57 protein-coding genes (1 of these 57 only partly in view) are annotated in these 57311 nt (G+C 67.1%); 25 read left to right on the forward strand and 32 right to left on the reverse strand.

What is annotated here, in order from left to right; all coding sequences use genetic code 11:
• Positions 1-52: the 5' portion of an acyl-CoA dehydrogenase family protein gene (locus tag C8258_RS09210; protein ID WP_106954785.1), read on the reverse strand. The gene continues 1031 nt to the left of window position 1, outside the view; the window shows 52 of its 1083 coding nt (coding positions 1-52); its start codon is at positions 50-52; the stop codon falls past the left edge of the window.
• 22 nt (positions 53-74) lie between these two features.
• Complete coding sequence (locus C8258_RS09215) at positions 75-1256, reverse strand: acyl-CoA dehydrogenase family protein (protein WP_106954786.1); 1182 nt, start codon at positions 1254-1256, stop codon at positions 75-77.
• Between the two features lie 377 nt (positions 1257-1633).
• Between C8258_RS09215 and C8258_RS09220 the strand changes: the two genes are divergently transcribed.
• Entirely contained in the window at positions 1634-2425 is a 792-nt protein-coding gene (locus C8258_RS09220) for a hypothetical protein (RefSeq protein ID WP_106954787.1), read from the forward strand.
• Here the strand turns inward: C8258_RS09220 and C8258_RS09225 are convergent.
• The gene (locus tag C8258_RS09225) at positions 2377-3381 is read right to left on the reverse strand and encodes an ACP S-malonyltransferase (RefSeq protein WP_106954788.1); all 1005 of its coding nucleotides are present in this window, start codon (positions 3379-3381) and stop codon (positions 2377-2379) included. The genes C8258_RS09220 and C8258_RS09225 overlap by 49 nt on opposite strands.
• Positions 3378-4406, reverse strand: a complete 1029-nt coding sequence (locus tag C8258_RS09230; protein ID WP_106954789.1) for a TylF/MycF/NovP-related O-methyltransferase — start codon at positions 4404-4406, stop codon at positions 3378-3380. The genes C8258_RS09225 and C8258_RS09230 overlap by 4 nt, the downstream gene beginning before the upstream one ends.
• A gap of 264 nt (positions 4407-4670) precedes the next feature.
• On the opposite strand from C8258_RS09230, the gene C8258_RS09235 reads away from it, so the two are divergent.
• The 5 genes from C8258_RS09235 to tsaA all read left to right on the forward strand — a co-directional run bounded on the left by C8258_RS09235 (position 4671) and on the right by tsaA (position 8301).
• Complete coding sequence (locus tag C8258_RS09235; protein WP_106954790.1) at positions 4671-5099, forward strand: 3-hydroxyacyl-ACP dehydratase FabZ family protein; 429 nt, start codon at positions 4671-4673, stop codon at positions 5097-5099.
• Positions 5096-5587, forward strand: coding sequence for a 3-hydroxyacyl-ACP dehydratase FabZ family protein (locus tag C8258_RS09240; RefSeq protein WP_106954791.1), 492 nt, complete (start codon positions 5096-5098; stop codon positions 5585-5587). The genes C8258_RS09235 and C8258_RS09240 overlap by 4 nt, the downstream gene beginning before the upstream one ends.
• Positions 5588-5627: 40 nt before the next feature.
• Positions 5628-6674 (forward strand): acyl-CoA dehydrogenase family protein, encoded by a 1047-nt coding sequence (locus C8258_RS09245; RefSeq protein WP_106954792.1) that lies wholly within the window; start codon positions 5628-5630, stop codon positions 6672-6674.
• Entirely contained in the window at positions 6659-7819 is a 1161-nt protein-coding gene (locus tag C8258_RS09250; protein WP_106954793.1) for an acyl-CoA dehydrogenase family protein, read from the forward strand. Before C8258_RS09245 ends, C8258_RS09250 begins: the two co-directional genes overlap by 16 nt.
• A gap of 68 nt (positions 7820-7887) precedes the next feature.
• Positions 7888-8301, forward strand: a complete 414-nt coding sequence (tsaA, locus tag C8258_RS09255; RefSeq protein WP_106954794.1) for a tRNA (N6-threonylcarbamoyladenosine(37)-N6)-methyltransferase TrmO — start codon at positions 7888-7890, stop codon at positions 8299-8301.
• Positions 8302-8352: 51 nt separating this feature from the next.
• On the opposite strand, the gene C8258_RS09260 is transcribed toward tsaA, so the two are convergent.
• Together C8258_RS09260 and C8258_RS09265 are read right to left on the reverse strand one after the other, a co-directional pair.
• On the reverse strand, positions 8353-9714 hold the full coding sequence (locus tag C8258_RS09260; RefSeq protein WP_106954795.1) for an NAD(P)/FAD-dependent oxidoreductase: 1362 nt from the start codon (positions 9712-9714) through the stop codon (positions 8353-8355).
• Positions 9715-9849: 135 nt separating this feature from the next.
• Positions 9850-10386 carry a TetR/AcrR family transcriptional regulator gene (locus C8258_RS09265; protein ID WP_233224965.1) on the reverse strand — a complete coding sequence of 179 codons (537 nt, stop codon included), beginning with the start codon at positions 10384-10386 and terminating at the stop codon, positions 9850-9852.
• Here C8258_RS09265 and C8258_RS32845 point away from each other — a divergent pair.
• Together C8258_RS32845 and C8258_RS33620 are read left to right on the forward strand one after the other, a co-directional pair.
• Positions 10385-10873 carry a TetR/AcrR family transcriptional regulator gene (locus C8258_RS32845; RefSeq protein WP_199195652.1) on the forward strand — a complete coding sequence of 163 codons (489 nt, stop codon included), beginning with the start codon at positions 10385-10387 and terminating at the stop codon, positions 10871-10873. The genes C8258_RS09265 and C8258_RS32845 overlap by 2 nt on opposite strands.
• A gap of 155 nt (positions 10874-11028) precedes the next feature.
• Positions 11029-11103: a 50S ribosomal protein bL37 gene (locus tag C8258_RS33620; protein ID WP_369801531.1), complete on the forward strand. Its 75-nt coding sequence runs from the start codon at positions 11029-11031 to the stop codon at positions 11101-11103.
• A 105-nt stretch (positions 11104-11208) separates the two neighbouring features.
• Here the strand turns inward: C8258_RS33620 and rsrA are convergent, their stop codons facing one another.
• Complete coding sequence (gene rsrA / locus C8258_RS09275) at positions 11209-11475, reverse strand: mycothiol system anti-sigma-R factor (protein WP_036504643.1); 267 nt, start codon at positions 11473-11475, stop codon at positions 11209-11211.
• A 44-nt stretch (positions 11476-11519) separates the two neighbouring features.
• Positions 11520-12152, reverse strand: a complete 633-nt coding sequence (locus C8258_RS09280) for a sigma-70 family RNA polymerase sigma factor (RefSeq protein WP_051024905.1) — start codon at positions 12150-12152, stop codon at positions 11520-11522.
• A gap of 464 nt (positions 12153-12616) precedes the next feature.
• On the opposite strand from C8258_RS09280, the gene ybaK reads away from it, so the two are divergent.
• From ybaK to C8258_RS09300, 4 genes are all read left to right on the forward strand, one after another.
• Positions 12617-13105, forward strand: a complete 489-nt coding sequence (gene ybaK, locus C8258_RS09285) for a Cys-tRNA(Pro) deacylase (RefSeq protein WP_063007287.1) — start codon at positions 12617-12619, stop codon at positions 13103-13105.
• Between the two features lie 142 nt (positions 13106-13247).
• Positions 13248-13748 (forward strand): MarR family winged helix-turn-helix transcriptional regulator, encoded by a 501-nt coding sequence (locus C8258_RS09290; RefSeq protein WP_106954798.1) that lies wholly within the window; start codon positions 13248-13250, stop codon positions 13746-13748.
• Positions 13745-15439 carry an MDR family MFS transporter gene (locus C8258_RS09295; protein WP_369974732.1) on the forward strand — a complete coding sequence of 565 codons (1695 nt, stop codon included), beginning with the start codon at positions 13745-13747 and terminating at the stop codon, positions 15437-15439. Before C8258_RS09290 ends, C8258_RS09295 begins: the two co-directional genes overlap by 4 nt.
• 147 nt (positions 15440-15586) lie before the next feature.
• Entirely contained in the window at positions 15587-15925 is a 339-nt protein-coding gene (locus C8258_RS09300) for a hypothetical protein (protein WP_106954799.1), read from the forward strand.
• Between the two features lie 27 nt (positions 15926-15952).
• Here C8258_RS09300 and C8258_RS09305 read toward each other — a convergent pair whose 3' ends face one another.
• On the reverse strand, positions 15953-16804 hold the full coding sequence (locus C8258_RS09305; protein ID WP_106954800.1) for an SOS response-associated peptidase: 852 nt from the start codon (positions 16802-16804) through the stop codon (positions 15953-15955).
• Positions 16805-16950: 146 nt separating this feature from the next.
• Between C8258_RS09305 and C8258_RS09310 the strand changes: the two genes are divergently transcribed.
• From C8258_RS09310 to rsgA, 3 genes are all read left to right on the forward strand, one after another.
• Entirely contained in the window at positions 16951-18486 is a 1536-nt protein-coding gene (locus tag C8258_RS09310) for an aldehyde dehydrogenase family protein (RefSeq protein WP_106954801.1), read from the forward strand.
• Positions 18487-18657: 171 nt separating this feature from the next.
• A complete protein-coding gene (aroA, locus tag C8258_RS09315; RefSeq protein ID WP_106954802.1) occupies positions 18658-19977 on the forward strand; it encodes a 3-phosphoshikimate 1-carboxyvinyltransferase in 1320 nt (439 codons plus the stop codon).
• 101 nt (positions 19978-20078) lie between these two features.
• Positions 20079-20975: a ribosome small subunit-dependent GTPase A gene (rsgA, locus tag C8258_RS09320; protein WP_233224966.1), complete on the forward strand. Its 897-nt coding sequence runs from the start codon at positions 20079-20081 to the stop codon at positions 20973-20975.
• Between the two features lie 10 nt (positions 20976-20985).
• Here the strand turns inward: rsgA and C8258_RS09325 are convergent, their stop codons facing one another.
• Entirely contained in the window at positions 20986-21672 is a 687-nt protein-coding gene (locus C8258_RS09325; RefSeq protein WP_106954804.1) for a helix-turn-helix domain-containing protein, read from the reverse strand.
• A gap of 81 nt (positions 21673-21753) precedes the next feature.
• Here C8258_RS09325 and C8258_RS09330 point away from each other — a divergent pair, with 81 nt between their 5' ends.
• A complete protein-coding gene (locus tag C8258_RS09330) occupies positions 21754-22575 on the forward strand; it encodes a class I SAM-dependent methyltransferase (RefSeq protein WP_106954805.1) in 822 nt (273 codons plus the stop codon).
• 42 nt (positions 22576-22617) lie between these two features.
• On the opposite strand, the gene C8258_RS09335 is transcribed toward C8258_RS09330, so the two are convergent.
• Together C8258_RS09335 and C8258_RS09340 are read right to left on the reverse strand one after the other, a co-directional pair.
• Positions 22618-23133 (reverse strand): DUF4254 domain-containing protein, encoded by a 516-nt coding sequence (locus tag C8258_RS09335; RefSeq protein WP_146161202.1) that lies wholly within the window; start codon positions 23131-23133, stop codon positions 22618-22620.
• A gap of 248 nt (positions 23134-23381) precedes the next feature.
• Entirely contained in the window at positions 23382-24326 is a 945-nt protein-coding gene (locus C8258_RS09340) for an NADP-dependent oxidoreductase (protein ID WP_233224967.1), read from the reverse strand.
• A 77-nt stretch (positions 24327-24403) separates the two neighbouring features.
• Between C8258_RS09340 and C8258_RS09345 the strand changes: the two genes are divergently transcribed.
• Positions 24404-24808 (forward strand): helix-turn-helix domain-containing protein, encoded by a 405-nt coding sequence (locus C8258_RS09345; protein ID WP_106954808.1) that lies wholly within the window; start codon positions 24404-24406, stop codon positions 24806-24808.
• Positions 24809-24866: 58 nt separating this feature from the next.
• On the opposite strand, the gene secA is transcribed toward C8258_RS09345, so the two are convergent.
• Entirely contained in the window at positions 24867-27704 is a 2838-nt protein-coding gene (secA, locus tag C8258_RS09350; protein ID WP_036504526.1) for a preprotein translocase subunit SecA, read from the reverse strand.
• A 253-nt stretch (positions 27705-27957) separates the two neighbouring features.
• A complete protein-coding gene (locus C8258_RS33490) occupies positions 27958-28752 on the reverse strand; it encodes an Rv3235 family protein (protein ID WP_369974733.1) in 795 nt (264 codons plus the stop codon).
• Here C8258_RS33490 and C8258_RS09360 point away from each other — a divergent pair.
• The 6 genes from C8258_RS09360 to bluB all read left to right on the forward strand — a co-directional run bounded on the left by C8258_RS09360 (position 28682) and on the right by bluB (position 35619).
• The gene (locus C8258_RS09360) at positions 28682-30103 is read left to right on the forward strand and encodes a wax ester/triacylglycerol synthase family O-acyltransferase (protein WP_106954809.1); all 1422 of its coding nucleotides are present in this window, start codon (positions 28682-28684) and stop codon (positions 30101-30103) included. The two genes, C8258_RS33490 and C8258_RS09360, sit on opposite strands and share 71 nt — an antisense overlap.
• A gap of 40 nt (positions 30104-30143) precedes the next feature.
• Complete coding sequence (locus tag C8258_RS09365; RefSeq protein WP_106954810.1) at positions 30144-30695, forward strand: hypothetical protein; 552 nt, start codon at positions 30144-30146, stop codon at positions 30693-30695.
• Between the two features lie 84 nt (positions 30696-30779).
• Positions 30780-31949: a ferredoxin reductase gene (locus C8258_RS09370; protein WP_106954910.1), complete on the forward strand. Its 1170-nt coding sequence runs from the start codon at positions 30780-30782 to the stop codon at positions 31947-31949.
• A 196-nt stretch (positions 31950-32145) separates the two neighbouring features.
• Positions 32146-33546: a fatty acid desaturase gene (locus C8258_RS09375; RefSeq protein ID WP_106954811.1), complete on the forward strand. Its 1401-nt coding sequence runs from the start codon at positions 32146-32148 to the stop codon at positions 33544-33546.
• Positions 33547-33642: 96 nt separating this feature from the next.
• Positions 33643-34899 (forward strand): fatty acid desaturase, encoded by a 1257-nt coding sequence (locus C8258_RS09380; protein ID WP_106954812.1) that lies wholly within the window; start codon positions 33643-33645, stop codon positions 34897-34899.
• Positions 34900-34989: 90 nt separating this feature from the next.
• Positions 34990-35619, forward strand: a complete 630-nt coding sequence (bluB, locus tag C8258_RS09385; protein WP_106954813.1) for a 5,6-dimethylbenzimidazole synthase — start codon at positions 34990-34992, stop codon at positions 35617-35619.
• A 9-nt stretch (positions 35620-35628) separates the two neighbouring features.
• Here bluB and C8258_RS09390 read toward each other — a convergent pair whose 3' ends face one another.
• The 7 genes from C8258_RS09390 to C8258_RS09420 all read right to left on the reverse strand — a co-directional run bounded on the left by C8258_RS09390 (position 35629) and on the right by C8258_RS09420 (position 44322).
• Complete coding sequence (locus C8258_RS09390; protein WP_106954814.1) at positions 35629-36921, reverse strand: acetyl-CoA C-acyltransferase; 1293 nt, start codon at positions 36919-36921, stop codon at positions 35629-35631.
• Between the two features lie 117 nt (positions 36922-37038).
• Positions 37039-37668, reverse strand: a complete 630-nt coding sequence (gene hpf, locus C8258_RS09395; protein ID WP_232329548.1) for a ribosome hibernation-promoting factor, HPF/YfiA family — start codon at positions 37666-37668, stop codon at positions 37039-37041.
• A 368-nt stretch (positions 37669-38036) separates the two neighbouring features.
• A complete protein-coding gene (locus C8258_RS09400; protein ID WP_106954815.1) occupies positions 38037-38681 on the reverse strand; it encodes a ComF family protein in 645 nt (214 codons plus the stop codon).
• Positions 38682-39184: 503 nt separating this feature from the next.
• On the reverse strand, positions 39185-40996 hold the full coding sequence (lpqB, locus tag C8258_RS09405) for an MtrAB system accessory lipoprotein LpqB (protein WP_106954816.1): 1812 nt from the start codon (positions 40994-40996) through the stop codon (positions 39185-39187).
• Positions 40993-42921 (reverse strand): MtrAB system histidine kinase MtrB, encoded by a 1929-nt coding sequence (gene mtrB, locus C8258_RS09410; protein WP_106954817.1) that lies wholly within the window; start codon positions 42919-42921, stop codon positions 40993-40995. The genes lpqB and mtrB overlap by 4 nt, the downstream gene beginning before the upstream one ends.
• Positions 42918-43595 carry an MtrAB system response regulator MtrA gene (mtrA, locus tag C8258_RS09415; protein WP_106954818.1) on the reverse strand — a complete coding sequence of 226 codons (678 nt, stop codon included), beginning with the start codon at positions 43593-43595 and terminating at the stop codon, positions 42918-42920. Before mtrA ends, mtrB begins: the two co-directional genes overlap by 4 nt.
• Positions 43596-43674: 79 nt before the next feature.
• Positions 43675-44322: a dTMP kinase gene (locus C8258_RS09420; RefSeq protein ID WP_106954819.1), complete on the reverse strand. Its 648-nt coding sequence runs from the start codon at positions 44320-44322 to the stop codon at positions 43675-43677.
• Between the two features lie 164 nt (positions 44323-44486).
• On the opposite strand from C8258_RS09420, the gene C8258_RS09425 reads away from it, so the two are divergent.
• Complete coding sequence (locus C8258_RS09425; protein WP_106954820.1) at positions 44487-44861, forward strand: hypothetical protein; 375 nt, start codon at positions 44487-44489, stop codon at positions 44859-44861.
• Between the two features lie 68 nt (positions 44862-44929).
• Here C8258_RS09425 and ahcY read toward each other — a convergent pair whose 3' ends face one another.
• The 3 genes from ahcY to C8258_RS09440 all read right to left on the reverse strand — a co-directional run bounded on the left by ahcY (position 44930) and on the right by C8258_RS09440 (position 48811).
• Positions 44930-46411, reverse strand: a complete 1482-nt coding sequence (gene ahcY / locus C8258_RS09430) for an adenosylhomocysteinase (RefSeq protein WP_036504546.1) — start codon at positions 46409-46411, stop codon at positions 44930-44932.
• 166 nt (positions 46412-46577) lie between these two features.
• The gene (locus C8258_RS09435; protein ID WP_106954821.1) at positions 46578-47282 is read right to left on the reverse strand and encodes a response regulator; all 705 of its coding nucleotides are present in this window, start codon (positions 47280-47282) and stop codon (positions 46578-46580) included.
• Positions 47279-48811: a sensor histidine kinase gene (locus C8258_RS09440; RefSeq protein ID WP_106954822.1), complete on the reverse strand. Its 1533-nt coding sequence runs from the start codon at positions 48809-48811 to the stop codon at positions 47279-47281. The genes C8258_RS09435 and C8258_RS09440 overlap by 4 nt, the downstream gene beginning before the upstream one ends.
• A gap of 158 nt (positions 48812-48969) precedes the next feature.
• Here C8258_RS09440 and C8258_RS09445 point away from each other — a divergent pair, with 158 nt between their 5' ends.
• The gene (locus C8258_RS09445) at positions 48970-50328 is read left to right on the forward strand and encodes a cation:dicarboxylate symporter family transporter (RefSeq protein ID WP_106954823.1); all 1359 of its coding nucleotides are present in this window, start codon (positions 48970-48972) and stop codon (positions 50326-50328) included.
• Positions 50329-50336: 8 nt separating this feature from the next.
• Here the strand turns inward: C8258_RS09445 and C8258_RS09450 are convergent, their stop codons facing one another.
• The 8 genes from C8258_RS09450 to cofD all read right to left on the reverse strand — a co-directional run bounded on the left by C8258_RS09450 (position 50337) and on the right by cofD (position 57252).
• On the reverse strand, positions 50337-51440 hold the full coding sequence (locus C8258_RS09450; protein ID WP_051024907.1) for an alkane 1-monooxygenase: 1104 nt from the start codon (positions 51438-51440) through the stop codon (positions 50337-50339).
• A gap of 358 nt (positions 51441-51798) precedes the next feature.
• On the reverse strand, positions 51799-52428 hold the full coding sequence (locus C8258_RS09460) for a TetR family transcriptional regulator (RefSeq protein ID WP_062995573.1): 630 nt from the start codon (positions 52426-52428) through the stop codon (positions 51799-51801).
• Between the two features lie 42 nt (positions 52429-52470).
• Positions 52471-52656 carry a rubredoxin gene (locus C8258_RS09465; protein WP_106954825.1) on the reverse strand — a complete coding sequence of 62 codons (186 nt, stop codon included), beginning with the start codon at positions 52654-52656 and terminating at the stop codon, positions 52471-52473.
• Complete coding sequence (locus tag C8258_RS09470; RefSeq protein ID WP_106954911.1) at positions 52653-52817, reverse strand: rubredoxin; 165 nt, start codon at positions 52815-52817, stop codon at positions 52653-52655. The genes C8258_RS09465 and C8258_RS09470 overlap by 4 nt, the downstream gene beginning before the upstream one ends.
• Positions 52818-52887: 70 nt before the next feature.
• Positions 52888-54114 (reverse strand): alkane 1-monooxygenase, encoded by a 1227-nt coding sequence (locus C8258_RS09475; RefSeq protein ID WP_106954826.1) that lies wholly within the window; start codon positions 54112-54114, stop codon positions 52888-52890.
• 185 nt (positions 54115-54299) lie between these two features.
• Complete coding sequence (locus C8258_RS09480) at positions 54300-54818, reverse strand: NUDIX hydrolase (protein ID WP_106954827.1); 519 nt, start codon at positions 54816-54818, stop codon at positions 54300-54302.
• A complete protein-coding gene (locus tag C8258_RS09485; RefSeq protein ID WP_199195643.1) occupies positions 54815-56167 on the reverse strand; it encodes a coenzyme F420-0:L-glutamate ligase in 1353 nt (450 codons plus the stop codon). The genes C8258_RS09480 and C8258_RS09485 overlap by 4 nt, the downstream gene beginning before the upstream one ends.
• 71 nt (positions 56168-56238) lie before the next feature.
• The gene (gene cofD, locus C8258_RS09490) at positions 56239-57252 is read right to left on the reverse strand and encodes a 2-phospho-L-lactate transferase (protein ID WP_233224968.1); all 1014 of its coding nucleotides are present in this window, start codon (positions 57250-57252) and stop codon (positions 56239-56241) included.
• Between the last annotated feature and the right edge of the window lie 59 nt (positions 57253-57311).

The raw sequence follows: 57311 nt of genomic DNA on the forward strand, positions 1-57311 counted from the left end.
TGCGCGCCAAGCCCGCGAGGTCGTTGTGCTCTTCGGTGAAACTGAAGTCCATGACGGGATTCCTTGATCAGAGTTCAGCGGGTGACGGGCAATCCGAGAGCGGCTTTGGCGATGATGTCGCGCTGAACCTCGTTGGTGCCGCCACCGAAGGTGAGAATCAACGACGAACGGTGGAAACGTTCGATCCGCCCGCGCAGCACGGCCCCCGCGGAGTCGCTGCGCACGACCGCCGACGTGCCCAGAACCTCCATCAGTAATCGGTAGGCCTGCGTGGCGAATTCGGTGCCGAACACCTTGGTGGCGGAGGCGTCCGCGGGCCCGAGTTCGCCGGAGTCGGCCGCCCAGGCGATTCGCCAGTTACGCAACTTCAGGTACTCGATGTGGGCGTGCACCCGTGCCAGATGCATTCGAACCCATTCGGATTCGATGACGCGCCTGCCGTCGGCCCGCGTGGTGCGTTCGGCCCAGCCCCATACCTGGCGCAGCGATTCCTGCAGGGGCGCGGCGGACGTCAGTGCCACCCGCTCGTGGTTGAGTTGATTCGTGATCAGTGACCAACCGGCATTCGGTTCACCGACGACGCTGGTCGCCGGGACTCGTACATCGGAGTAGTAGGTCGCGCTGGTGCCGGGGCCGGCCATGGTGTGAATCTTGGTCCACGAGAACCCTTCTGCCGTGGTGGGCACGATCAGGATCGACAGCCCTCGATGCTTGCTCGCCTGCGGGTCGGTCCGTGCCGCCAGCCAGATGTAATCGGCGTATTCGATGAGACTGGTCCACGCCTTCTCGCCGTTGACGATGTAGTGGTCGCCGTCGCGCACGGCGCGGGTGCGCAGCGATGCGAGATCGGTGCCGGCCTCGGGTTCGGAGTAGCCGATGGAGAAATGCAGCTCGCCGCGCGCGATCCGGGGCAGGAAGTACGACTTCTGCTCGGGCGTACCGAATCTCATGATGGTGGGGCCGACGGTGTTCACGGTGAGGAACGGGAACGGCACCCCCGCCGCCGCGGCTTCGTCGTTGAAGATGAGCTGCTCCATCGCGGGGCGATTGCGGCCGCCGAACTCCTCGGGCCATCCGAGTGTCAGCCAGCCCTCGCGACCGAGGGAACGAACGACCTCCTTGTACGCTTCGGGGGCCCCGTATTCCCCGCCCGGACCGTCCAGCGCCGTGCGAATTTCCGGTGTCATCAGGTCGGCGAAATACGTGCGCAGATGTTTCCGCAGTCGTTGTTGTTCTTCGGTGAAATCGATTCTCATCCGCACTCCTCGCTTCGCTGTCGGTTGATACCAAAACTAGAACACGTTACTGATCAATATGAAGCGTCGGAGTCAGCAGGAAAATGTCTGCGGAATGGCAACAAGATGTCACATGGGCAGGCAATTTCGAGGTAATCGAGATTTTCGACGAAGACGATTCCCGGCCGGCAGCCGACGGTCCACAACCGGGGATATCCTGAAGTGAAACAGGTTCATCCAGAATTTCGGTGTCGGCGCGAGGCGCGGAGGCGGCGCGGGCGCCCGCGGTCGGTAACCGAACTTCCACTGAACCTGTTGTGCGACAATGCGTTTGATCGTGTGACCAGTAGCGGCAGCGCCGGCGCGAGAGCACGGGAAGTTCGAAGGGGAGGCAGAGGGTGAACTACGACGTGGCGGGGTCCTCACGATCCGAGCCGAGGCATGTCGACGGCGGCGAGGGGATCGTCGAACTGCTGGCGAAGTCGCGGCAGTTGATCGACCGCGCGATGGACGAATGCCGGGACGACCGTGCGGGAGGCCAGGACATCGTCCGGGTTCGGCCCGGGGAGGGCTGGGAGCAGGAGTTGCAGCGGCTGCTCCAGCAGTCCCGCAAGGAGGCGATGCTGGTGGTGTCCAGCCCACTGCGTATCCAGCCGCACTATCAGTCCAGCCGGACGGTCGTCGAGGAACTCCTCGCGGCGGGACGCCTGGTCCGCTTGCTGTACTCGTGCCACTACGTGGAGACACGAAGTCCGGACATGCTGCTGCGCCACCCCCAGGTGCACGCACAGACCAGGGTCGTCGACGCCGACTTCTACAACATGATCATCATCGACAAGCAGGTCGCCGCCATCTGGGGCGGACTCGGCGAACAACGGCCCCACGGTTTCGTGGTCCGCGAACCCGCGCTTCTGCGGGTGATCCACCAGTTGGCGAGCATTCTGTGGGATTCGGCATCGGATCTCTCGGTCTACCTCGAACTGCGATCGAACGAATTCGACGAGACGGCCCTGGCCGTGCTGCGCGCACTCAACCAGGGCCTCAAGGACGAGGTCGCCGCCCGGCAATTGTCGGTGTCGCTGCGGACCTACCGACGATACGTCGCCGACATCATGATGCGCCTCGGCGTCACCACCCGCTTTCAGATCGGTGTGCGCGCAGCGGAACTCGGATTGCTGGACTCGCCGTAACGGTCCGCGCGATCGGCCGGCCCGGCGGAAGCCGGCCGGCCGCCGCGGACGATGGTCGGTGATGCGTCGATCCCCGGCAGCGTCGCGCGGACGATTCCCGTCAATGCGTCGCGCGCTCCACATTCGATGAAGGTACGCACGCCTCGATCACCGAGGTACCGCAACCCGCCGGTGAAACGCACCGGCAGTACCAGATGACGCGCGAGAATCTCCGCGAAGTCGTCGTCGTCGGTGTAGAACCGCTGCATGATCGGCGAGTAGACCGGCCGCAGGCAACGCCCGGTGGTAGCGAGTTCGGCGCGTAGACGTCGCGTGAATTCCTCCGCGACCGGCTCGAGCAGCGGACTGTGGAACGGATAGGGCGAGGAGATCCGCGCCGCCGCCACGCCATTCGCGCGCGCCGTCCGTTCGGCCGTTCGCAGGGCCTCGGCTGGGCCGGCGAGGACGGTTTGACGCGGGCCGTTCTCGACGGCGACGACAAGTTCCGCGACCTCGATGCTGTCGACCAGGGCCTGGGCGCCGCGCGGCTCGGTGCGCAGGACCAGCATGCCGCCCGACCCCGCCGCGGCGCGCAGGCACCGCGATCGGATATGGACGATCCGGGCGCCCTGGCCGACGGTGAACACGCCGGCCGCCACCAGTGCGGCTATCTCGCCGAGACTGTGCCCGACCAGCGCATCCGGCCGCAACCGGGTGGAAACCACGATGCGATATGCGGCCACGGCGGTGCCGAACAGGGCCAGCTGCAGCACATCCGGATCGTCGGCGAGGAGATCGTTCAGGCTGGGCGGGTCCCCGCCCAACAGGATCGGAGCCGTCGCCACGCCACCGATGGCCGCGATCCCGTCATCGATGTCCCGGAAGGTCCGCCCGATCTGTGGCCACCGCTCGGCCCAGTCCAGAAAGGTGTCCTCCAGATACGCGCCCTGTCCGGGGAATACGCACGCGCTTCTCATATCGCCGGACGAGACGCGGCGGTGGTCTTCACACAGACCCGGCCTTGGGTATCGATGCGATGCAGCAGTACCGGCTCGTTCAGTTTCGCGAAGTATTCGTCGACCGCTCGCGTGGCGCCGCTGTATTTCCCGTAGTCGTCGATGATCAGCACACCGCCGACCGACAGCAGCGGATACAGATGTTCGAGTTCGTGACGCGTCGAATCGTAGAGGTCGGTATCCAGTCGCAGAATCGCGATACTGCCGGGCGCATGTTCCGGAATCGTCTCCTGTACCAAGCCGGCCACGCAGCGAATCCGCTCGCGCGGATATCCGGTTCCGGCGACCGTGCCGAGCACCGACTCCTCGTCGGCGCCCTCGTCCTGCACACTGTCGGTGACGCTGGCAAGCAGGTCTTTCAACTTCGTCGCCCCGGACGGCAATTCCAGCTGATCCAGATCCGTCGGCTCGTCCCAGGTCCAGGTGAAGGTGTCGTAGAGCCAGATCGTGCGGCCCAGATCCTTCGCCGCGACCAGAGTGGCTGCCGCGATCGCGGCGCTACCTCCGCGCCATACACCGCATTCGACCACATCGCCGGGAATGCCCGCCTCGGTGACGTATCGGGTCGCGAGGCGCAACGCGTAACTCATGGCCACCGACGTCTGTGTGGTGTGCTGCACGCTTTCGTACAGATCGATGAAGTCCGGATCGAGATGTCTGATATCCGGGAACGTCCCCAGCGCGCGGGGCACCTCCATAGCGGCCACCCGCAGAGACGGATCGGCGGCGCGCGGATCATCGCTTTCACACAGCAGTCCGGCGGCGACGAGATGGTCGATCGCCGCACCGACGGCCTCGCCCGCATCGTTCACACCGAGTTCGGCGACGACGTCCTGGTCGCGGGCGGGCCGGGAGAACCGGGACAACACGTCGACTGTCGCGGGCGTCACCTCACGCAAATCGAGCGGACTGTCGCTGTGCCCCAATCGGACTCCGTCGATTCCCCATGCGAGGAACGTTCCGGGCCTGGTCTGGTAGGTCGTCATGGCTTCTCCCGTCGTCACCGCGGCCGGCCCCAACCGGCCACGAGCAGCGCACCACCGCGCCGATCCGAGATCTACCGGCGAGCGTGGGCGGAATTCGGTCACTCGCAGGAAGCTGTCGCACCGCGACGAGAGGCGGCGCGGGCCGCTGGCCGGTAGCTGCCACGCGAGGCCGAGACGACGCGTCGGGCGCTTACATTCGGCTCGCGCCGATACCCGTTCATCCGACGGTATCGCTCGAGCTCAACCCTCAGGAGGCGGGAGAACATGCCTGTTCTCGACCACGTGCACCATGACGTGCCGGCCGCGAGTCCGGTTCGCGCATCGATAGATTGGCTGCAGCACACCGACCCTCAGGAATTCCGTGCATCGTGGACGGTCCCCGCCGACGAGGCGATCTTTCGTGGGCATTATCCTGGATTTCTGATCTTTCCCGGGGTATGCCTCGTCGAGTCGGTACATCGGGTCGCAGCGATACACGCTGCGGCACACAGCAATTCGATACTGCTGACCGGGATCGAACACACGCGCTTCCTGCATCCCGTATTTCCCGGCGACCGCATCGTCGTGGCGGGGCGCACGATTGCGGTCGGTGCCGAGCTGCGGTGTACGGCCACCATCGCCGCGCGCGGCGGAGACGAGGAACCGGAATTGGCGGCCCGGATCCGCCTGCGCTACCGGAGGTCCGCGCGATGAGCGCCGCCGTGGGCGCCCCCGATCGCGGGAATGTGCTGGGCCCCGAACAGATCATGAGGCTGCTTCCCCATCGGCCACCGGCATTGCTGCTCGACAGAATCGTCGAATTGGTACCGGGCGAGCGGGTGACCGGCATCAAGGCGATCACGGTCGAGGCCGTGTGGTACGAAGGTGTCGACGGATCCGACTACTCGTACCCGAGTTCCCTGCTGGTGGAGTCGTTCGGCCAGGCCGCAGCGGTACTGCTGGCCGAGGCGTGGCGTCCCGCACAGGGCATCGGGGACGATGTGCCGATACTCGGCGGCGTGACCGGTGTGCATTTCGACAAAGCCGTCGTCCCCGGTGACGTTGTGTACCACCACGTACGAATCGACCGAGTCATCGGCGACAACGCGATCATCAGCGGACACAGCACCGTTGGTGACAGCACGGTGATGCGGATCGAACAGGTGATCCTGGCACTGCGCCCGCGGCGAGCGATCACCTGATGCGCGGCCGAGCACGTTCGTTCTCCCGAGAAGGCTGGTAATGGATTTCGGATTCGATGACACACAGCTCGCCGTGGACGAGGCGGTCCGTGGGGTGCTTTCGCGGGAACCGGCCGACGCGACCGCATGGCAGTTGCTGCGCGACGCCGGACTCCACGCTCTGGGATTTCCGGAGGAATTCGGCGGTGCGGGACTCGGCGCGGTCGAGGTGGGGATCGTGGCGCGGGCGTTGGGTGAGGCCGCGCTCGCGACACCACTGCTGGGGACAAGTATCTCCGGGCTGGTGGCGTCGCGGGCACCGGGCGCGGTGGTCGGCGACTGGTGTGCCGGCGCACTCGCCGGCCATGTGACGGCCGTCAGCCCGGGGAGTGCGGGCGGGGCGGAACTGCCCGCTCCGACGACCCCCGGTACGAAAGAGCCCGCGATTTCCGGCCGGTTCGCCGCCGCGCCCCAGGCCGAGGACGCCCGATGGCTGGTCGCGCCCACCACTGCGGGGCCCGTCCTGGTGGACCTCGACGAGCGGAACTCGACCGCGACGGTGGTGGAAACGTCGCTCGGCACAGAGCAATCCGATACCCTCGCCGATCTGCGAATTGATCTCACCGATGCGCGGTGCGCCGTCCTGTGGCCGGAGTCCGCGCACGGGCCGGACCTCTATGCCGACCTGTATCGCGCGGTCATCCTTTCCTATGCGAGCGGGTTGCTCAGTGGCGCAATGAAACTCACCGCCGCACACCTCGGCGCGAGAACTCAGTTCGGGCGCCCGCTGGCGACATTCCAGGCGGTATCGCAGGAGATCGCCGATATCTACGTGTTGGCCACGGCACTGGAATCGGTGTCGTTGTTCTGCAACTGGACTATCGACAATGGTGATCGGCCCAGCACCGAACTGGACGCGGCATTCTTTCTGTTCGCCGGTGAGGGTCGGGCGGCGATGCAGATGTGTCATCACCTGCACGGCGGCCTGGGAGTCGACATCACCTATCCGATGCACCGGTTCTTCTCGCTGGCCAAGGATGTGGTCCGGCATTGTGGCGGCGAGCGGCACAATCTCAGGAGGCTGGGTACTCGATGTTCATCGCTCTGACACCGCAGCAGCAGGCGCTGCAACGTGAAATCCGTGCGTATTTCCGCTCTCTCGTGAGCGACGAGGACGCACGCGCACTTCTGGACGATCGGCACGGACCCGTCGCGCAGCGGATCGTGCGCCGGCTCGGCGCCGACGGCTGGCTCGGTGTGGGATGGCCGGAGAAGTTCGGGGGCAGAGGTTTCGGCGCTCTCGAACAGCAGATCTTCGAATCCGAAGCGGTGCGGGCGAGTATCCCGCTCTCGTCGGTCACGCTGCAGACGGTGGGTCCCACCCTGTTGCGGTACGGCACCGAGGAACAGAAGCAGCGGTTTCTCCCCGGAATTCTGCGCGGTGACATCGAATTCGCGATCGGCTACACCGAGCCGGACGCCGGGACCGACCTCTTCTCCCTGACGACCACGGCGAAGAAGCAGCCCGACGGTTCCTACCTCGTGAACGGCCAGAAGACGTACACAACCGGTGGGCACACCGCCGACTACATCTGGCTGGCGGCCCGGACCGGTACGCGGGAGTCGCGACATCGCGGCCTGTCGATCCTGATCGTCGACACCACGGACCCGGGATTCAGCTGCACTCCGATCATTTCGCTGGACGGGGCGCACCACACCAATGCCACCTACTTCCATGACGTCCGGGTGCCCGCATCGATGTTGGTGGGCGAGGAGAACAACGGTGTCGAATACCTGATTTCCCAGCTCAATCACGAGCGCGTGATGCTCAGCCCGTCGGGCCGGATCGCCGCCGTGTACGACCTGGTGTATCGCTGGGCCGCCACGGCGGGACACCTCGAGCGAGACGACGTGCGCGAAGGACTCGGTGAGATCCTCGCGGTGCTGCGGGTCAACGACATCATGAACTGGCGGGTGGTAGCGTCCACCGGCCCGGACGGACCCAGTCAGGCGGATGCCTCGGCGTCCAAGGTGTTCCACACCATCCGGGTACAACGCGTCGCCCGCATCGCGGAGGACATCGTCTACGCGTGGGGAGATCCCGCGGACCCCGTCACGGCCCGAACACTGAAGGCGCTGGACGTGCATGCCAAGCGGAACGTCGTGATCACCTTCGGCGGGGGCGTGAACGAGGTGATGCGCGACATGGTTTCCGAGGTCGGCCTGGGTCTGCCGAAAGTCGCTCGCAGGTAAGGGCGTGCCCGTCGGCGGAAAGGCGCGATCACCCAGCAGGATTCGGCGGGCGGTTTCACACTGGTGCGGTGACCGACTACCTGCTGCGCCCGATCGGAACCGTCGAATCCGAGCTCACGGACCGCGCTACCGCACCGCGCCAGGCCGACGAGGGCGCCCCACCTGCCTGGGTGGTGCTCGACGACCGTTACGCCGAAGCGCTGGAAGGCCTAGCGCCGGGTATGGACCTGGTGCTGCTGACCTGGCTCGATCGCGCCGACCGGGACACTCTGGCGGTCCATCCCCGGGGCGACACGAGCAGACCGCTCAGCGGTGTCTTCAGCACGCGCGCACCACACCGACCCAACCCGATCGGGCTGCACGAGGTCCGGATCCTGTCCATCGCCGGCACCCGGATCCGCGTCGCCCACCTGGAAGCCTTCGACGGAACTCCGGTTCTCGACATCAAACCCGTTCTGACCGCATCCGCGGCAAACCGGTGAGATGAGGTCGTCCGCCGCGATCGCCGGCAGGTTCCCGGCGAGGCGCCGCGGTCAGTCGTTGTCGCAGAGCGCTTTCAAGGTGCGCGGGACTTCTTCGGCCGGCAGATAGCATCCGGTCTGCTCGAAACCACCGATGGTGTGGGTGGTGTAGTCGCCGTAGCCGATGCGCAGGAAATCGTCGCCGCTGAGGCCGTGCACGGTCCAGTCGAAGGCCACCCGAGCGCGGGCGACCAGCGTGCGCAGGGCCATCAGATGATAGCCGCGCGTGACGAATTGTGCTGGGATACCACGCAATCCGATCTTCAGCGGGCGCGCCACCGCATCGGCGCCGCCGAGGTCGACCACCATGCCGAGGTCCTGATGCCGGTACGGCGTGGGCCGTCCACCACGCAGCGCGGCCACCAGATTCCTACCGAGGTGGCGGCCCTGACGCATGGCGTGCTGCGCGGTGGGAGCGCACAGCGTGCCCGCATCGGCGGTCAGGTCGGGAACCGCCGCCGCATCACCACAGGCCCACACACCGGTGAGTCCCGGCACGGTGAAGTCGGCCTCGGCGACGATGCGGCCCTTCGTCGTCGCCGCGCCCAGATGTCCGGCGAGGGGGCTGGGGACGACACCCGCGGTCCACAACACCGTCCGCGTCGGGATGAAGCGGCCGTTGGTGAGCTGAACACCATGGGCGGTAACCTCTTTCGCCGACGCGCCGGTGATCAGTTCGATGCCGCGGTCGGCCAGATTCCGCTTGGCCTGTTCCCCGAGTCGCTGTCCGAGTTCGGGCATGATCCGGTCGCCGTGCGTGACCAGATGCCAGCGCACCATGCCGGATTCGAGCTTCGGGAAATACCGGCGCGCGGCGGCCCGGGTGACCTTGTTGAGTACGGCCGCGGTCTCGGTGCCGGCGTATCCGGCGCCGATGGTGACGAAGTTCAGGCGCTCCCGGTCTTCCTCCTCACCGCCGCGCACCGCCGCGATGTCCAACTGCTGCAGGACGTGGTCACGCAGGAACATGGCCTCGGCGAGCGTCTTCATCCCGAATCCGTACTCGTCCAGTCCGGGCACGTCGAGGACGCGGGTGATGCTGCCCGGAACGAGCACCAGATGGTCGTAGTCGAGGGCCCTTTCGGTGCCGGCGGATCCGCGCACCACGACCTGCCGGGTATCCGGATGCACCCCGATCGCCATGCCCGGAACCACCTCGGTGCGGCGCAGCACCCGTCGCAGCGACACCGTGATCGACCGCGGATTCAGCACACCCGAGGCGACCTGCGGCAGCAGCGGCAGATAGAGCAGCCCCGCATCCGGTGTGACGAGTTGGATGAACGCTTCCTCGGCACCGAGATGACGTTCCAGGTAACGGGCACATTCGACGCCGGAGAAACCACCGCCGATGATCACGATCTTCGCGGGACTCACGAATTCACTCTACTGATCGCACAGAAGACGCAGGTCCGAGTTCATCGGCCGGGCCGAGGCCGTGGTCGTGACGGCGAAAGTCGAATCGGCTCAACACATCACCGGCGACAATCGATCGCCGGGGCGGTTCGCTCGCTACGCCGTGGCGTCCGGGACCGGGCGGGCCGGGGGCTGCGGCGCCAGCTGAACACCGGCCAGACCGGTCCAGCACAGGCTGGCGGTCGTGGCGACGGCCTCGTGTTTGGGCAGGGGTTTGCCGGTCGCGACCCAGTCCCGCGCACACGACTGGGCGATCGCGACCAACTCGGCCGTGATCAGCCAGCCGTGTTCGGCGCGCGGCAGCGGATGCGGCGCCAGCGCCCGGGCGAGCGTCTCGATACAGATGGTGGCGGCCTGGTGCGCGATGCGCTGTGCCGACGGTTCGTCGGCCACGGCGGCGCCGGCCAGCAGGGCGGCACTGCGTGGCCGGATATCGGCGAAGTCGAACACCGCCGCTACCGAGGCCTCCACGATCGATCGCATGCCCTCGGCGGGTTCGAGTGCGGCGGTGAGCGTCTCCTCCAGTTCCTGCATCGCCTCGTGCAGCACGGCCAGATACAGTTCCAGCTTGCTCGAGAACGACTTGTACAGGACGGGCTTGCTGATCCCGGCCCGGCAGGCGATCTCCTCCATGCCCGCGGCCCGATACCCGCACGCGGCGAACAAACCCGCCGCCGCGGCCAGGATCACCCGCCGGCGTTGCTGCCTGGCCTGCGTCATCTGTCTGTCCACCACCTGGCACCTCCTGCGCCCACGGTACCGACGCCCCGGTTCGGCACAACCGCGACCCGCACTGCGCGCTCGCAGCCGAGGCTTCACCGAAGCCTTCACGGCCACCTTTCCGCACGCGCTGGATTTCACCACCGAACGCGAATACGCACTGAAAGCCGTTGCCACGCTGGCACATCGAGCGAAGGAAGCCGGCCGGCTCCGGCCCGACTTCGTCGTCGACGACCTGATCCTCATGCTCCTGGCCAACCGAGGCATTCACATCGGCTCGCCGGCCGCCCGGGTCGCCGCGTCGCGCCGCTTCGCCGCCTTCGTGATCCGAGCCTTCGCCACCACCGCCGATACCGCGCCACTTCCCCCCGTCGCGCGCGTAGCGCCCGCGATCATCTGACGCGCGCCGATACCAGCGGTGGCGCGGGTCACTGCTTTCCGGTCGCTCACCGGCCGATTGCCGGGCGGGCGGGCGGCGCATGTAACCTTTCCTCCCAGGAACTCGCACCTGAGGCGGGTTCACCCCAGCCTGGTGTGGTGAGAAGGGAGATACCGATGGGTAAGCGTGGGCGTAAGAAGCGCAGCCGCCGTAAGAATGCGGCCAACCACGGCAAGCGGCCCAACTCCTGAGCCGTCGCGCCGTGCGCCCCGGGACCGCCCAGCGGACTCGGTGCACTGCTGAAAACGACAATGCGGCACGCCATCTTGGATGGCGTGCCGCATTCGTTCGTGCGGTCAGGACTCGCGTTCGACCCGGGTTTCGGTGATGGTGATCGACCGCCGGATGTCGAGAGTGAGCCGCTCGCGCAGGGATTCGGGGGCACGATCCCCACCGCATTTGCGACTCAGCAGGCGCTTGAGCTTCTCTTCCAGACCGTATGCCTCGATACACGGCGAGCAATGGTCCATGTGGTGCTGCAATCGCGCCCGCGTGGCCTCGTCGCATTCGCCGTCGAGAATCAGCCAGACGTCGGTGAGTACCGCCGAACAGTCCAGTTCCATCTCGTCCCCGGCACCCCGATCGTCGTGCTCGTGCCCACTCGTGCTCACTGGGTTACCTCCTGACGCGCCCCGTTGCCCGTTCGGTTCCGGTCGAACCCCCGCTCGTGCGCGACATCGGCCAACAGCCCCTTGAGCTGTTTGCGCCCGCGGTGCAGCCGCGACATGACGGTGCCGATCGGGGTCCCCATGATGTCGGCAATCTCCTTATAGGGGAAGCCCTCCACATCGGCGTAGTACACCGCCATCCGGAATTCCTCCGGCAGCGACTGCAGTGCCGCCTTGATGTCGTCGTCGGGCAGCGCCTCCAGCGCCTCCATCTCCGCCGAGCGCAGACCGGTGGAGGTGTGCTCGGCCGTGGCGGCGAGCTGCCAGTCGGTGATCTCGTCGGTGGGATACTGCGCGGGCTGGCGCTGCTTCTTGCGATAGGAGTTGATGTAGGTGTTGGTGAGGATCCGGTACAGCCAGGCCCGCAGGTTGGTGCCCTCCCGGAAGGACCGGAAGCCCTGGTATGCCTTGGCGAAGGTCTCCTGCACCAGATCCTCGGCGTCGGCCGGGTTGCGGGTCATCCGCAGGGCCGCACCGTAGAGCTGATCCAGCAGCGGCAGCGCGTCACGCTCGAAACGCCGCGCGAGTTCGGCCTCGTCGGCCGTGGAGCGCACGGTCGAATCGCCGTCGATCTCCGCGTCCTCGGCGTCGCGAGCCTCGGCATCCTCGGACGCCGTGTCGTCGTCCACCGGGTCGTCGGGGATCTCGATATCCTCCGGCCGGGAACCGCCCGCGGTGTCACCGCGGGGGCGATCGGCCGCCAGTTCGTCGTCGCTCGTCACGGAAGTCCCTTCGGTCGCCGTAGCATCTGAATCTACCGCGCGCGAGGGCCGCCGATCGAACCCGGTATCCGGGACGATGATGTCGATCAGCGGGTACGACAGCGAGTCGCCGGTCGTTACCGGGCGTTCGTCGACGAGGACGGTCACCGGCATCTCCTTCGAACTTTTCCGATCTCGAGCGGCTGCGAAGGCAGCTGCGCTGTGCTGGCGGAACAGTGCAACATGCACGACCCCGACTGTGTTCCCGCCGGACGGGTCACACCCGGCGCACATGCGATTGCCGGGTGTGAACCGGCGCCGCTAGGGTGACCGGCATGGCCGCATCGACACCCGCGATCCGGGCGCTGACCCAGGCGAAGGTGCCCCATGTGGTGCATTCCTATCCGCACGATCCGCGCAGCGAGTCCTATGGCGACGAGGCCGTCACCGCTCTGTCGGAGCGGGTGGGTGTGACGGCCGCTCAGATCTTCAAGACGCTGGTCATCGAACTGTCGACCGGCACGCCCGCGGTCGCGGTGCTCCCGGTTCCGCAGTCGCTGTCGCTGAAGGCGGCGGCCGCCGCGCTGGGCGCGCCCAAGGCGGCCATGGCCGACAAGGCGAAGGCTCAGCGCATCACCGGTTACGTCCTGGGCGGTGTGTCGCCGCTCGGACAGAAGCGCGCACTGCCCACCGTGCTGGACGAATCCGCCCTGAGCTGGGATCGCATCCTCTTCAGCGCCGGCAAGCGCGGGCTCGAGATCGAACTCGCCCCCGCCGAGCTGATCCGGCTGACCGGCGCGGTCACAGCGCCCGTCGTCGCCTGATTTCTCGCAGCCCGAGAGATCCGACCACGCAGATCGGAAATATTTGCATGTAACAACTAGTTGGTGTATACAAATAGTTGATTGATACAAGTAGTTTTCGGCCGGTACGCGGTCGAGCGGGCGACAGCGGGAGGTCCGATATATGGACAGCGAGCAGGTGATCGATCAGATCGCCCAGCAGCTGATTCGTCTGGGGCGGATCCGGGAGCGGACGAACGCCCAGGTGGCGGCGACCTCGCACGGCGAAGTCGACCTCTCGGCCTACCGCATCATCTTCCGGCTGCTGTGTGACGGCCCGATGCGCTCCGGCGCGCTGGCCGAAGCCATGTACTCCGACGCTTCCACGATCAGCCGCCAGGTGGCGGCCCTGGTCAAGCGGGGCCTGTTGCGCCGCGAGGCCGATCCCAGCGACGGCCGCGCCAGCGTCCTGATCGTCACCGACGCCGGCAAGGAGATGGCCGCCCAGCTGCGCGCGCGGCGCAACGAGATGATCGGCCGCATCCTGACCGACTGGAACGACCCCGACCGCGAGCAGTTCGCGGTCCTGCTGCACCGCTTCGTCGACGACTACGAATCCGCGCGACCGACGATACTCACCCTCCCCTCCCCCACGGAAGGCCCTGCGACGGAGAAGAATTCGTGACCACGACCACCACCCCGGCCGCAGCCGGCACCACCCCGAACGCCGCCGGCTTCACCCACCGGCAGGTGCTGGTGATCATGAGCGGCCTGATCCTCGGCATGCTGCTGGCCTCACTGGACCAGACCATCGTGTCCACGGCCATCCGCACCATTTCCGACGACCTCAGTGGCTATTCGCTGCAGGCGTGGGTCACCACCGCGTACCTCATCACCGCCACCCTCAGCACGCCGCTGTACGGGAAATTGTCGGACATGTTCGGGCGCAAGCCCTTCTATCTGGCGGCGATCGCCATTTTCGTCGCCGGATCGCTGCTGTGCACCATGGCGCAGTCGATGTACGAACTGGCCGCCTTCCGCGCATTCCAGGGGCTGGGTGCGGGTGGGCTGATGTCGCTGGCGCTGACCATCATGGGCGATATCGTCTCGCCGCGTGAGCGCGCCCGCTATCAGGGCTACTTCCTGGCCGTCTTCGGCACCTCGAGCGTCGTGGGGCCCGTGCTGGGCGGCCTGTTCGCCGGTCAGCCTGCCATTCTGGGCATCGACGGCTGGCGCTGGGTGTTCCTGGTCAACGTCCCGATCGGACTGCTCGCCTTCGCCGTGGTCACCAAGGTCCTGCAGCTACCGCGGCGCCCGCATCCCGGTGTGCGGATCGACTGGTGGGGCGTGCTGATGCTGGCGGTCGGCATCGTCCCGCTGCTGGTCGTGGCCGAGCAGGGCCGGGAATGGGGCTGGGGCAGCCCGGACGCCATCGCCTGCTATCTGATCGGCGTGGTCGGCGTTCTCGGCTTCGTCGCGGTCGAGGCGAAACTCGGCGATCTGGCCCTGATTCCGCTGCGGATGTTCAAGAATTCGACCTTCGCTCTGGGCGTGGTCATTTCGTTCGTGGTGGGCGCCGGCATGTTCGGCGGGATCTCCCTGCTGCCGCAGTATCTGCAGGTGGTGCGCGGATCGAGTCCGACGGTCGCGGGACTTCAGATGCTGCCCATGGTGCTCGGCATGATGACGGCCTCGGTCATCGCGGGCCAGACCATCTCCCGCACCGGCCGCTACCGCATCTTCCCGCTGATCGGCGCCGGCCTGCTGACGCTCGGACTGTTCCTGCTGCATCTGATCGGCGCCGACAGCCCGCTGTGGCTGGTGATGATCTTCATGGCGATCATCGGATTCGGCCTCGGCAACCTCATGCAGCCGCTCACGCTGGCATTGCAGAACGCATTGCCGCCGAAGGATATGGGCGTGTCCACCGCCGCGGCCACCTTCTTCCGGCAGATCGGCGGCACCTTGGGCGTGGCGGTCTTCCTGTCCATCCTGTTCGCACAGCTGACACCGCATATCAGCGACGAATTACACAGTGCGGCAACCCAACCTGCCTACCAGCAGGCGGTGATCGACGGTGCGCACAGCAGCAATCCGGCCGATGCGGCGCTGTCGAAAGGACTACTGTCCCACGATGTTTCGGCAGCGGGCCAGGTGATGAGCGACAGTTCGGTGATCCAGCAGTTGAATCCGACGCTGGCCCGCCCGTTCCAGGTCGGTTTCGCCGATTCGATGGATACCGTCTTCCTGGCCGTCACCGCCATCGCCGGGATCGCGCTGCTGCTGGTCGTGTTCTGGAAGGAAGTGCCGCTACGCACGGCGGGTGGGCTGCAGGCGAGTGCGGAGACGGATCCGGCGGCGACTCCGCAAGGGTGATCCGGCGCGGGCGGCAACACTCCGCCGGACACGCTGCGCCACACCCGCGATTCCCGCCAATTACCCGAAGCTCACCTGTCTCTGTGCGTTACTGGTCGAGCAGTTCGTTCTCCCCCGATTCGTTCCGAACCGAGGATGTGATGCGAAATGATTCATCGTCCGCGCGTACGTAGCCTGCTCGCCGCGACCGCCGGCGCCGCACTGCTCGCCCTGGGATCCGGTCTGTTGACGGCAGCGCCCGCCGGCGCTGCTCCGAGCGCGCCGGTCCCCGTCCACGATCCGAACTATCCGCTCGGCGGCGACGCCGAACATCCGGGCACACCGGAGCAGGATCCACAGGCGGAGAAGGCCGAGAAGCTGGGTGGCCACGCCACCACCGACATCATCGAACTGGCCACCGACACCACCACGAAGATCGTCGAGATGGGCGCCGACGTCCTGAAATGTGGGCTGAATATCGCGATGCCATCCGTGAAATGTGACTAGCGGCAAGCGAACAGCGCCGGGCCGGGTTCAGATCAGGCTGATCTGCCCGGCCTGTTCGCTGCCCGCGCCCGGCACCGGATCCAGCAGCTGCGGACCGTTGTTGCGCACCGAATTCACCAGTGGCGAGACCGGCCGCGCGACGATCGACGAAATCACCTGCGGCTTCGGGGTTTCCAGTAGTTCGTGCGGCGCCGGGTGGTCGGGGTCGAGCCAGGCGTCCCAGTGTTCGCGCGGCATCATCAGCGGCATCCGATCGTGGATGCGGGTCAGATCGCCCACCGCATCGGTGGTGAGGATCGTGCAGGACATCAGCGGGGCCATATCCCGCTGCGCCGGATCCCGCCACACCGACCACAGGCCGGCCATGTACAACCGGTTCCCCTCCGTATCCGACATGTAGTACGGCTGCTTCACGGCCTTGCCGGACCCGGTGGGGTGCGGTTCGGTGAGCCACTCGTACCAACCGTCCATCGGAACCAGACAGCGGCGCTTCTTCACCGAATCCCGGAACGAGGGTGCGGTGGCGGCACGGTCGGCGCGGGCATTGAACAGCGGCTTGCCCTTGGCCGGAACCCCCGGTTCGGCGGCCTTGGTCCATACCGGGATCAGACCCCACCGCATGCGGCGAATCCGCAGGGCGGGGTCGTCGTCGGGGTGGTCGTGGTCGTGGCGGCGGACGACCGTGAGGATCTGATTCGTCGGGGCGACGTTGTAGTTGGCGCCGTCTCCGGATCTACCGCCCTTGTCACCATCACCGCCGGGCGCCGCTTTTCCTCGGGCGGAATCGCCACTCGGCGCCCCGTCGGCGGTCTCGTCGAGGGCGTCGAGTTCGACCGCCAGCCGGGCGGGATTCGCCGTGGTCGCATATCTGCCGCACATATCTCCATGCTGCCATCGCGGACCGACAGAATCCGTAGGCTCGGCCTTACCCGCACAACGAGACGAATCCAACTGAAGGCGATTGACATCACATCGCGAATGTGAGAACTTTTTGCCACCACTCTCTCATTAGGGGTCGCCGCACCATGTCCACCACCGAGTCCACCGCCACCACCGCGTCGGCGCAGGCAGCCGAATCCGCTCGGCCCACCGAGCTCTCCTCACTCAATCCGGCCACGGGCGAGGTCATCGCCACGCACCCCATCGCCGACGACGAGGCGGTGCGCGCGGCCGTCGCCAAGGCCCGCGCGGCCGCCGCGACCTGGGGCGGCCTCAGCTTCGCCGATCGCAAGCGAGCGCTGCTGCGCTGGTCCAGCCGCCTCGTCGCCCGTGCCGACGAATTCTGCGATCTCATCCACGCCGAGAACGGCAAACCGCGCGACGACGCGTACCTGGAATTGATGCTGGCCCTCGAACACATCGCCTGGGCCGCCAAGAACGCCGAGAAGGTCCTCAAACCGAAGAAGGTCTCACCCGGTGCCCTGATGTCGAATTTCGCGGCGTCGATCGAACAGCGGCCGCTGGGCGTGGTCGGGGTGATCGGCCCGTGGAACTACCCCGTCTACACCCCCAACGGCTCGCTCGCCTACGCGCTGGCCGCCGGCAACACCGTGGTGTTCAAGCCGAGCGAATACTCCACCGCGATCGGCAACTTCGTCGGCCAGGCCTTCGTGGACGCCAACCCCGACCTGCCCGAGGGCGTTTTCGTCACGATCAACGGCTTCGGCGCGACCGGTGCCGCGCTGGTGCGCGCCGGGGTCGACAAGATCGCCTTCACCGGCTCCACCGCGACCGGTAAGAAGATCATGGCCGCCGCGGCCGAAACACTGACTCCGGTGCTGCTGGAATGCGGCGGCAAGGACGCGGTGATCGTCGCCGCCGATGCCGATATCGCGGCGGCAGCCGACGCCGTGGCCTACGGCGCGACCATGAACAGCGGCCAGACCTGCGCCGGCGTCGAACGTGTGTACGTCGACAAGTCGATTCGCGAGCCGTTCCTGGCCGAGGTGAAGAAGATCCTGTCGAACGTGCACGCCGGGTCCGACGACAAGGCCTCCTACGGTCCGATGACCATGCCCTCGCAGGTCGACATCGTGCGCCGGCACATCGAATCGGCTCTGGCCAACGGCGGCACCGCGGTGCTGGGCGGCCCGGAATCGGTGCACGCGCCGTATATCGAGCCGGTGGTGCTGGTCGATGTCGACGAAAGCTCGGACGCCGTCTGCGAGGAAACCTTCGGCCCGACCGTCACCATCCGCACCGTCGAGAACATCGACGAGGCGGTCGACCTGGCGAACAACTCGAAGTACGGCCTGGGTTCGGCGGTCTACTCGCGCAAGCACGGGCTCGCGATCGCCCGCCGCCTGCGCGCCGGTGCGACCTCGGTCAACTCGGTGCTCGGCTTCGCCGCCATCGCGTCGCTGCCCTTCGGCGGCGTCGGCGACTCCGGTATCGGCCGTATCCACGGTGCGCCCGGTCTGCTGGAGTTCACCAGCCCGCATTCGATCGCGGTGCAGCGCTTCGCCATTCCGGGTATGGCGCTGCTGAGCTATAAGCGCACCGACAGCACGATGAAGCTGCTGCGCAAGGTGGTTCCGCTGCTGCACGGCCGCAACAAGTAGAAGCCTCTCGATCGGGCCCGCACCCAATGGTGCGGGCCCTTTCGCGTGCCGAAAACGGCTGTGGCTACCGGCGAGATCCCACATGAGGCCGCAAATGTCCGGATCCAGCAAATAAACGAGCATACGTCGGAGATCACAAAACCGCGCTCCCTGCACACGGGGTCGGCTCTCATGCGCGAAGATGGTCCGGTGAGTTTCTGGCCCGCGCCCCACATCGACCATGCCGTGCACGCGACCGTCACCCTGCCCGGGTCCAAATCGATCACCAACCGGGCATTGATTCTGGCCGCGCTCGCCGACCGCCCCTCGACGATCACCGGCGCCCTGCGCAGCCGGGACACCGAGCTGATGATCGCGGGCTTGCGCGCGATGGGCACCGAAATCACCGGTGACGGCGACACCCTCGCCGTCACCCCGCCGACGCACTTGCACAACGCCACCGTCGATTGCGGATTGGCCGGCACCGTGATGCGGTTCCTGCCGCCGGTGGCCGCGCTCGCGCACGGCGATGTCGCGTTCTTCGGTGACGAGCAGGCGCAGCTGCGCCCGCTGCACACGATTCTCGACGCGCTGCGCAGCCTCGGCGTCGACATCGACGGCAACACCCTGCCCTTCGTCGTCCACGGCGCCGGGACGCTGCGCGGCGGGTCGGTCACCATCGACGCCTCCGGTTCCTCGCAGTTCGTCTCCGGGCTGCTGTTGTCGGCGGCGCGTTTCGAGACCGGGATCACCGTGCAGCACGAGGGTGCACCGCTGCCGTCCATGCCGCATATCGAGATGACGGTGCAGATGCTGCAGCAGGCCGGGGTGCGGGTGCAGGCGCCGGCCGACCCGCGCAAGGAACAGGTCTGGACCGTCGAGCCCGGGCCGATCCACGCCGTCGACTGGGACGTCGAACCGGATCTGTCCAACGCCACTCCCTTCCTGGCCGCGGCGGCGGTGACCGGTGGTGAGGTGACGATTCCGCACTGGCCGCAGCTGACCACACAGGCCGGTGACGTGATCCGCGAAATCCTGGTCCGGATGGGCGCGGAGGTGCGGCGCTTCGACGGCAAACTGACCGTGCGCGGCCCGCAGTCCCTCGCCGGTATCGATATCGACCTGCACGATGTGGGCGAGCTGACGCCGACCGTGGCTGCCCTGGCCGCACTGGCCGACTCCCCGTCGCGGCTGCGTGGAATCGCCCATCTGCGGGGACACGAAACCGATCGGCTGGCCGCGCTGACCACCGAGATCAACCGCCTCGGCGGCAATGTCACCGAAACCGAGGACGGGCTGAGCATCGAGCCGGCCCCGCTGCAGGGCGGCCAGTGGCATTCCTACGCCGATCACCGGATGGCCACGGCGGGAGCGATTCTCGGCCTGCGCGTACCCGGCGTGAGCATCGAGGACATCGGCACCACCGCCAAGACACTGCCCGAATTCGTCACCCTGTGGGAATCGATGCTGGCGGGCGCCGGCGCCTTATCGGGTGAGGGAGCGGCCCACTGAGGCGCCGGGAGTACGACGAATCCGATGTCCGGGTCCGCCCGGGCAGGGGTTCGCGACCCCGCACCAAGACCCGGCCGGAACACCGAGACGCGGTGGCGGCCATGGTGGTTTCGGTGGATCGGGGACGCTGGGGGTGTGTGCTCGGCGACGATCCGGATCGCCGCGTGGTCGCGATGCGGGCACGCGAACTGGGCCGCACGCCGATCGTGGTGGGCGATCAGGTGGATGTGGTCGGTGACCTGACCGGCCGGCCCGACACCCTGGCGCGAATCGTGCGAGTCGCCGATCGCCGAACGGTATTGCGCCGCACCGCCGACGACACCGATCCCTTCGAACGCATCGTGGTGTCGAACGCCGAGCAGTTGTTCATCGTCGTCGCGCTGGCCGATCCGCCGCCCCGCACCGGCTTCGTCGAACGCGCCATGGTGGCCGCGTATGCCGGTGGGCTGCAACCGATTCTGTGCCTGACCAAACACGACCTCGCCGCCGACTCCGAATTCGCCACGGAATTCGCGGATCTGGATCTGACCATCGTCTACGGCGGCCGCGACGATCCGCTGGAACCCATTCGTGACCTCCTGCGGAATTCACTGACCTGCCTGCTCGGCCACTCCGGTGTCGGCAAGTCGACGCTGGTGAATCGCGTTGTCCCCGAAGCGGAACGAGCCGTGGGGACGGTCTCGGGCGTCGGCAAGGGCCGCCACACCTCGACCCAGTCGGTGGCCCTGCCCCTCGAGGGCGGCGGCTGGGTCATCGACACCCCGGGCATCCGCTCCTTCGGCCTCGCCCACATCTCGCCCGACGACGTGATCGCCGCCTTCCCCGACCTGTCCGAGGCCATCGAGGACTGCCCCCGCGGTTGCACCCACCTCGGCCCACCCGCCGACCCGGAATGCGCACTGGACGAACTACCCGGCAAGGAACGACGGGTCGCGGCGATCCGGCTGCTGCTGACGGCACTGAATTCCAACGATCCGTGGGTCATCGGCAACGGCTGAGGTAAGGTGCTCACTCGGCGCGTTCCGGGCGCGGAGTCGCCGCCAGGCTCGCCTGCCCGATCCAATGCGGTACCTGCCGCCGAATCGATGCCGGGCCCACGATCTCGGTCGTTTCGTCCCGTAGCGCCGCCGCCCAGCTCCGGTCGCCCCGCCAGATCTCGGTGAGCTGCCGCAACGTGCTGCGCACGGTCGCCGCGACCTCGAATCCGGGGTCGTAGTCGCAGATCGCCGCCGTACCGCGCTCGACCAGCAGCCACCAGTGCGCCTCCTTGCCGGGGACATCGGTGAACTCGACCGCCAGAACCGTCCGCTCGTCGGGCCACGCCCGGATCGGTATCGTGCGACGGATATCCCACAGCAACAGGTGCGGATCCAGATCACGGTCGCCGAGATCGCCGATCCAGCGCACGCCCCACGCTCCGAGCGCCTGTACGACGGTCGACAGCTCTCGTCCGGCGTCGGTCAGGATGTAGGCGGCGCGTCCATCGACACCGATCTCGCGACGCAGTACCCCGGACCGCTCCAGCGAGCGCAGACGACGGGAGAGCAAAGCGGGTGACATCTTCGGATTGCCCCGCCGCAGCTCGTTGAAATGTGTACTGCCCAAGAGTAGTTCGCGCACGACCAGCAACGTCCACCGCTCGTCGAGGACATCCATTGCCTTGGCGATCGGGCAGAACTCCCCGTAGCCGGACACACAACCAGTAGACCACTCGGCGCGCCCCGGGTACAGATGTTGAACTGGCCGACGCTACCGCCGCCGCCGGATGCTAGCGATATGACAGCTATCCATCACCCCCAGCAATCACCCGTCGACCTCACCGAACGCACACACGCACTCTGGGCCCTCGGCGACTATCCCCGCGTCGCGGACACCGTCATCCCCGGCCTGGGCCGGCGCCTGGTTCGAGCCTGCGATATCCGTCCCGGCCGGCGAGTGCTCGATATCGCCGCCGGAGCGGGGAATGCGGCCATTCCGGCGGCCGAAGCCGGAGCGGACGTCATCGCCAGTGACCTGACGCCGGAAATGTTCGACGCGGGCCGGGCCGCGGCGGCCGCCCGCGGTGTCCGCCTCGCCTGGGAGACCGCCGACGCCGAGGCGCTGCCGTACGACGACGGCCGATTCGACGTCGCCATGTCCTGCGTCGGCATCATGTTCGCCCCGTCGCACCGGGCGGCCGCCGACGAACTGCTCCGCGTGACCGCGCCGAAGGCGACGATCGGGCTGATCAACTGGACACCGGAGGGATTCATCGGCGAAATGTTCGCCATCGCGAAGCGGTTCGCGCCGCCTGGTGCGCAATCGCCGCTGCTCTGGGGCACCGCCGACCACCTCCGGGACCTGTTCGGCGACCGCGTCACCGACCTGCACATCGAGCGCGAATTCGCGACGGTGGAATGTTTCGCCGACGGGGACCGCTTCCGTGACTTCTTCAAGGCCAATTACGGTCCCACGGTCGCCGTGTACAAAGCTCTGGCCGGCGACCCGGATCGCATCGCCGAACTGGACCGCGCCCTCGCCGACCTGGCCGCTCGCCACGACCTCGGCGGCGGGCGGATGCGCTGGGAGTACCTTCTGGTCACCGCCCAGCGGGCGTGACGCGGTTCCGATCCGCCCGGCGAGTGCGGAGACCGGCCGCGTTCAGGCCGAGGTCGGCAACCGGCGCTCGCCGTGCGTGATCGCCGCGACCAGATCGTCGTAGCCGTTGACCAGTTCTGCCACCCGGAACCATGCCGCGTGCAATGCCAGATCGTCGGTGGCGGTTTCCAGTAGATGTGCGGCACGGGCGTACGCCGCCATGAGCCGATCGATCACGGAACCGACGGTTTCGGTGTGGATCGCGGTGCCGTGCCGATGCTGCGGCACGTGAGCTTCGATCCATCTGTCGATCACACGCACGGTCTCGCGGCGCGATGCCTCGGCCGCGCGGCGATACTCGGCATCGTGCGACTGGGCCACACCGGTGTGCAGTTCCGCGAGTTGCCGCGCGAGCGGGTCCAGGGGATGCGCGGCCGGGCGCGAATCACGCACCATCCGCAGCAGCATCTCGGCCGTGGGGAGGCCGCCGATCACCTCGGCGCCGCCTCCCTCCAGCACCAGCAGCGGCGATACCGTGGCCACCCGGGCGCCCCCGGTATCTGCGAGGTCACCGGTCACCGCGAGCACCGCCTCTGGGCGCGGTGGCGGATACCGCGCCGGAGGCCGCGGTCACGGCGATCTCGGTGACGCGGTGCGGTGAGAATTGCGGCGTCGAACACATGGGCAGCTCCTGGTCGGTGTCGGCCTTCGATGAAACCGACCGTATGCCCCGTATTAGCTGTTCGCCTGCCTCCCGGTTCCCGCTGTTGAGAAGTCACAGACGAGATCGCCGCGGCGTGCTGACGAAGCACATAACCAGCGGGTGACTACGGCGTGAGCACCAGCCGTCCGCGCAACCCACCGGCGGACAACCGCTCGTGCGCCTCGGCCGCGTGCTCGAGCGGAAGGACGTCGGCTACCCGCAAGGTCAGGCCGAGCGCCGCGAGTTCGGCGAGCTCGGTTCCGTCGGCTCTGATCCATTCCTGATGAATTCTCATGCCGCGCAACGGAACAGGGGCCGGACCACCGGCCACCCCGGCGTACGCGCCGCCGTTGCGAACCGCCGCCGTGGCACGCACACCCAGGCCCGCGCCGTCCAGCGCGCCATCCACACCTGCCGGAACCAGCGCACGTACCGCTTCGGCGAGGTCGGCGCACGTGCGAGGCACGGTCCATTCGGCGCCGAGTCCGCGAACGAATGCCGCATCCTCGTCGGCGACCTGCGCGACCACCCGCAACCCGCTACGCACGGCCAACTCGACCGCGAAACCGCCGACCGCTCCCGCGGCGCCGGTCACCAGCAGGGTGTCACCGGCGCGAAGGCCGAGCAGCGCGAGCGCCTGCTGCGCGGTCAGCGCATTCAGCGGCAGGGTGGCCGCCTCCGTCGCATCGACGTCCGGTGGCGCCGGCGCGACCGCATCGGTATCGAGCACCAGATACTCGGCGTAAGCGCCCAGCGACCGGTCGAGCAGATCACGCAGCCCGATAACCCGTTGCCCCACAACGAATGTCGTGACGCCGGGGCCCACACGGTCGACGATTCCCGCGACGTCCCAGCCGATTCCGATGGTCTCGCGCGGCGCCATCAGACCCGCGTCGATCAGGGCGCCGCTGCGGGTCGCGATATCGACCGGATTGACCGCCGCCGCCTCCACCCGGATCCGTACCTGCCGCGGTCCGGGTTCGGGCACCGGCACCCGCACCACCTCGAGCGCCTCCGGGCCACCCACCCGCCGAACGACCACTGCCCGCATGTTGTTTCGAGAACTCATGCTGCACAACCTATGGAGAGCTACTCTCCATAGGGAAGTACGCACTCGAAGGTGCCTATCCCACCTGGAGGAGACCCGTGGCCACCCGAACCGCCGCCCAACGCCGAGCCCAGGCGAGCGCAGACTACGACGCGTACCTGGCACAATGCCCCGCTCGGCAACTACTCGACCGCATCGCCGACAAATGGGTGAGCCTGGCCGTCAACGCCCTCGCCGACGGCCCCCAGCGCTACAGCGACCTGCAACGCCGCCTCGCCAGCATCAGCCAGAAGATGCTCACCCAAACCCTGCGCAACCTCGAACGCGACGGCCTGGTCTCCCGCACGGTTACCCCCGCGGTCCCGGTCCGCGTCGAATACGAACTCACCCCACTCGGCCACTCCCTGCTACCGGTGATGCGCGCGGTCAAAGACTGGGCCGAGCAGAACATGGACCGGGTCCACACGGCCCGCGAACGCTACGAGCAGCGAACCGAAACCTGACATCACGACAGCGGCCGGCCCACCTGATCGGTGGGCCGGCCGCTGTCGTGTGCCGGAATTACCGGCGGCGCTTGGTCTTCGCCGGCTTGCCCTGCTTGGCGCGGTCACGCTCGGCCTCGCGGCGTTCGCGGCGAGTCATGCCGGTGGCGGGGGTGTCGCCGTATTCCTGGGCGGCGCTGCGGACTTCGGCGTGGCCGCCCTCGTCCGGACCGGAGAAACTCAGACCGCGCGGGCCGGATTCGTCGATTCCCTTGGCGCGCAAGGCCGCCGGGGCGTTCTCGGCGGCGCCGTTGCCCTGGGGCACGGCCGGAGCGGGATGCATCGCGCCCACCGGGGAACGCAGGCCGGGGTCGACCGCGGGCTGCTGTTCGGGGGCCTGCTGGACCTCCACCTGGAGGTTGAACAGGAAGCCGACCGACTCCTCCTTCAAGCCCTCGAGCATGGCGGCGAACATGTCGAAACCCTCGCGCTGGTATTCGACGAGCGGATCGCGCTGCGCCATCGCGCGCAGGCCGATGCCCTCCTTGAGGTAGTCCATCTCGTAGAGGTGTTCGCGCCACTTGCGGTCCAGGACCGACAGCAGGACCTGGCGTTCGAGGTTGCGCATGCTGCCGGGACCGGCCAGATCGTCGATCTCCTTCTCACGACGCGCATAGGCGTCGTGGGCGTCTTCGAGAACGGCCTCGAGCAGTTCCTCGCGGCTCAGTTCACCGATCTCGCCGTCCTCGGTTTCACCGGTCAGATCCTGGTATTCGATGCCGACCGAGTACAGCGTCTTCAGCGCCGTCCACAGCTTGGCCAGATCCCAGTCCTCGACGTAGCCCTCGGAAGTGGCGCCGTCGACATAGGCGGTGATCACGTCGGTGATCATCGACTGAACCTGGCCCTCCATATCCTCGCCGGCCAGGATGCGCTGGCGCTCGGCGTAGATGACGGTGCGCTGCTGGTTCATCACCTCGTCGTACTTCAGAACGTTCTTGCGGATTTCGAAGTTCTGCTGCTCGACCTGGGTCTGGGCGCTCTTGATCGCGCGGGAGACCATCTTGGCCTCGATCGGCACGTCGTCGGGCAGGTTGAGCCGGGTCATGATCGACTCCAGGGCCGCACCGTTGAAGCGCCGCATCAACTCGTCGCCGAGCGAGAGGTAGAAGCGCGATTCACCCGGGTCGCCCTGGCGGCCGGCACGGCCGCGCAGCTGGTTGTCGATGCGCCGCGACTCGTGCCGCTCGGTGCCCAGTACGTAGAGGCCACCGGCGTCGCGCACCAGATCGGCGTCGTCTTCGACCTGCCGCTTGACCTGCTCCAGCGCGGGCAGCCAGTTGGCCTCGTAGTCGTCCGGCGTCTCGACCGGATCCAGGCCCTGCCGGCGCAGCAGCGTATCGGTGATGATGTCGGGGTTACCACCGAGCACGATGTCGGTACCACGACCGGCCATATTCGTCGCCACGGTGACCGCACCCGGGCGGCCGGCCTCGGCGATGATCTGCGCTTCCTGCTCGTGGAACTTCGCGTTCAGCACGTTGTGCGGGATACCGCGCTTGGTGAGCAGCTTCGACAGATACTCCGACCGCTCCACCGAGGTGGTGCCGATCAGCACCGGCTGGTTCTTCTCGTGCCGCTCGGCGATGTCGTCGGCGACCGCGGCGAATTTCGATTCCTCGGTCTTGTAGATCAGGTCCGCCTGATCCATGCGGATCATCGGCTTGTTGGTGGGGATCGGCACAACACCGAGGCCGTAGGTCTGGTGGAGCTCGGCCGCCTCGGTTTCGGCAGTACCGGTCATACCGGACAATTTGTCGTACAGGCGGAAATAGTTCTGCAGTGTGATGGTGGCCAGCGTCTGGTTCTCCGGCTGGATCTCCACACCTTCCTTGGCCTCGATGGCCTGGTGCATGCCCTCGTTGTAGCGACGGCCGACCAGAATGCGGCCGGTGAATTCGTCGACGATGATGACCTCGCCGTTGCGGACGATGTAATCCTTGTCGCGAGCGTAGAGTTCCTTGGCCTTGATCGCGTTGTTCAGATAGCTGACCAGCGGCGAGTTGGCGGCCTCGTACAGATTGTCGATACCGAGCTGATCCTCGACGAATTCGACACCGGCCTCGTGCACGCCGATGGTGCGCTTCTTGATGTCGACCTCGTAGTGCACATCCTTCTTCAGAAGCGGTGCAATACGGGCGAATTCGGCATACCACTTACTCGACGCGTCGGCCGGCCCGGAAATGATCAACGGCGTGCGGGCCTCGTCGATCAGAATCGAGTCGACCTCGTCGACCACGGCGAAGTTGTGCCCGCGCTGGACCAGATCGTCCAGCGAATGGGTCATGTTGTCGCGCAGATAATCGAAGCCGAATTCGTTGTTCGTGCCGTAGGTGATGTCGGCGCTGTAGGCCGCACGCCGCTCGGCGGGGCTCATCCCGGACAGGATCGCGCCGACCTGCAGGCCGAGGAAACGGTGCACCCGGCCCATCCACTCGGAGTCACGGCGGGCCAGGTAGTCGTTGGTGGTGACGATGTGGACCCCGTCGCCGCTGATGGCGTTGAGATACGCGGGCAGCACCGAGGTGAGCGTCTTACCTTCACCGGTTTTCATCTCGGCGACATTGCCGATGTGCAGGGCCGCGCCACCCATCACCTGCACCTTGTAATGCTTCTGATTCAGCACGCGCCAGGAGGCCTCACGGGCGGCGGCGAAAGCCTCGAGCAGCAACTCGTCCAGGGATTCGCCGTCGGCGTAGCGCTGTTTGAATTCGTCGGTCTTCGCGCGCAGTTCCGCGTCGGTCAGATCGGCGTACTCGTCGTCCAGACTGAGAACTTCGTCGGCCAGATGCGCGAGCCGCTTGACGGTGCGACCCTCACCAAAACGTAGCAACCTCGTCAGTGTCAGCGCAGGCACGGGTCTCGTCAGTCCTCTGGTCGATGTTGTCGTCTTGCAGTGCTACATCTTCGGCACACCGCTCTACTCGCGACATACCGAAGCCCCCGCCTCATCGTATGGGCGAAATCCCCGGCGCGCGGATAAGCGGCATCGTCCATGGTAATGCGGCCTCCATCGTAGGCGCCGCCGCGCCAGCACATCCACGGACAGCGGTGCCCCCTCGGGGGCCGACAGTGATCGATCACACTTCGGCACGAGACGGGCCCGGCGATCACCGCATGCGCAGGGCACTCATCCGCCAGTGTCCACGCCGCAGCACCAACCGCGCGGCGACGGCGAACCGGCGCTCCCCCCGCTCGTATCCGCCGCACACCTCCGCGGTGTGCCCGGTGACCTCGGCGAGTCTCACCGTGACGAGCACTGCCGTCCCGAGGCGGCGTTCCGCGGCGGCGGTGCGGGCGAGCGTTTCGACGGCGGCCAGCACCGTCGGCTCGACCACCGAACGCAGCTGCCCGAGCGGACGTCGGCCGTCGATGACCTCCAGCACCAGCCGCAGCGACTTCTCCGCGAAAGATGCTGCAGCAGTATTATTTTCATCGCTTTCGCATATCCGGCGCGGTGGCGGAGCACCGGCTCCGGAGCCCGGCGAGCGCCCGTCGTGGGCGGACCGGCGCGGTGCCCGCAGTCGCGGCACACCGTGGTCGGCCGTTCCCCGATCCAGCGGCGTTCGATCACCGGAGCCTTTCGGATCCAACGGTGGTTCGAATAGCGGCGCGCGGCGGGCGCGGCGGGTGTATACCGGGCTTGCAGAAGACTCGAGCATTCGACACTCCCCCTGGTCGGCATGCTTGGGCACGGATCGAACCAGCATGCCATGTACGGCATCCTCGATGACGGAATTCCGGCACCGACGCGACAAGTCCCACACAGTCCCGCGCGGAAGGTTTGTGTCACCCCACAATGGAGAGCGGCAACGGAGAGGAGCATCGGACAGCGTGATCACGAGACTGACGCCGCAGGACGCGTCGTTCTTCCGGCTCGAGTCGAGCAGCAATCCCATGCACATCGGCTCTCTCGCGATCGTGCGCGTCGCCCCCGAGGACCCCGGCGACGGCTCCGCGTGCGTGGACTATCAGACACTGCTGGACCTGGTCGACAGCCGGTTGTCGATGGTGCCGCGCTACCGCCGCAAGGTGCGCGAGGTGCCGTTCAAACTGGGTCGTCCGGTCTGGGTCGAGGACAGTCGCTTCGACCTCACCTATCACGTACGGCGCTCGGCGCTGCCGGCTCCGGGCTCCGACGAACAGCTCTACGAACTGGTCGGGCGGCTGTCCTCGCGACCACTCGACCCGAGCCGGCCGCTGTGGGAGATGTACCTGATCGAAGGCCTGTCCGACGACCGCTGCGCGATCTTCACCAAAACCCATTCGGCGCTGGTCGACGGCGATACCGCGCTCGAGATCGGGCACGTCATTCTCGACTCGGGGCCCTCGCCGCGGGTGGTCGCCACCGATACCTGGGTGGCTCACCGCGAACCCGGCGAGGTGGAACTGCTGGGCATGTCGCTGGCCGAAATGGCGACCCAGCCCGCGGCGGCGTGGGAAGTCGTGCGCGATGCCGGCGCCAACGCGTCGGCGGTGGTGGCGGCCGCGGGCAAGGCCGTCGACGCCGCGGTCAGCCGGGTGCGCGCGGCCGGGCGCACGGCACCGGACAGTCCCTTCAACACCTCGATCTCGCGATGCCGCCGATTCGATATCGCACGGACCGACCTCGAGGACTATCGCCGGATACGAAGACACTTCGACTGCTCGATCAACGACGCCATTCTCGCCGTGGTGACCGGCGCCTTGCGGATCTTCCTGCAGTCGCGGGGTGAGGTCCTGGTCGAATCGGCGGTGCTGCGAGCGGTGGTGCCGATGTCGGTCTACGTCGACGGGCCGCCCGACGACACGCTGCGCCCGGCCAGCGAGGTCTCCTCGTTCCTGATCGATCTGCCGGTGGGAGAGCAGAATCCGGTGATGCGGTTGTCGCACATCTCGCACGCCACGGCCGAGAATTCCCGGCACGGACGCGCGGTACGGGCACGCACCCTGGTTCACATGGCCGGCTTCGCCCCGGCCAGCCTGCACGCGATGAGTGTGCGGGCGGCGAGTACGTTCGCAGAACACACATTCAATCTGGTGATCACCAACGCGCCGGGTCCGCAGCGGCCGATGTACATCGGTGGCGCACGGATGCTGGAGATGTATCCGGTATCGCCGTTGCTGCGCAATCAGGCGTCGAGCATCGGAATCACGTCCTACGACGGACGTGTGTTCTACGGTCTCAATGCCGACCGCGAGGCGATGGCCGATATCGCCGTACTGGCGGCGGCGGTGCGCGAATCCATGGAGGAGATGCTCGGTGCCTGCGTCTGATCAGGGCAAGCTACGCGTCTATGTCCCGGCCACCATCGCCATGCTCCGGGAACTGGTGGCGCAGCGCGAAATTCGCGCGGTGAACGACACCGCCTTCGCGGTCACCCCCGCGCTGCGCGAGGCATACGCCTCCGGCGACGACGAGGAACTGGCCGAGGTGGCGATGGGCGAGGCGGCGCGCGCATCGCTGCGGCTGCTGGCCGAGGAACGCGAATCCGCCCTGCTGCACGCCGACGACGACGCCGAGCCCGCCGGCACCGATCCCGACGGTGCCGCCGAGGACGGCGGATCGTCGTATTCGGCCCCGGTCTATCGCCGTGCCGTGATCGCCGCCGATGTGACGGGCACGACCCTGCGCCCGGATCTCGACGATGCGGTGGTCCGGCTGTCCGGGCCGATCACCTACCAGCGCATCGCCTCGGTGCACGTCGACCTGGCCGAGGCCGAACCGCAGGTCGCCAAGGCCGTCGACGTCGTCGATGCGGCCGATCTCGGCGATCCGGACGCGGAATTCGTGCTGGGCGACGCGGAGGATCACCAGCTGGCTTGGTACGCGGCACAGGAGTTGCCGTTCCTGCTCGACCTCCTCTGATCCGCCCGCTAACCTACGATGCCGTAACCTTGGCTCGAAGGGTGCGCCGCAGGCGCGTGATCACAGGAAATGAGCATTCGCACGATGGTGTCGAAATCGGTACAAGGCCTGCGGGCATGGCTCGAGGCCCCCGTCGCCGATGCGAAGATGGCCGGACGCACGCGCCTGGACGCGCTGCGCGGAGCGGCCGCCCGCATCACCACCCCGCTGCTGCCCGACGATTATCTGCATCTGGTGAATCCGCTGTGGTCGGCGCGGGAGCTGCGCGGACGGATCGTCGAAGTCCGCAAGGAGACCGCGGATTCGGTGACCCTGGTGATCAAGCCGGGCTGGGGTTTCGACTTCACCTTCACCCCCGGCCAGTACATCGGCATCGGTGTCCTGGTAGACGGACGCTGGCACTGGCGGTCGTATTCGCTGACCTGCCCGCCGGACTGGACCGCCCCGGACAACCGCGCCGAACGGGTGATCTCGATCGCGGTGAAGGCGATGCCGGAGGGCTTCCTGTCCAGCCACCTGGTCAACGGCGTGCCGCAGGGCACGGTCGTCCGTCTGGCCGCGCCGCAGGGCGGGTTCGTGCTGCCGGAGCCGCCGCCGGCGAAGGTGTTGTTCATCACCGCGGGCAGCGGCATCACCCCGGTGATGGCCATGCTGCGGACCATGGATCGCCGCGCCGCCGACCGCACCGACGGCGACGCGATGGACGACATCGTGCACATCCATTCCGCCCGGACCGCCGAGGACGTCATGTTCGGCGCGGAACTGCGGGCGCTGCACGACAAGCATCCGGGCTTCACCGCCCATATCCACCTCACCGGTGAGCAGGGCAAATTCGATCTGGCCGATCTCGATGCGCGGTTCCCGGACTGGCGCGAGCGCGAGACCTGGGCCTGCGGTCCGGCCGGGCTGCTCAACGATGTCGAAAAGCATTGGGCCGCCGCGGGTATCAGCGACAAACTGCATGTCGAGCGGTTCGAGGTGGAACGGTCGGCGGTCGGCGAGGGCGGCACCGTCACCTTCGCCCGCACCGATCGCAGCGCCGAGGTCGACGGCGCCACCAGCCTGCTCGAGGCCGGTGAGGCAGCGGGCGTGCAGATGCCGTTCGGCTGCCGGATGGGTATCTGCCAGACCTGCGTGGTCACCCTGACCGACGGGCATGTGCGCGATCTGCGCAACGGCGCCGAACATCAGGCCGGGGAGAAGGTGCAGACCTGCATCTCGGCCGCGGCCGGAGACTGCACCCTGGACGTGTGAGTCGCGTTCCGGTGGTGTTCACCCGCTCGCCCCGCGGCGGCGCGAGCGATCACCACCGGTAACCGATACCCTGAAGAGGACCAGACCGAGACCTCCCACCGAAGCGCAGCGGAGGCAATCCGATACCGGCCCGCCGACGCGAGGCAGAGGCATTCATTTCGAAACCGCCGGAGCGAAGCGGAGGCATTGCAGGACCGTGGCCATCACCGACATCAAGGCGTATTCGCATCTGACGGCTGCCGACATCGAGACACTGGGGCAGGAACTCGACACCATCCGCCGCACGGTCGAGCAATCGCTGGGTGAGCGCGACGCCGCCTACATCCGGCGCTCCATTCGCGCCCAGCGCACGCTCGAGGCCGCGGGCAGGGCGGTCCTGTTCGCCGGCCGCAACAAATGGGCCTGGGTCGCCGGCACCGCGATGTTGTCGGTCGCCAAGATCATCGAGAACATGGAGCTCGGGCACAACATCAGCCACGGGCAATGGGATTGGATGAACGACCCGGAGATCCACTCCACCAGCTGGGAGTGGGATATGACCGGGACCTCCGGGCAATGGAAACGGGCGCACAACTTCTCGCATCACACCTATACCAACATCGTCGGCATGGACGACGACGTGGGCTTCGGCATCCTGCGCATGACCCGCGACGAAGAGTGGAAGCCGATCAATCTCGCGCAGCCGGTGGCGAATCTGATCCTGGCCGCGCTCTTCGAGTGGGGTATCGCCCTGCACGATCTGAAGATCGAGAAGCTGCAGGCCGGAGTTCCGCGCAGCGATCTGCTGTCCGAACCCAACCGGCAGTTCCTGCGCAAGGCCGGCCGCCAGGTCGCCAAGGACTTCGTGGTCTTCCCGCTACTGAGCGGCCCGGGCTGGAAGGCCACGCTGAAGGCCAACGCGACCGCCAATCTGATCCGCAATCTGTGGGCGTACGCGGTGATCTTCTGCGGGCATTTCCCGGACGGCGCAGAGAAATTCACCCAGGAACAGTTCGCGGACGAGACCCGGGCGGAATGGTATCTGCGGCAGATGCTGGGCAGTGCCAACTTCCAGGCCGGCCCGGCGATGGCGTTCATGAGTGGCAACCTCTGCTACCAGATCGAGCACCATCTCTTTCCGGACATTCCGAGCAATCGGTATCCGGAGATCGCCGAGCAGGTCCGTCAACTCTGCGACAAATACGACTTGCCGTACACCACGGGGTCGCTGGGCAAACAATATGCGCTGGCGTTCCGCACGATTCACAAACTGGCGCTGCCCGATCGATTCCTCCGCCGTACCGCCGACGACGCCCCGGAGACGTCGTCGGAACGCAAATTCTCGCTGCTGCCGCGTCCGTTGCCGGCTGGTACCGAGGAGCCGCTGTTCGGTGTCGACCCCCTCACCGGGCGGCGACAGGGATTGCGGTCGGCACTGGTCGATGCCAAGGCCGCACTGCGCGAGAAGGCCCGGCAGGAAAAGGCGGCGCTGCGCGAAGCGAAGCTCGCCCTGCAGGAAAAGGCTCGGGCCGAGAAGCAGATACTCCGACGCCGCGGACTGCGCGGACGAGCGACTGTTCGGGTCCGGTTGCGACAACAACGAAAGCGACTAACCTAAGCCATATCGGGCACGATCACAATGCGGTATACGCCACAGTTGTAATCCGATCCGGAGATAACCTACGGGACCGTAACCTACGGTAGTGTAACCAGCATGGCGATCTCGGATGTCAAGGAATACGCCCACCTCACCCCCGAGGATGTGGAAGCGATCGGCGCGGAGCTGGATGCGATCCGCCGTGAAATCGAGGCCTCCCGAGGCGAGACCGACGCCCGCTACATCCGCAACGTGATCCGTTTGCAGCGCGCCCTGGAAATCGGGGGGCGCGCCACGCTGTTCGCCAGTTTCCTACCGCCGGCCTGGCTGGCCGGCACGGCGATGTTGTCGGCCGCCAAGATCATCGAGAACATGGAGATCGGCCACAACGTCATGCACGGCCAGTGGGACTGGATGAACGATCCGGAGATCCACTCCTCCAACTGGGAGTGGGACAACGCCGGCCCGTCCGAACACTGGAAGATCACGCACAACTACCTGCACCACAAGTACACCAACGTGCTGGGTATGGACGACGACATCGGCTACGGCCTGCTGCGCGTGACGCGCGATCAGCGGTGGTCGCCGTTCTATCTCGGGCAGCCGGTCTACAACCTGCTGCTGCAGATGTTCTTCGAATACGGCGTGGCGATCCAGCATTTGGAGCTGGGCAAGGTCGCGAAGAAGAAGTGGGCGCCCGATTCGCCGGAACGCCGGCAATTCGAGCAGGACCGCAAGCTCGTGCTGAAGAAGGTCGGCAAGCAGGCGGCCAAGGATTACCTGATCTTCCCGCTGCTGACCGGACCGGCCTTCCTGTCCACGCTGACGGCCAATATCACCGCCAATATCGTCCGCAATGTGTGGACCAACGCGGTGATCTTCTGCGGCCACTTCCCCGACGGTGCGGAGAAGTTCACCAAGGGCGATGTGCTCAACGAAACGCAGGGCGAGTGGTACCTGCGTCAGATGCTGGGCAGCGCCAATATCACCGGCGGCGCGGTCATGCATTTCATGACCGGCAACCTCTCCCATCAGATCGAGCACCACCTGTTCCCGGACCTGCCGAGCAACCGGCTGCGGGCCATCGCCGTGCGGGTGCGGGAATTGTGCGACAAATACGATCTGCCCTACACCAGCGGCTCGCTGCCGGTGCAGTACGCCAAGTCGTGGCGCACCATCATCAAGCTGTCGCTGCCCAACAAATATCTGCGGCGCGGTACCGACGACGCCCCCGAAACCAAATCGGAGCGCGCGTTCGGCGGAATCGGCACGGTCGACCCGGTGACCGGGCGCCGGCGCGGGTTGCGCACCGCGCTGAAGGAAGGCAAGCGCCGGGTGGCGGAACGTCGGCAGACGGTCGGCTCGGCCGCCTGAGGCGATCACCGAACCCGAAGGGGCTCCGCGGAGACGATCTCCGCGGAGCCCCTTTCGTCTGCCGGTGTCCGGGCCTGATTGACTGAACCGGTGTCACCGCAAGAAGCCAGCATCTACGACGTGATCCGGCGGCGCCGCGATGTGCGTGCCGAATTCACCGGAGATCTCGTCGACGATGCGACCCTGCTCCGAATCCTCGACGCGGCCCACCGCGCACCCAGCGTCGGCAATTCGCAGCCGTGGGATTTCGTCGTCGTGCGGGATCCGGCGACATTGGCGCGGTTCGCCGCACACGTCGCCGAGAAGCGGATCGAATTCCGGGATTCGCTCCCACCGGAGCGGGCCCGCACCTTCGAACCGATCAAGATCGAGGGCATTACCGAGAGCGGGACCGGGATCGTTGTCACCCACGACGACAGTCGCGGCGGACCGCAGATCCTCGGTCGCGCGACGGTGCCCGAAACCGGTTTGTACTCCACCGTTCTCGCGATCCAGAACCTGTGGCTGGCCGCCACCGCCGAAGGGGTGGGCGTCGGCTGGGTGAGCTTCTACGACGCCCCCTTCCTCACCGACTTGATCGAGGTGCCCGCCGGCATCCGTCCCGTCGCGTGGCTGTGTGTCGGACCCGTGCACGAATTCCAGCACACGCCGGATCTGGAACGGTTCGGCTGGCGGGACCGGCGTCCACTCGACGACGCGATCCACTGGGAGCGGTACTAGCGCCCCGACCTACACCCGTTCGAGGACGGCGGACGCGCCGTGCCCGCCCGCGGCGCAGATGCCCAGCAGCGCGGCGCTCTTCCCGGTGAGTGCCAGCTCGTTGGCCATGGTCGTCACCATACGGGCGCCGGTGGCGCCGAACGGATGGCCGAGCGAGACCGAACCGCCGTGCACGTTGAGAATCTCCGGGTCGATCTCGCCGACGGCACTGTCGCGATCCAGCCGCGATTTCGCCCACGTGTCGCTGCCGAGTGCCGACACCACCGACAGGGTCTGAGCGGCGAAGGCCTCGTGGATATCGACGAAATCCACGTCCGACAGGGCGAGGCCGGCCTTGTCGAGCGCCCGCGGCATGGAGATGGCCGGACCGATCAGCACCTGATCGGACGGATCGACGCTGACGAAACTCCAGGACCGGAAGGCCGCCAGCGGTTCGAAACCGAGGGCCCGCGCCTTCTCCTCGCTCATCAGCAGCACCGCGGCGGCGCCGTCGGTCAGCGGGCTGGCGTTGCCCGCCGTCACCGTGCCGTCGCGCCGGAAAACCGGGGCGAGGGTCGCCAGCTTCTCCACGCTGGTGTTCGCGCGCACGAGCCCGTCCCGGGTGACCGTCTTCCCGTCCGCGGTGGCGACCGGAAGGACCTCCCGGTCGAATCGGCCGGATTCGATCGCCGCCGCCGCGCGATGGTGCGAGCGGGCGGCGAAGACGTCCTGTTCTTCCCGGGTGATGCCGTGGATGCGGGCCATCTTCTCCGCCGACTCCCCCATCAGCTCGCCGGTGGTGCGCTCGGCGATCTTCGGGCGTCGCGGCAGCAGATCCGTGAACGGCGCCAGCTGCGCCACCGCGGACAGGTAATCCTTCGGCTTCGGCTTGCCCAGGGCCAGCGGCGCGGCCGCGTGCACCATCTTCTGCGGCAGCTTCACCTCGGCATTACTGGTCGAATCGCTGCCACCGGCGACCATGATGTCGTATTCGCCGCGCTCGATGGCGGCCGCCGCCGCGGTCACGGCCTGTAGGCCGGAGGCGCAGGCGCGGGTCACGGTGTAGCCCTCGCAACCGTGATCGAGGCCCAGATCCAAGGCGATCTCGCGCGCGACGTTGGGCGCCGCGCTCGGCAGGATCACCCCGCCCCACACCATCGCCTGCACCTGATCCTTGGGCAGCCCGGTCCGCTCGAGCAGACCGCCGACCGCCAGGACACCCAGGTCGATGGTGTCCATTCGGGTGTAGTCGGTGAAGGCGCGCAGAAACGGGGTGCGAGCACCGGCGACGATGACGGCGCGACGAGAACGCTTGGTGGCCATGCCCTTACAGTAGGGCGAGCAAGATTCCGATACAAGGTGTCACGGTAATCTCGCCGGTCCGGTGAACGGCGAACGGCCGGGGCGTTTCGGCCCCGGCCGTCCGGCTTCCGACACTCGCTATGCCAGCCTGATCAACCCGTAGTCGAAGGCATGGCGGCGGTACACCACCGACGGACGATCGGTCTCGCGGTCGTGGAAGAGGAAGAAGTCGTGGCCGACGAGCTCCATCTGATACAGGGCGTCGTCCACCGACATCGGAGTCGCGGAATGGACCTTGGTGCGCACGATATGCCCCGGTCCGGCGTACTCGCCCGATTCGGTATCGGTGCGGTCGGCCGACTCGGATCCGTCGGCGCCGGCGGGCAGGGTGTCTTCCACCAGGGCGGCCGTCGCCTCGGCGACCGATACCGGCGTCTTCTCTCCGTAGTGCACCCGGCGGCGGTCCTTGCTGCGCCGCAATCGGGCCTCGAGTTTGACCACCGCGGACTCCAGTGCGCCGTAGAAGCTGTCGGCACAGGCTTCGGCCCGGACCACCGGACCCTTGCCGCGCACGGTGATCTCGACACGCTGACAGTTCTTGCGCTGGCGGCGGTTTCGTTCGTGGAACAGCTCGACATCGAAAAGGTAGATCGACGGGTCGAAACGTTCCAAGCGGGAGAGTCGGTCCGCGACGTGAATGCGGAAATGATCGGGTACCTCGACGTTACGTCCCTTGACCACGACGTCCGCATCGGGCGTCCGAGGCACATCCGAAATAGTCTGTTCGGCTCCGTTCAGTTCATCGGAACCCAGCTGGGTGCCCGTACCGGTCGAGGGATCTGCTTCTTTCACTGAAGGTCGTGAAGTCGTCACGCGTACCTCCCGGATCTGGCCGCACAACCGAATCATGTGCGGCGGGTTAGCAACCGCACCGAGCCGGACGAAGAGAGGGTTGCGCGGGATTCGGAAAGGGCTTGCAGACTGCCACCCGTGGCCCGCCACTCATGCCGGAAAGCTCGGTACGAAGTCGTCCGAGTCGCCACCTCCAAACTCTGGGTTCGGGTGTCAGATCGCTCTGTCAGCAACGCTATTACGCCGACGATCGGTCCGCCACTGTTCACGCAAATTTCTCCGACTCACGCGGCGCATGTCACCATCACGGCACGCACGTTCACACCCGCACCAGCCAGTACCCGCACCGATTCCGCCGCGGTCGCCCCCGTGGTGAGGACATCGTCCACCAGCACGATGTCGGCGGCCGCCAGGGTGACCAGCACCGAGGTCGATTCGATGCGGCCGGCGATCCGGCCCGCCAGGTTGTCCCGGCGTGCCCGCGCGCTCAATCCGACCGAGTCGCGCACCCCACCACGGGCCCACAGCACGGGTGCGAGATGGCAATCGGGCAGCCAACCGGTCGCGACGCGCGCCGTCCGCAGCACCGGATCACCCCCGCGGCGCCGTGCCGCGACCCGGCGACTCGGCGCCGGGACCAGAATCAACGGCCGGCCCGGAGCGCGCAGCCCGCCCAGGCCGCGGGCCAGTGCGCGGCCCAGCGGTGCGGCCAGATCCCGGCGGCCCGATTCCTTGGCCGCCACCACCGCGCGCCGCGCCGGCCCCGCGTATCCGCTCAACGCCCAGCACGGCACCCCCGGATCGGTGCGCGGCCACACTCGCATCGGCCCCGCGCTCAGGGTCGCAACACATTCCTCGCACCATCCGGTTCCGGCCGATCCACATCCCCCGCAGTACTGCGGCAGGACCAAATCCAGCAGCGTCCGCATCGGCCCAGTGTGGCCGAGGGCACCGACAGGTGGCGGGTGGACGGGCTTCGGGACGGCCCGAACCGACGAATGGCCTGGGCATCCGGTTCCGGGTTGTCCGGACCGCATGCCCAGGCCGCGCTCTAGTTGCTGGATGGACCAGAGTCCCCGCCGTCAGTGTGTGCCGAGGTGCAGCACCCACCCACCTGACCCGTCCGGGTCACAAGTACCCTGCGCTGCCCCATTGAGGGCGTTGAGGTCCTGCTCCAACGCCCTGGCGCAATCATTTTGCGCATATTCGCCCGTGAACACCGTCCCCTCCGGAGTCGGCAGGTCAGCGGCGTGCGCGACCCCGATACCGACAACTGCAACGGCAAGTGCGGATGCTGCGGCAACAGACAATTTGCGAATCATTCGAATCCCTCCCTGAGAAACCCCCCGAGCTCGACGAGCTCGTCGGTCCGCCGCCGACATTACCGCGAGATCCGTTGGAGCACAACAGGTTTACGCGAAGATCCGATTGTTCAATCCGGTATGACCGGCACCGTGTTGGCACCGAGCCCCGGCGTCTCACGCCAAAACCGGTCCGCCGCCGGTCCTGTCGACTGCAACTGCATAACTGCACGTGAATCGGCCGCGTAGAGAATCCCGGGAGCAGCGCTTACGACCCGTACAGGCGGAGTCAGGTTTTGACTGGACAGTGGCGTCAGCTCTGAACCGTCGATAAACACCGACTCCACCGGGTTCACGTCTCCCTCTCTTGCCAAAACGAGCGAATCAGGAGTGGACCAGTCGATGGATACGGCCGTAGTGCTGAGATCGATTGCCACCGGCCGGGGCGACACCAGAGCGTACTTGCCGTCCGGATGCTGAACCACGACAGCGAGGTAAACCTTGCCTCCGGCGATGATGGCAGCGCGCGTTCCGTCGCGGGAAATACTGAGGTCGGTGATCGGGAGACGGGGCACGGGGTCGGTGCTGTTCGCCTCCCCCGCAGTCAGCGTCGACGTATCGACGTCCTGCATCGATACGTTGCCGGTGCCGCGATCGTGCGCGACGCGGACTACCCGGGTGCCATCGACCACCGTCCACGCCGCTTCCCCACTGGAGGTCCATGACGGCCGCGTGATGGTGTCGCCCTGCACAACCGAGAACGTCGAGGTGCCGTCATAGCTGCCGATGATGAGCGTGTGCCTCGGGGCGGGTGCAGGCGCCCCGCTCTCGGCGACGGCGGCGATCAGCTTTCCTTCTTCGGACAATCCGACCGACTGTAGATTTCGGGCGGCTCCGAAGTATCCGGGCATAGGGACGATTTGCCCCTTGGAGAGATCCACGGCCACCAGCGAGCCGTCCCGTAATGCATGGAGATGGGACCGATCTCCTGTGGGAGTTGTCGGATTCATCGCACTCACGTCGTCCAATGACCAGCCCACGCCGGCGTACCGATCGTCCAGGGGCTTGCCGTCGGCGAGCAAAACATAGGGGCCGGGAATATCCGCCCCGGCCAGGGTCAGTACCACTTGGGCTGCCAGCATCTCCTTACCGTGCGCATCGAGAGCCGAAGCGCCGGCGAAATCTATGCGTACCCCGCCGAGGCCGACGCCGACGTTATCCGGTTCGCCGTTGGCTTTGGTGATACCTTCGCGCACGCTGACGGGCGCGGCGAGCATGTTGCGCACGGCCGGCGACAGGGTCGGCTGCGGGCCTGCGGCCAGCAGTCCCACCAACCGTTGCGTCATTTGATCCTTGGGGCTCGAGATCCAACGCAATTCGGGAACCATGGTGGTCCCAGCACTGTTGGCGAAATACAGCGGATACCGGCGATACGCCTTGTAGAACGCGGAACTGTCGACGACAACGCCCGGTTCCACCTGGCTGATGCGCCACTCGTCACCGACCTTGCTCATCTCGATTCGGGTCTCGTACGTATTGTCCTGGGCACGGAAAGACCCGTCGCCGGCGAGCTCACCGAGTTTCCGCGCCCGGATACGGTACGTCGCGGCGTCATCCGACCGCGACTCCCTGAGAGTGTCGGGTTTGTCGACGATGATGGTGCGGGCACTGTCGTCCCACCCCTCCGCGGCCGCCGGCGTCAGGTACTGCCGTGCCGTCCGATGGTGGTCGGCCGGATCGGCAGTCGCTTCGAGGAAGTCGTGAAGCAGCAGATCCGGGTCTCGCCCGGAGTTCGGCGGATGCGGACCGGTCGATGTCGGCTGACGGTTGAGCGTGCCCAGCGCCTGCGGAGCCGAGGAATCGGGCAGATTGGCGCAGCCCGCGAGAACCAGCACGCAGCTGAACAGCGCGGCGAGCAGCGTTGCCAGACGGGTGCGGTTCATGGATTGATGTCCTCTTTGTCGGCGCGTGCGGTGTCGTCCGAACCGCCCGCGCTCTCCCCCGCCGGTTTCGGCGAGCTCCGCTCGGCCGCCGGTTCACCCTCCGGCGATTCCGGCGAGTCCTCGGCCGCCGACGTCGTACGGGCCGACGGTTCGGCATCGGCATTCGCTTCGACGGTACCGGCAACGCCCGCCGCGCCGTCGGGCCCATCGTCCGGCGTCCGGCTCGCGGCCGGATCGGGCGAATCGCCTGCCGGATCGGTTTCCGGGGCCGGGTCCACCGGGTCGTGGGCCGCGTCCACCGAACCGGCGGGCAGATCGGCCAGCCGCCGCTTGGGCGGTTCCAGCGACAGGGGGCTCGCACCGAGTTTGCGTCCGCGCACCAGCGGCAGAGTCAGGCGGAAGCTCGCGCCCGCGCCGGGTTCACCCCAGGCCTCGAGCCGTCCGTCGTGCAGATTCGCATCCTCGACACTGATCGACAGACCGAGGCCGGTACCGCCGGAACGCCGCATCCGCGAGGGATCGGACCGCCAGAAGCGATTGAAGACCAGCTTCTCCTCGCCGGGCCGCAGTCCGACGCCCTGATCGCGCACCACCATCGCGACGGCGTTGGCGTCGACGTCGCCGCGCATCCGGATGAGGACAGGTTTGCCCTCGCTGTGGTCGATGGCGTTGGCGAGCAGATTGCGCAGCACGCGTTCGACGCGGCGCGGATCGACCTCCGCGACCAGCGGTTCCTCGGGCAGATCCACCACCAGTTCGCAGCCGGATTCCTTGGCCAGATGCCGGACCGTGGAGACCGCCGCCCGCGCGCACATGCGCACGTCCAGCGATTCGATCTGCAATTCGGCCACACCCGCGTCGTGGCGGCTGATCTCGAGCAGGTCGTTGAGCAGGCCCTCGAACCGGTCCAGCTCGGTCACCAGCAGTTCGGCACTGCGTGCCAGCGCCGGATCGAGTTCGTCGCTGGAGCCGTGGATGAGGTCGGCGGCCATCCGCACCGTGGTGAGCGGGGTCCGCAGTTCGTGGCTGACGTCGGAGGTGAAGCGGCGTTGCAGGTTGCCGAATTCCTCGAGCTGCGTGATCTGATTGGACAGACTTTCGGCCATCTCGTTGAACGACATGGCGAGTCTGGCCATATCGTCCTCACCCCGGACCAGCATCCGCTCCTTGAGGCGGCCGTCGGCGAAGCGTCCGGCGATCCGGGCGGCCGAGCGGATCGGCAACACCACCTGCCGGGCCACCAGCGCGGTGATCGCGGCCAGCAACAGCAGCAGCACGATGCCGCCGATCAGCATGGTGCCACGCATCAGGCTCAGACTGCGCTGCTCGTTGTTGAGCGGGAAGATCAGATAGACCTCGAGGGTCGGCACTTCCGAGCTCGGGCTGCCGATGATCAGCGCCGGCCCGCGATATCCGTCCGGATCCGAGATCGTCGCGAACTGGTAACTCACCTGGTTCTGCTGGACGAACCGGCGCAACTCGGCGGGAACCTCCAGCATCGGCCCGGCGGTCACCTCCTGCTGGCCGTCGCCGACCATCGCCAGGGCGACGTTGTAGGTTCCGGCCCCGCCGGTGGAGGAACTGCCGCTGCCGGTGGAGAGTGCGCGCACGGCGTCCTGCAACCGGACCGCCTGGGTACTCGAATCGGAGACACCCGTCAGCTGCGCCTCGACGGTATTGCGGGCGCGGCCCATCTCCTCAACGGCCGCATTGACTTTCGCGTCCAGGAGGCGGTCGGTGATCTGACTGGTCAGCACCACACCGAGGATCGTGATGACGATCAGCGACAGGGTGAGCGTGGAAACCACCACGCGCAACTGCAGCGATCGTCGCCACGTGTGGCCCAGCGATTCTCCGACGGATTTGAACCAGGCCACCACGGCTGCCAGCAGCCGCTCGACGCGGCTTCTGGAGCCTGCGATCACGGCGGTCCGGCCTTGTAGCCCACGCCACGAACGGTCAGCACGATCTCAGGGTTCTCGGGATCCTTCTCGACCTTGGCCCGCAGTCGCTGCACGTGCACGTTCACCAGGCGGGTGTCGGCCGCGTGCCGGTAACCCCACACCTGCTCGAGCAGCACCTCGCGGGTGAATACCTGCCGCGGTTTGCGCGCCAGGGCCACCAGCAGATCGAACTCGAGCGGGGTCAGCGAGATCTGCTGACCGCTACGGGTCACCTTGTGGGCCGGTACGTCGATGACGATGTCGGCGATCGACAGGAGTTCGGCCGGCTCGTCGTCGGTACGGCGCAACCGCGCCCGCACCCGCGCGACCAGCTCCTTCGGCTTGAAGGGTTTGACGATGTAATCGTCGGCACCCGATTCCAAGCCCAGGACGCCGTCGACCGTGTCGGTCTTGGCCGTCAACATCACGATCGGCACACCGGAATCGGCGCGCAGCACCCGGCACACGTCGATACCGTTCATGCCCGGAAGCATGAGGTCGAGCAGCACCAGATCCGGGCGTAATTCCCGGACCGCGGTGAGCGCCTGCGTGCCGTCGCCGACCACATGGGGGTCGAAACCCTCGCCGCGCAAGACGATCGTGAGCATCTCGGCGAGCGCCATATCGTCGTCGACGACCAGAATCTTCGGCTTCATAATTACTATGTTGTCATCTCTCCGGCTCGGAACGGGCAACCACGCCAACACTGGTTACATTACCGACGCACATGCCACCCTATCGGCCAATCATTTCCGCCAGTCGTTCGGTGAGTCGGACCGGATCGTCCTGCGGCGCATGGACCCACCACGGCCCGTGCCACCGCGATTCGGCCAACACACGATAGACCGCCGCCGTACGCTCCTGCAGCGATATATCTCGTTCGTAGGCGTCGAGCGCGCGGGCGGTGTCGAGTTCACCTCGGCGCCGGGCGCGTTCGATCGCCAGCTCGGTCGGCACGTCGAGCAGCACCTGGATATCGGGCACCGGCAGTTCGAACCGGCCGAACTCCAATTCCGCTACCCACGAACTCGTTTCGCCGTCCGCCTGTTCGCCCGCCCGCGCGGCGCTGTAGGCGGCATTGGAGGCGACATACCGATCGAGCAGCACAATATCGTTGTCCGCCAACAGTTTCGACAACTCGTCGCGGGCCTCGGCGCGATCCAGGGCGAACAGCAGCGCCATCGCGCTCACGGATGCGGCCACATCGCCGTGCCGGCCACGCAGCGCCTCGGCCGCCAGATCCGCGTGGATCGACCTGCCGTAGCGCGGGAAGGCCAGCGTGTCCACACGCAGCCCGCGGCCGCGCAGGCCCGCGACGACGGCGTCGATCAACGTCCGCTTACCCGCGCCGTCGAGGCCCTCTACCGCGATGAGTGCACCCATAACGTGCAGGTTACAACTTTTGCGTCCGCCCTGTTCCACGCACCCGCGCGCGTTATCAGAAACGTCAACGTTTCATAAGGCACTACTTTTGGGGGCATCACACCGGATAACGGCCGCGACACCGCGCGGGATGAAGGAAGCGTCCCGAAAACAGGAAGGCGCCCATGCTCATCTCTCGTGTATTACGTACCGCCGCAGCGACTCTCGCGATCACCGCGGGTCTCGCCGCCGGTGTCGCGGCGGCCGCACCACTCCCGCTCGAGCCGGCCGCCCCGGTCGCGGGCACCGCGGGAAGTGCGGATTCGGCCACCGACGGCGGCGCCGGCAGCAGCCTCATCGACCTGTTGAAACTGCTCGGCCAGATCAGCCACGGATGTACCCCGGGCACCGTCTGTGCCGCCGCGACGACAGTCCGGACGCCGGAGGCGAACACCGCGATCGCCGACACGCCGCTCGGATCCGGCTCGGCGAGCGGTTCGAACGAGCCGGGCTCGGTGCTGTGCTGGTTGCTGCACCCCAGCCCCACCTGCCAGATCTGAGCGTCGCGGCGCAGGAGACGGTCGTCCCGCCGGGCTCGAAAGCGCCGGCGGGACAACCGTTTCCGAACTCAGTACCGGTAGTGCTCCGGCTTGAACGGGCCCTCGACGTCCACGCCGATGTATTCGGCCTGGTCCTTGGTCAGCTTGGTGAGGGTGCCGCCCAGCGCCTCGACGTGGATGCGCGCGACCTTCTCGTCGAGCACCTTCGGCAGGCGGTAGACCTCGTTGTCGTACTGCTCCGGCTTGGTCCACAGCTCGATCTGCGCGATGACCTGGTTGGAGAAGCTGTTGCTCATGACGAACGAGGGGTGGCCGGTGGCGTTGCCCAGGTTCAGCAGCCGGCCCTCGGACAGCACGATGATCGACTTGCCGGAATCGAAGGTCCACAGGTCGACCTGCGGCTTGATGTTCAGCTTGGTGGCCCCGGAGTTCTCCAGCGCCGCCATGTCGATCTCGTTGTCGAAGTGGCCGATATTGCCCAGGATCGCCTGATCCTTCATCGCCTTCATGTGGTCCAGGCCGATGATGTCCTTGTTGCCGGTCGAGGTGATCACGATGTCGGCATCGGCGATCGCCTGCTCGACGGTGACGACGTCGAAGCCGTCCATCAGCGCCTGCAGCGCGTTGATCGGGTCGATCTCGGTGACCTGAACACGCGCGCCCTGGCCGGCCATCGACTCGGCGCAGCCCTTGCCCACATCGCCGTAACCGCAGATCAGCACCTTCTTACCGCCGATCAGCACATCGGTGCCGCGGTTGATGCCGTCGATCAGCGAATGCCGGGTGCCGTACTTGTTGTCGAACTTCGACTTGGTGACCGAGTCGTTGACGTTGATCGCCGGGAAGGTCAACTCGCCGGCCGCGGCGAACTGGTACAGCCGCAGCACGCCGGTGGTGGTCTCCTCGGTGACACCCTGCACCGATTCGGCGATCGCACTCCACTTACCCGCATCGGCGGCCAGGCTCGCGCGCAGCAGGTTGAGGAACACCTTGTATTCGGTGGAATGCGACTCGTCCTCGGGCGGAACGACTCCCGCCTTCTCGAACTGGGCGCCACGCAGCACCAGCATGGTCGCATCGCCACCGTCGTCGAGGATCATGTTGGCGGGCTCGTTCGGCCAGGTGAGCATCTGCTCGGCCGCCCACCAGTACTCCTCCAGGGTCTCACCCTTCCAGGCGAAGACCGGCGTGCCCTTGGGCTCGTCGATCGTGCCGTGCGGGCCCACCACGACAGCGGCGGCCGCGTGATCCTGGGTGGAGAAGATGTTGCACGACGCCCAGCGCACCTGCGCACCCAGTTCGACCAGGGTCTCGATCAGCACCGCGGTCTGGACCGTCATGTGCAGCGAACCGGAGATGCGCGCACCCTTCAGCGGCTGCACCTCCGCGTACTCGCGCCGCAGCGCCATCAGACCGGGCATCTCGTGTTCGGCCAGTCGAATCTCCTTGCGGCCGAACTCGGCCAGCGACAGATCCGCCACCTTGTAGTCGATGCCGTTGCGGACATCGGGAGTCAGGTTCGTCTGAGCGGAAAGTTCTGAGGTCGTCATGCGCCTGGATCAGCCTCTCGGTGGATGTCGGTTCGACAACTCAGGCTAGTCGCTCACACGCGTTCGGTGTACGCCGACGGGGTGCGGCCGGGTCGGCCGGATCGAATTCCGGTCCCGGCCGCGCCGGCGGCCGCCCCGGCCCCCTGGCCGCCCCACTGGCTGCGCATCACCGGCGCCAGACGTAGCGGACCTGGGGACGCCCCGCGCGGCCGTAGTCCGATCGGCGTTCCACCACGCCGTCGGTCGCCAGTTGCTCCAGATAGCGCCATGCCGTGACACGCGAAACGCCCACGGCACGGCCGGTTTCGGTCGCCGACAGGCCGTCCGGCGCCTCGCGCACGGCCCGCGAGATCTCCTGGAGCGTCTGCGGCGCAATACCTTTCGGGGCGGCCGCTTTCGGATCGGCGGTGCGCAGTGCGCTCAACGCCCGATCGATGTCGTGCTGGGTCAGCGTCGCATCACCGGCCGGCAACGCGGCCCGGAACTCCAGATAGCGCTCGAGTTTGTCGCGGAAAGCCGCGAAGGTGAAGGGTTTCAGCAGATACAGCGCTATCCCGTGCGCGACCGCGGCACGCACCATCTCGAGGTCGCGCGCCGAGGTTATGGCGATCACATCGGGTCGCGGCCGCAGGCGGGCCAGGGCGGCGGTCACCTCGAGCCCGCCGATATCCGGCAGCCCCAGATCCATCAGCACCAGATCGATCGGGGTTCCCGCGGCGGCAGCGTGGGTTGCCGTCCGGATCGCATCGCGGCCGGTGGCGGCCACACCCACCGGCTCGAATCCGGCCACCCGCGCGACATACGAGTGATGCGCCTCGGCGATGCGCGGTTCGTCCTCCACGATCAGCACCCGGATCGGCTGCCCCGTCATCGCACCGGAATCCTCACCACGACAGCCGATTCCGGGCTGCGCTCGGCCCGCAGCGTACCGCCGTATCGGGTCACCAGCCGCCAGACCAGCGCCAGGCCGAGTCCGTGATGTTCGGCCTTGGTCGTATATCCCCGTTCCATCGCCTGCGCGAAAGCCTCCTCCGACATTCCCGGCCCACTGTCGGCGACCCTGACCATCAGCGCCGACGCCTCCGAGCGGACGGAGACCTCCACCCACGCGTCGGGATCCTGCGCGACCGCGTCCACCGCGTTGTCGACCAGATTTCCCACCAGGGTGACCACTTCCTGCGCGGTCAGCGGGGCGACCGATTCCAGCGCGGTGTCCTCGGCGACGGTCAGCTCCACACCGCGTTCGATGGCCCGGTCGACCTTGCCGAGCAGCAGCGCCACCAGGACCGGCTCGTGGACCGCATCGGTCAGGCGGTCGATGAGTGCTTGGGACAGCCGCAGTTCGGCCGTCGCGAAGTCGACAGCTCGATCGACATGGCCCAGCTCGACCATCGTGATCACCGCGTGCAACCGGTTGGCCGCCTCGTGCGCCTGCGCCCGCAGCGATTCGGCCAGACCGCGCGCGGAATCCAGCTCGCCCATGATGTCGCGGAGTTCGGTGTGGTCGCGGATGGTGAGGACCGTGCCGAGGCGCCGCCCCGCCCAGGAGACGACGTCCTGGTTGACCACCAGCACGCGGGCGGAAGTCACATGCATCTCGTCGCGGACCACCGTGGCGTCGAGACGCCGCAGCGACACCGGCAGGTCGGCGCGGCGCACCGGGCCGTCGGGCAGTTCCAGCAGGCGCCTGGCCTCGTCGTTGACCACCGCCGCCTCCGGGTGGTCGCGGTCGAACACGATCAGCCCCTCGTGCACGGAGTGCAGCACGGCATCGTGATGTTCGTAGAGCGTCCGGAGTTCGGCCGGACCCAGTCCCTGGGTCTGGCGCAGCAGTCGGCGGCGCAGCAGGAATGCGCCCAGCACGGCCAGCACCAGACCGGCGCCGGCCGCACCGAGGATCAGCGGCAGTTGCGCACCCACCTGATCGCCGATGCGGGCCCGGGTCACGCCCGCCGAGACCAGCGCGACGACCCGGCCGGTGTCGTCGACGACGGGGGTGACCGCCCGGATCGACGGGCCCAGCGACCCGGTGTAGGTCTCGGTGAACGTCGCACCGGCCAGCGCCCGATCGATGTTTCCGCTGAACGGCTGTCCGATCCGGCTGACATCGGTGTGGGTGTAGCGGGTGCGGTCGGGTGCCATCACCACGATGAAATCGACTCCGGTCCGCTGCCGGATCCGTTCGGTCACCGGCTGCAGCACGGCCGTGGGATCCGGCGTGCGCACCGCGGCGGCCGTGGACGGCGCCTGAGCGAGGGCGACCGCGATGCCGGTCACCCGGCGAGCCGTCGCATCGTCCTGTTCGCGGCGCACCTCCCACACCGCCAGCGCCGACCCGACCGCGATCACCACCACCAGGACCGCCAGCTGCACCACGAAGACCTGGCCGGCCAGCGTCATGCCCCGGGCGCGCCGCACAGGCGAACTCGCGGTCCGGCCTTTCGCCCGCAACGGCCCTCCCGTGAACGAAACGTACGTAATGGTGACCGAGGTCACGGTCACCCCCATCATCACAGTACGAACCCGAGGCACAGATCGGGCAGCACCGGAGGCACATCATGAGCGACTCGACACGGACGCACCGTCGCGACCGTACCCATTGGCTCTATCTCGCCGTCATCGTGGCGGTCGTGGCCGGCGTACTCGTCGGCTGGCTCGCGCCCGGCTTCGGGAAGTCGGTGGGCGAGCTGGGCACCATGTTCGTCAACCTGATCAAGATGATGATCTCGCCGGTCATCTTCTGCACGATCGTGCTCGGTATCGGTTCGGTGCGGGCGGCGGCGCGGGTCGGCAAGATCGGCGGCCTGGCGCTCGGCTACTTCCTGATCATGTCGACGGTGGCTCTGACGATCGGTCTCGTGGTCGGAAATCTGCTGCGGCCGGGCAGTGGGCTGAACGTCCACGAACACGTCGGCGCGGCCGCCGGATACGTGAAGCAGGCCGAAAGCACCGGCGGCACCTGGCACTTCCTGGAAAGCATCATCCCCACATCGCTGCTGTCGTCGCTGACCGCGGGCAGCGTGCTGCAGACGTTGTTCGTGGCCCTGCTCGTCGGCTTCGCCGTCCAGGCCATGGGTACGCAGGGCGAACCGATCCTGCGCGCCGTGGGGCTCGCGCAGAAGCTGGTGTTCAAGATCTTGACCATGATCCTGTGGCTGGCGCCGATCGGCGCCTTCGGCGCGATCGCGAACGTGGTGGCGGCCACCGGGCTGGATGCGGTGAAACAGCTCGCGGCATTGATGCTCGCCTTCTATCTGACCTGCCTGGTCTTCGTCTTCGGCGTACTGGGTGCGCTGCTGCGGGTGAGCTCGGGCGTATCGATCGTCAAGCTGGTTCGCTACCTGGCGCGCGAATATCTGCTGATCTTCTCCACCTCGTCCTCCGAATCGGCGCTGCCGCGGCTGATCGCGAAGATGGAACACCTCGGTGTCGAACGCTCGACCGTGGGCATCGTCGTCCCGACCGGATATTCGTTCAACCTCGACGGCACCGCGATCTACCTGACGATGTCCTCACTGTTCATCGCCGACGCGATGGGTAAGCCACTCTCGCTCGGGCAGCAGATCGGTCTGCTGGTGTTCATGATCGTCGCCTCCAAGGGGGCGGCCGGGGTGACCGGAGCGGGACTGGCCACCCTGGCCGGTGGTCTACAGAGCCATCGCCCGGATCTGTTGGACGGTGTGGGCCTGATCGTCGGCATCGACCGGTTCATGTCGGAAGCCCGCGCCATCACCAATTTCTCGGGTAATGCCGTCGCCACCGTCCTCGTCGGGACCTGGACGAAGACCATCGACGACGTCCGGCTGCGCGCCGTGCTCAACCGGGAACTGCCCTTCGACGAGACGACGATGGTCGACAGCGAACCCGCCGAAGCATCCGGAACTCCCGCCGAACGGACCGAGCTGGTTCCCGTCTGACGCCGCGACTATCCCGCGAGCCGGTAGACGGGCAGGGTGCGCTCCCGCTTGCGCGGCGCGATGTTGGCTCGGCCGAGATCGCCCGCGTAGTGCGCGGCGACCTTCGGATCCATCACCCGTCGCCACAGCGGCGGGACGGTGGCCAGCAGGATCATCGTCGCGTAGCCCGCGGGAAGTTGCGGGGCCTCCTGGGTACTGCGCAGCGTTTGGTACCGGCGTCCCGGATTGGCGTGGTGGTCGCTGTGGCGCTGCAGGTGGAACAGGAAGATGTTGGTGACCAGCCGATCGGAGTTCCAGCTGTCGGCCGGCGAGCAGCGCGCCCAGCGGCCACCGGGCAGACGGCGGCGCAGCAACCCGTAGTGCTCGACGTAGTTCACGGTTTCCAGCAGCCCGAAGCCGATCACGGCCTGCAGCAACAGATACGGCAGCATGCCGGGGCCGAACACCGCCAGCAGCGCGCCGTAGAGCACCACCGTCATCGACCACGCCTGCAGGATGTTGTTGCGCACGTTCCACCAGCCGAGGCCCTTGCGGTGCAGCCGGTCACGTTCCAGCCGGATCGCCGAGCGCAGTCCGCCGAAGATGCTGCGCGGCAGGAACATCCACAGCGATTCGCCCAAGCGGGCGCTGGCCGGATCGTCCGGGGTGGCCACCCGCGCGTGGTGGCCCTTGTTGTGTTCGACGAAGAAATGCCCGTATCCCGACTGCGCCAGCGCGAGCTTGGCCAGCCATCGCTCCAGCCGTTCCACCCGATGCCCCAGCTCGTGCGCGGCGTTGATGCCGATACCGCTGACGAAACCGAGCGTCGCCGCCAGCCCCAGCTTGTCCACCACGCCGAGTTCGTCACCGGACCACATGTAGGCCGCGATCACCAGTCCGGTCAGCTGGATGGGCAGGAACAGATAGGTACACCACCGGTAGTAGCGATCGTGGGAGAGCCGCTCGTAATCCTCGTCGCGCGGGTTGGTGCCGTCCTCGCCGACGAACCAGTCCAGCAGCGGTATCACGATCAGCACGATGATCGGCCCGATCCACCAGAACGCCTCGATGCCGGTCCGGGCGACCAGCTGGGAAGGGAGCAATGCGCAGCCCGGGGCGATCAATCCCAACATCCACAGATGCTTCTTGGGATCAGCCGAACCCGAGCGTTTGCCGACCGTTTGCACTGATTGCCCCACTTGAATTCACCTGGACTCTTGCCAGGTAAATATGTAGCGGCTCCGGGGCCGTTACGCCCGGTTCAAACCCGCAAAGTGGTAACCGTTACACACGCGGACCCGAAGTCACAGACAGCGTGGGCCCGAATCCGCTGCGCCGCACCGGGTCAGCAACCACCGTTTCCACCGAGACCGCGCAGGTCAGCGACTGTTCGTCGCCGTCGTTCCGGCCGTGGTAGGCCGGTGCGGTTGTCGGCCGGCACCCCAACCGGCGCCGGAACAAATCGTTATCTGTCACAGGACGGATTTCGGGCTACCGGCCGCCGGTCCGGTCCCGGGCGGCGAGAATCGCCTCCACATACGGTGCGAGCAGTCTGCTCAACTCCTCCGGGGCGTCGCGATGCAGTGCGGCCGGAGTCGGAATGTAGCTGATGGCGATGCGCACCAGGGCGTGGGCGAGCACATCCGCCTCCGCCGCCGATGCCCCCACCCAGCTGTTTTCGAAGGCCGCGGCCAAGCGCCGGGCGGCATGTTCGATGAGCGGCCCGGCGTCGAGCGTGATCAACCGCAGCAGATCCAGCTTGGCCTCACCGACCACCAGGGACTGCACCAGCGGGTCGGCCGCACTGTCGAGGATGAAATTTGCCAGGCCTTCGCGGAACGCCGCCCGCGCATCGCCGACGTTGTCGGCGATGGCCGTTCCGACGTGGTCCACCAGCTGATCCGCCAGCCGCAGCGCATAGGCCTGCGCCAGCCCCGTCCGGGAGCCGAATTCGTTGTACAGCGTCTGCCGGCTCACCCCGGCCCGCGTCGCGACGTCGCCGAGCGTGATCTTGGCCCAGTCCCGCTCGATCAGCAGTTCCCGCATCGCATCGAGGACCGACGTGCGCAACAGGGTGCGCGCCGCTTCCTGATACGGGACCCGGGATCCGTTACGCGGCATACCCGCGACGGTGTCACGGGCGGCTTCCGCAGTCAAAACGACTCACGAACGTTCGATCTCGACCATGAAGAAGTCGGCCTTGGCCGCCCCACAGTCCGGACACGTCCAGTCGTCGGGAATCTCCTCCCAGCGCGTCCCCGGCGCAATACCCTCGTCCGGCCAGCCCTGCTCCTCGTCGTATTCGAAGCCGCACTGGATGCACTGGAAAATCCGATAGGGCCGACTCACGTTGCCTCCTCGAAATCGATCTTCTCCCGTACCCCGCAGTCCGGGCAGCACCAGTCGTCCGGCACCGACTCCCACGGGGTGCCCGCCGGAAACCCTTCCCGCGGAGCACCTTTCGCCTCGTCGTAGACGTAATCGCAGACAGGGCAACGAAAAGCGCCCATCACCGTGCCTCCTGTGTCATGCGGGACACCCGCACCCGGTCGGCACAGTGAGCCGCTGCGCGATTGTCGCTCACCGTGCCTCCTGATAACGCGCGAGGACCTTGTCCCGCTTGCTCGGTTGCACGTTCGCCTGAGTGAGGTCGCCGTCGTAGTGGGCCACGACGCGCTTGTCCATCACGCGCCGCCACAGCGGCGGGAAATAGGCGAGCAGGATCATGCTGGCGTAGCCACTCGGCAGATTCGGCGCCCCGTCCCAGCTGCGCAGGGTCTGATAGCGCCGGGTCGGATAGGCATGGTGATCGCTGTGCCGCTGCAGGTGGTACAGGAAGATATTGGTGACGAGGTGGTCGCTGTTCCAGCTGTGCCGCGGTGTCGGCCGTTCGTACCGGCCTCGAGCCGTGCGCTGCCGCAGCAGACCGTAGTGCTCCAGATAGTTGACCGCCTCCAGCAGGCTGAAGCCGACCACCGCTTGCAGCACCAGATACGGCAGTACCTCGAGGCCGAAGCCGGCCACCAGCGCCGCGTAGAGCACCAGCGACATCGCCCACGCGCTGAGCACATCGTTGTGCAGGCTCCACGGTCGCTTCCCGAGTCGTTCCAGCCGGGTCCGCTCGAGCCCCCACGCGGAGCGCAGACTGCCCCACACGGTGCGCGGCCAGAACGCCCAGAAGGACTCGCCCACACGGGAACTCGCGGGATCCTCCGGCGTCGCGACCCGCACGTGATGGCCGCGATTGTGCTCGATGTAGAAGTGGCCGTAGAACGTCTGCGCCAGCGCGATCCGCGACAGCCAGCGCTCCAGATGCACCTTCTTGTGCCCGAGCTCGTGCGCGGTGTTGATGCCGATGCCGCCGACCATGCCGACCGTCAGGGCCAGGCCGATCTTGTCCACGACGGTCAGGCCGCCGCCGATGCCGAGCCAGCTCAGGTTGTCCGCGGTGATCAGATAGCACGCCATGACCAGCGACGCGTACTGGAACGGCAGGTAGATGTAGGTGAGGTAGCGGTAGTACCGGTCGTTCTCCAGATACTCCATGACTTCGTCCGGCGGATTCTCGCCGTCGGCGCCGAAGAACAGGTCGGCGGCGGGGATGACCAGATAGATGAGGATCGGGCCGAGCCAGAACGGCACCTTCGCGAGGGTGTGCCAGCCCAGTTCGTTGAGACCCCAGATGAGCGGGAGTCCGATGATGAACAGCCCCGTCGGCGCGAACAGGCCCCACAACCACAGATAGCGCTTGCGGTCACGCCAGCCCGAGTCGAGCAGGCCGTCGGCGGTTCCGGCTTCGGTCGACATCGTCGTCTCCATTCGATACAGCTGCCACATTCACTGTGATGTGGGTAACCATTACCGTGGACAATATGCCTACACCTGTCGGACGTCTATACATTTTTGCCGATTTGTAAACACGTTGTGACAGTCCGCCACGGCCAGGCGGGACGGGCTGCTGCGCGCACCCCGTCCCGCCGGCGATGATCGATTCAGCGCAGCAGCACGTCCGAGTCGGCGGGCAGCGCGTCGACCGGCCACCACCGCAGATCCGTCGACTCCGCGCTGCACACCGGAATCGCGCCACGCGGCGCGCGAATCTTGAACAGCAGATCCAGGTGTCGGGTCGGCACCCCGAGCGAGCAGGTGATCGGGTGGGCCTGCGCGCCGTACAGCCCGGGCTCGACCTCCAGTCCGGCGATCCCGGACTCCTCGGTCGCCTCGCGCAGCGCGGCGTCGACCACGGTCTCGTCCCCCGGCTCGCAGTGACCGCCCAACTGGATCCATCGGCCGACCCGCGGATGCAGCGTCAGCAGCACCTCACGCTCGTCGTGGGAGAACACCACCGCCGAGGCGGTGATGTGACCGGGTGCGTGTTCGCGCAGACAGCCGCGCGGCGCCGAACCGAGGAATGCCAGCATCGCCTCCCGCACGGACTGTTCCGGATGCGTCGCGGGCCTCCAGTTTTCGAGCAGCTCGGTGGCCGAGGCATGCAACGACTCGGTACTCACAACTCGACCAGACCCGTTCCCGCCTCGCGCGGCGGGCGCGGCGACAGCTCCTCCTCCGGATAGCCGACGGCTATGGCGCCCAACGGATTCCAGTCCGGCGCCAGACCCAGGACCTCGCGAGTCACCTCGGGCGCGAAGATGGTCGAGCCGATCCAGCAGCTGCCGACACCGCGCGTGGCCAGACCGAGCAGCAGCCCCTGCACAGCCGCACCGACCGCGACGGTGAACATGGTCGACTCGGCGGCGCGGCGGCGCTCGTCCGGATAGTCGTGCGCGCCGTCGGGGACACAGAACGGAATGATCACCTCGGGTGCGTCGAACAGGATCCGGCCGCGAGCGACCCGGCGCTCCACCCGATCGGGATCCAGACCGTCGGCACCGAGGTCGTTACGCCATTGCGCCGCCATCGAATCCAGCAGGCGCGCGCGCAGCTCCGGCTGCCGCAGCCACACGAACCGCACCGGCCGGGTGTGATGCGGAGCGGGCGCGGTGAGCGCGTCGCCGACCGCGGCGCGGATCAACTCGGGATCGACCGGGGTGTCGGCGAAGGTCCGCACCGAGCGGCGCAGCAGCAGCGCTTCCCGGCGCCCCTGCTCGATCGCCTCGGCGGTGCCGAGCCAGAACAGATCCTCCTCGCCACCGCGCAGCAGATCCTTGGCGGTGGATCCGTCGTCGTGCGGAGTCAGCCCGCGCACGACCGCGACCGGCACGCCGCCCAGCTTGCCCTTCGCGAGATCCGCCGCGGCGGCGAGTTCGTCGGCCACCGCCACCTGGGTGACCTGCAGCTCGTTCCCCTGCCCGTCGACCGCGCCGGCATAGTCGTGCACGACGCGCAGACCGGCGGCACCGATCGCGGCATCGGTCTGGCCGATGCGCCAGGCCCGGCCCATCGTGTCGGTGATCACCACCGCGACGTCGACGCCCAGCCGCTGCGCCAGTGCCGCCCGCAGCGCTGCGGCGCTGGCATCGGGATCGGTCGGCAGCAGGACCAATTCGCCCTGCTCCACATTCGAACCGTCGACCCCGGAGGCAGCCTGCACGATGCCGATGTGATTCTCGGTGATGAGGGTGCGCCCCTTGCGCGCCAGCACCCGCACCGCCTCGGCATCGACGAGTTTGCGACGCACGGCATCGCGTTCGTCCGGGTCCCGGGGTGCCTCGACGACGCGCCCCTCGGCCTTGGCGACGATCTTGCTCGTCACGACCAGCACGTCGCCGTCGACGAGCCAGGGGGCCTGGGCCGCAATGTGTTCCGCGACATCGTCACCCGGCCGGAATTCCGGTAGCCCCGGCACGGGGATGATCCTGATCTCCCCGCCGGGTGCATGGTCGGTGTTTCGATCACTCATGCTGTGCTCAATTTCGGCATGAGCTGGGCGCTGCGTGGTTACGCTCCGCTCCCGCCTCCGCGCCTGATCGCTCATGCCGGCACCCCCGCGATGTCGAGCGCCTCCCGCACCATCGCGGCGGTGGCGGCGGGATCGCTCATCAGCAGCGGCACACTCCGCACCTCCACCCCCGGCACATCGGCCTCGTCGGTCGAGTGGATGAGCCAGCCGTCGAGGATGCCGGTGTCCGAGCGGGCGCCGAAGTGCCGTCCGATGGCCTCGGCCGAGGTTTCCACACCGATCACCTCGAGGCATTCATCGGCCATGCCGCGCAAGGGTTTTCCCCCGATCACGGGCGATAAACCGACGACTTTGGCGGAGGTGGTCCGCAGCGCGCCCCGGATACCCGGCACCGCGAGGATCGCACCGATGCTCACCACGGGGTTCGAGGGGGCCAGCAGCACCACATCAGCACCCTCTATGATTTCCGTCACACCAGGGGCAGGTTTGGCTTGATCCGCCCCGATTGTGACGAATCCATGGGTCTCGACGTTTGCTCGGTACCGTACCCACCACTCCTGGAAATGAATCGCGCGGCGTTCGCCAGGGTTGTCGGGGTCGCTGATCACAACGTGCGTTTCGCACCGATCGTCGGTTGCCGGGAGAAGTTTCACGCCGGGCTGCCAGCGATTGCACAGCGCTTCGGTAACCGCCGAGAGCGGGTATCCCGCGCGCAGCATTTCACTGCGCACCAGATGCGTCGCGATATCGCGATCTCCGAGTCCGAACCAATCCGGTTGCGCGTGGTATTTCGCCAGTTCCTCCTTGGCGTGCCAGGTTTCTCCCACCCGGCCCCAGCCGCGCTCGGTATCGATACCCCCACCCAGCGTGTACATGCAGGTGTCCAGGTCGGGACAGATGCGTAAACCGTGCATCCAGACGTCGTCGCCGACGTTCACCAGCGCCGTTACATCCGCTTCCGGCAGCAGTTCCCGTACACCTTGTAAGAAGCGCGCGCCGCCGACTCCACCGACCAACACCGCAATGCGCGGTTTACGATCAATCCGCTCGATCTCGGCCGCGATGTCCGCTTGTTCTCCAGTCACATCCGCACAGCCTATGCGGTGCCCGGAAGCGGGGGTTCGAGTGCGTATTTGCTGGTCAT

This window comes from Nocardia sp. MDA0666, assembly GCF_003023875.1.
GTDB lineage: Bacteria > Actinomycetota > Actinomycetes > Mycobacteriales > Mycobacteriaceae > Nocardia > Nocardia aobensis.

Excerpts from the sequence above, each read along its gene's own strand:
- C8258_RS09390 (WP_106954814.1), bottom strand. The coding sequence starts at position 36,921 with ATGGCCACCAAGCGTTCTCGTCGCGCCGTCATCGTCGCCGGTGCTCGC.
- mtrA (WP_106954818.1), bottom strand. The coding sequence starts at position 43,595 with ATGAAGCCGAAGATTCTGGTCGTCGACGACGATATGGCGCTCGCCGAG.
- C8258_RS09245 (WP_106954792.1), top strand. The coding sequence starts at position 5,628 with ATGGATTTCGGATTCGATGACACACAGCTCGCCGTGGACGAGGCGGTC.
- rsgA (WP_233224966.1), top strand. The coding sequence starts at position 20,079 with ATGGTGGTTTCGGTGGATCGGGGACGCTGGGGGTGTGTGCTCGGCGAC.
- C8258_RS09250 (WP_106954793.1), top strand. The coding sequence starts at position 6,659 with ATGTTCATCGCTCTGACACCGCAGCAGCAGGCGCTGCAACGTGAAATC.
- C8258_RS09440 (WP_106954822.1), bottom strand. The coding sequence starts at position 48,811 with ATGACGCTGGCCGGCCAGGTCTTCGTGGTGCAGCTGGCGGTCCTGGTG.
- C8258_RS09435 (WP_106954821.1), bottom strand. The coding sequence starts at position 47,282 with ATGACGGGGCAGCCGATCCGGGTGCTGATCGTGGAGGACGAACCGCGC.
- C8258_RS09470 (WP_106954911.1), bottom strand. The coding sequence starts at position 52,817 with ATGGGCGCTTTTCGTTGCCCTGTCTGCGATTACGTCTACGACGAGGCG.
- ybaK (WP_063007287.1), top strand. The coding sequence starts at position 12,617 with ATGGCCGCATCGACACCCGCGATCCGGGCGCTGACCCAGGCGAAGGTG.
- aroA (WP_106954802.1), top strand. The coding sequence starts at position 18,658 with ATGCGCGAAGATGGTCCGGTGAGTTTCTGGCCCGCGCCCCACATCGAC.
- C8258_RS09380 (WP_106954812.1), top strand. The coding sequence starts at position 33,643 with ATGGCGATCTCGGATGTCAAGGAATACGCCCACCTCACCCCCGAGGAT.
- C8258_RS09230 (WP_106954789.1), bottom strand. The coding sequence starts at position 4,406 with ATGACGACCTACCAGACCAGGCCCGGAACGTTCCTCGCATGGGGAATC.
- C8258_RS09420 (WP_106954819.1), bottom strand. The coding sequence starts at position 44,322 with ATGGGTGCACTCATCGCGGTAGAGGGCCTCGACGGCGCGGGTAAGCGG.
- C8258_RS09425 (WP_106954820.1), top strand. The coding sequence starts at position 44,487 with ATGCTCATCTCTCGTGTATTACGTACCGCCGCAGCGACTCTCGCGATC.
- C8258_RS09445 (WP_106954823.1), top strand. The coding sequence starts at position 48,970 with ATGAGCGACTCGACACGGACGCACCGTCGCGACCGTACCCATTGGCTC.
- C8258_RS09265 (WP_233224965.1), bottom strand. The coding sequence starts at position 10,386 with ATGGAGGAGATCGCCTGCCGGGCCGGGATCAGCAAGCCCGTCCTGTAC.
- C8258_RS09225 (WP_106954788.1), bottom strand. The coding sequence starts at position 3,381 with ATGAGAAGCGCGTGCGTATTCCCCGGACAGGGCGCGTATCTGGAGGAC.
- C8258_RS09300 (WP_106954799.1), top strand. The coding sequence starts at position 15,587 with ATGATTCATCGTCCGCGCGTACGTAGCCTGCTCGCCGCGACCGCCGGC.
- C8258_RS09310 (WP_106954801.1), top strand. The coding sequence starts at position 16,951 with ATGTCCACCACCGAGTCCACCGCCACCACCGCGTCGGCGCAGGCAGCC.
- C8258_RS09215 (WP_106954786.1), bottom strand. The coding sequence starts at position 1,256 with ATGAGAATCGATTTCACCGAAGAACAACAACGACTGCGGAAACATCTG.
- C8258_RS09305 (WP_106954800.1), bottom strand. The coding sequence starts at position 16,804 with ATGTGCGGCAGATATGCGACCACGGCGAATCCCGCCCGGCTGGCGGTC.
- C8258_RS09290 (WP_106954798.1), top strand. The coding sequence starts at position 13,248 with ATGGACAGCGAGCAGGTGATCGATCAGATCGCCCAGCAGCTGATTCGT.
- C8258_RS09460 (WP_062995573.1), bottom strand. The coding sequence starts at position 52,428 with ATGCCGCGTAACGGATCCCGGGTCCCGTATCAGGAAGCGGCGCGCACC.
- C8258_RS09340 (WP_233224967.1), bottom strand. The coding sequence starts at position 24,326 with ATGAGTTCTCGAAACAACATGCGGGCAGTGGTCGTTCGGCGGGTGGGT.
- C8258_RS09235 (WP_106954790.1), top strand. The coding sequence starts at position 4,671 with ATGCCTGTTCTCGACCACGTGCACCATGACGTGCCGGCCGCGAGTCCG.
- C8258_RS09485 (WP_199195643.1), bottom strand. The coding sequence starts at position 56,167 with ATGAGTGATCGAAACACCGACCATGCACCCGGCGGGGAGATCAGGATC.
- C8258_RS32845 (WP_199195652.1), top strand. The coding sequence starts at position 10,385 with ATGCCCGCGGCCCGATACCCGCACGCGGCGAACAAACCCGCCGCCGCG.
- C8258_RS09450 (WP_051024907.1), bottom strand. The coding sequence starts at position 51,440 with ATGTTGGGATTGATCGCCCCGGGCTGCGCATTGCTCCCTTCCCAGCTG.
- rsrA (WP_036504643.1), bottom strand. The coding sequence starts at position 11,475 with ATGGAACTGGACTGTTCGGCGGTACTCACCGACGTCTGGCTGATTCTC.
- C8258_RS09370 (WP_106954910.1), top strand. The coding sequence starts at position 30,780 with ATGGTGTCGAAATCGGTACAAGGCCTGCGGGCATGGCTCGAGGCCCCC.
- C8258_RS09330 (WP_106954805.1), top strand. The coding sequence starts at position 21,754 with ATGACAGCTATCCATCACCCCCAGCAATCACCCGTCGACCTCACCGAA.
- lpqB (WP_106954816.1), bottom strand. The coding sequence starts at position 40,996 with ATGAACCGCACCCGTCTGGCAACGCTGCTCGCCGCGCTGTTCAGCTGC.
- C8258_RS09400 (WP_106954815.1), bottom strand. The coding sequence starts at position 38,681 with ATGCGGACGCTGCTGGATTTGGTCCTGCCGCAGTACTGCGGGGGATGT.
- C8258_RS09365 (WP_106954810.1), top strand. The coding sequence starts at position 30,144 with ATGCTCCGGGAACTGGTGGCGCAGCGCGAAATTCGCGCGGTGAACGAC.
- ahcY (WP_036504546.1), bottom strand. The coding sequence starts at position 46,411 with ATGACGACCTCAGAACTTTCCGCTCAGACGAACCTGACTCCCGATGTC.
- C8258_RS09240 (WP_106954791.1), top strand. The coding sequence starts at position 5,096 with ATGAGCGCCGCCGTGGGCGCCCCCGATCGCGGGAATGTGCTGGGCCCC.
- C8258_RS09475 (WP_106954826.1), bottom strand. The coding sequence starts at position 54,114 with ATGTCGACCGAAGCCGGAACCGCCGACGGCCTGCTCGACTCGGGCTGG.
- C8258_RS33490 (WP_369974733.1), bottom strand. The coding sequence starts at position 28,752 with ATGTGCATGGGATTGCTGCTCGACTCGAGCCGGAAGAACGACGCGTCC.